This window comes from Sulfuricurvum sp. IAE1, from assembly GCF_004347735.1.
GTDB lineage: Bacteria > Campylobacterota > Campylobacteria > Campylobacterales > Sulfurimonadaceae > Sulfuricurvum.
Genome location: NZ_SLTI01000007.1, coordinates 230687 through 284616, shown reverse-complemented (window position 1 = coordinate 284616; position 53930 = coordinate 230687). Strand labels below are relative to the sequence as shown.

General features: G+C 52.4%; 67 protein-coding genes and 4 tRNA genes (2 of these 71 running past the window's edge). 47 read left to right on the top strand and 24 right to left on the bottom strand.

Going from position 1 to position 53930, the window contains the following annotated elements:
* The 9 genes from era to E0765_RS02030 all read right to left on the bottom strand — a co-directional run.
* Positions 1–236, bottom strand: the 5' end (the start) of a protein-coding gene (era, locus tag E0765_RS02070) for a GTPase Era (protein WP_132811556.1). It extends 643 nt beyond the left edge of the window; only the first 236 of its 879 coding nucleotides appear in the window; it begins with the start codon at positions 234–236; its stop codon lies off the left edge, out of view.
* A gap of 9 nt (positions 237–245) precedes the next feature.
* Positions 246–1574 (bottom strand): ATP-dependent protease ATPase subunit HslU, encoded by a 1329-nt coding sequence (gene hslU, locus E0765_RS02065; protein ID WP_132811555.1) that lies wholly within the window; start codon positions 1572–1574, stop codon positions 246–248.
* Between the two features lie 5 nt (positions 1575–1579).
* Complete coding sequence (hslV, locus tag E0765_RS02060) at positions 1580–2113, bottom strand: ATP-dependent protease subunit HslV (RefSeq protein WP_132811554.1); 534 nt, start codon at positions 2111–2113, stop codon at positions 1580–1582.
* A gap of 2 nt (positions 2114–2115) precedes the next feature.
* Positions 2116–2562 carry a 50S ribosomal protein L9 gene (gene rplI / locus E0765_RS02055; RefSeq protein WP_132811553.1) on the bottom strand — a complete coding sequence of 149 codons (447 nt, stop codon included), beginning with the start codon at positions 2560–2562 and terminating at the stop codon, positions 2116–2118.
* Positions 2563–2576: 14 nt separating this feature from the next.
* On the bottom strand, positions 2577–3308 hold the full coding sequence (locus E0765_RS02050; protein WP_132811552.1) for a ferredoxin-thioredoxin reductase catalytic domain-containing protein: 732 nt from the start codon (positions 3306–3308) through the stop codon (positions 2577–2579).
* 9 nt (positions 3309–3317) lie between these two features.
* Positions 3318–4535: an argininosuccinate synthase gene (locus E0765_RS02045; RefSeq protein ID WP_132811551.1), complete on the bottom strand. Its 1218-nt coding sequence runs from the start codon at positions 4533–4535 to the stop codon at positions 3318–3320.
* A gap of 96 nt (positions 4536–4631) precedes the next feature.
* Positions 4632–4886, bottom strand: a complete 255-nt coding sequence (locus E0765_RS02040) for a hypothetical protein (protein WP_132811550.1) — start codon at positions 4884–4886, stop codon at positions 4632–4634.
* Entirely contained in the window at positions 4876–5250 is a 375-nt protein-coding gene (fliS, locus tag E0765_RS02035; protein WP_132811549.1) for a flagellar export chaperone FliS, read from the bottom strand. The genes E0765_RS02040 and fliS overlap by 11 nt, the downstream gene beginning before the upstream one ends.
* A gap of 58 nt (positions 5251–5308) precedes the next feature.
* On the bottom strand, positions 5309–5704 hold the full coding sequence (locus E0765_RS02030) for a flagellar protein FlaG (protein ID WP_132811548.1): 396 nt from the start codon (positions 5702–5704) through the stop codon (positions 5309–5311).
* 104 nt (positions 5705–5808) lie between these two features.
* Here E0765_RS02030 and E0765_RS02025 point away from each other — a divergent pair, with 104 nt between their 5' ends.
* Genes E0765_RS02025 through E0765_RS02015 form a run of 3 tightly spaced genes read left to right on the top strand, consistent with a single transcriptional unit; the run spans position 5809 to position 8617 of the window.
* A complete protein-coding gene (locus tag E0765_RS02025; protein ID WP_132811547.1) occupies positions 5809–7014 on the top strand; it encodes an MFS transporter in 1206 nt (401 codons plus the stop codon).
* The gene (locus E0765_RS02020; protein WP_132811546.1) at positions 7011–7310 is read left to right on the top strand and encodes a hypothetical protein; all 300 of its coding nucleotides are present in this window, start codon (positions 7011–7013) and stop codon (positions 7308–7310) included. Before E0765_RS02025 ends, E0765_RS02020 begins: the two co-directional genes overlap by 4 nt.
* Entirely contained in the window at positions 7307–8617 is a 1311-nt protein-coding gene (locus E0765_RS02015) for an MATE family efflux transporter (protein ID WP_132811545.1), read from the top strand. Before E0765_RS02020 ends, E0765_RS02015 begins: the two co-directional genes overlap by 4 nt.
* Here E0765_RS02015 and E0765_RS02010 read toward each other — a convergent pair.
* Complete coding sequence (locus E0765_RS02010) at positions 8614–9030, bottom strand: PAS domain-containing protein (RefSeq protein ID WP_132811544.1); 417 nt, start codon at positions 9028–9030, stop codon at positions 8614–8616. The genes E0765_RS02015 and E0765_RS02010 overlap by 4 nt on opposite strands.
* 111 nt (positions 9031–9141) lie before the next feature.
* Here E0765_RS02010 and E0765_RS02005 point away from each other — a divergent pair, with 111 nt between their 5' ends.
* The gene (locus tag E0765_RS02005) at positions 9142–11166 is read left to right on the top strand and encodes a hypothetical protein (protein ID WP_132811543.1); all 2025 of its coding nucleotides are present in this window, start codon (positions 9142–9144) and stop codon (positions 11164–11166) included.
* Between the two features lie 9 nt (positions 11167–11175).
* Entirely contained in the window at positions 11176–12270 is a 1095-nt protein-coding gene (gene dapE / locus E0765_RS02000; RefSeq protein WP_132811542.1) for a succinyl-diaminopimelate desuccinylase, read from the top strand.
* On the opposite strand, the gene E0765_RS01995 is transcribed toward dapE, so the two are convergent.
* Entirely contained in the window at positions 12254–13258 is a 1005-nt protein-coding gene (locus tag E0765_RS01995; protein WP_132811541.1) for a GNAT family N-acetyltransferase, read from the bottom strand. The genes dapE and E0765_RS01995 overlap by 17 nt on opposite strands.
* Positions 13258–14439, bottom strand: coding sequence for an amidohydrolase (locus tag E0765_RS01990; RefSeq protein ID WP_132811540.1), 1182 nt, complete (start codon positions 14437–14439; stop codon positions 13258–13260). The genes E0765_RS01995 and E0765_RS01990 overlap by 1 nt, the downstream gene beginning before the upstream one ends.
* A gap of 62 nt (positions 14440–14501) precedes the next feature.
* Between E0765_RS01990 and E0765_RS01985 the strand changes: the two genes are divergently transcribed.
* From E0765_RS01985 to E0765_RS01845, 29 genes are all read left to right on the top strand, one after another.
* Positions 14502–14897: a DUF255 domain-containing protein gene (locus tag E0765_RS01985; protein WP_132811539.1), complete on the top strand. Its 396-nt coding sequence runs from the start codon at positions 14502–14504 to the stop codon at positions 14895–14897.
* A gap of 10 nt (positions 14898–14907) precedes the next feature.
* Positions 14908–15279: a RidA family protein gene (locus E0765_RS01980; RefSeq protein ID WP_132811538.1), complete on the top strand. Its 372-nt coding sequence runs from the start codon at positions 14908–14910 to the stop codon at positions 15277–15279.
* A gap of 62 nt (positions 15280–15341) precedes the next feature.
* Positions 15342–15650 carry a 50S ribosomal protein L21 gene (gene rplU / locus E0765_RS01975; RefSeq protein WP_132811537.1) on the top strand — a complete coding sequence of 103 codons (309 nt, stop codon included), beginning with the start codon at positions 15342–15344 and terminating at the stop codon, positions 15648–15650.
* A gap of 37 nt (positions 15651–15687) precedes the next feature.
* Entirely contained in the window at positions 15688–15945 is a 258-nt protein-coding gene (rpmA, locus tag E0765_RS01970) for a 50S ribosomal protein L27 (RefSeq protein ID WP_132811536.1), read from the top strand.
* A gap of 204 nt (positions 15946–16149) precedes the next feature.
* Positions 16150–17244: a GTPase ObgE gene (obgE, locus tag E0765_RS01965; RefSeq protein ID WP_132811535.1), complete on the top strand. Its 1095-nt coding sequence runs from the start codon at positions 16150–16152 to the stop codon at positions 17242–17244.
* Between the two features lie 2 nt (positions 17245–17246).
* Entirely contained in the window at positions 17247–18020 is a 774-nt protein-coding gene (gene proB / locus E0765_RS01960) for a glutamate 5-kinase (protein ID WP_132811534.1), read from the top strand.
* Entirely contained in the window at positions 18017–18928 is a 912-nt protein-coding gene (fmt, locus tag E0765_RS01955; RefSeq protein WP_255417816.1) for a methionyl-tRNA formyltransferase, read from the top strand. Before proB ends, fmt begins: the two co-directional genes overlap by 4 nt.
* Positions 18909–19544 (top strand): biotin--[acetyl-CoA-carboxylase] ligase, encoded by a 636-nt coding sequence (locus E0765_RS01950; RefSeq protein ID WP_132811533.1) that lies wholly within the window; start codon positions 18909–18911, stop codon positions 19542–19544. The genes fmt and E0765_RS01950 overlap by 20 nt, the downstream gene beginning before the upstream one ends.
* Positions 19541–20323, top strand: a complete 783-nt coding sequence (locus E0765_RS01945; protein ID WP_132811532.1) for a ParA family protein — start codon at positions 19541–19543, stop codon at positions 20321–20323. Before E0765_RS01950 ends, E0765_RS01945 begins: the two co-directional genes overlap by 4 nt.
* Positions 20324–20333: 10 nt before the next feature.
* The gene (locus E0765_RS01940; protein ID WP_132811531.1) at positions 20334–21173 is read left to right on the top strand and encodes a ParB/RepB/Spo0J family partition protein; all 840 of its coding nucleotides are present in this window, start codon (positions 20334–20336) and stop codon (positions 21171–21173) included.
* Between the two features lie 68 nt (positions 21174–21241).
* Positions 21242–21664: a F0F1 ATP synthase subunit B' gene (locus E0765_RS01935; protein WP_132811530.1), complete on the top strand. Its 423-nt coding sequence runs from the start codon at positions 21242–21244 to the stop codon at positions 21662–21664.
* A gap of 8 nt (positions 21665–21672) precedes the next feature.
* Positions 21673–22188, top strand: coding sequence for a F0F1 ATP synthase subunit B (locus E0765_RS01930; protein ID WP_132811529.1), 516 nt, complete (start codon positions 21673–21675; stop codon positions 22186–22188).
* Positions 22189–22725 (top strand): F0F1 ATP synthase subunit delta, encoded by a 537-nt coding sequence (locus tag E0765_RS01925; RefSeq protein WP_132811528.1) that lies wholly within the window; start codon positions 22189–22191, stop codon positions 22723–22725.
* 21 nt (positions 22726–22746) lie between these two features.
* The gene (atpA, locus tag E0765_RS01920; RefSeq protein WP_132811527.1) at positions 22747–24264 is read left to right on the top strand and encodes a F0F1 ATP synthase subunit alpha; all 1518 of its coding nucleotides are present in this window, start codon (positions 22747–22749) and stop codon (positions 24262–24264) included.
* 8 nt (positions 24265–24272) lie between these two features.
* Positions 24273–25160 carry an ATP synthase F1 subunit gamma gene (gene atpG / locus E0765_RS01915; RefSeq protein ID WP_132811526.1) on the top strand — a complete coding sequence of 296 codons (888 nt, stop codon included), beginning with the start codon at positions 24273–24275 and terminating at the stop codon, positions 25158–25160.
* A gap of 14 nt (positions 25161–25174) precedes the next feature.
* Positions 25175–26575 (top strand): F0F1 ATP synthase subunit beta, encoded by a 1401-nt coding sequence (atpD, locus tag E0765_RS01910; protein ID WP_132811525.1) that lies wholly within the window; start codon positions 25175–25177, stop codon positions 26573–26575.
* A 27-nt stretch (positions 26576–26602) separates the two neighbouring features.
* A complete protein-coding gene (gene atpC / locus E0765_RS01905) occupies positions 26603–26995 on the top strand; it encodes an ATP synthase F1 subunit epsilon (RefSeq protein ID WP_132811524.1) in 393 nt (130 codons plus the stop codon).
* A 3-nt stretch (positions 26996–26998) separates the two neighbouring features.
* Complete coding sequence (locus E0765_RS01900) at positions 26999–27562, top strand: MotA/TolQ/ExbB proton channel family protein (protein ID WP_132811523.1); 564 nt, start codon at positions 26999–27001, stop codon at positions 27560–27562.
* Positions 27562–27951 (top strand): biopolymer transporter ExbD, encoded by a 390-nt coding sequence (locus E0765_RS01895; RefSeq protein ID WP_132811522.1) that lies wholly within the window; start codon positions 27562–27564, stop codon positions 27949–27951. Before E0765_RS01900 ends, E0765_RS01895 begins: the two co-directional genes overlap by 1 nt.
* Positions 27952–27985: 34 nt before the next feature.
* Entirely contained in the window at positions 27986–28738 is a 753-nt protein-coding gene (locus tag E0765_RS01890; protein WP_132811521.1) for a TonB C-terminal domain-containing protein, read from the top strand.
* Positions 28739–28742: 4 nt separating this feature from the next.
* Positions 28743–29990: a Tol-Pal system protein TolB gene (gene tolB / locus E0765_RS01885; protein WP_132811520.1), complete on the top strand. Its 1248-nt coding sequence runs from the start codon at positions 28743–28745 to the stop codon at positions 29988–29990.
* Between the two features lie 52 nt (positions 29991–30042).
* Complete coding sequence (locus E0765_RS01880) at positions 30043–30603, top strand: OmpA family protein (RefSeq protein ID WP_255417814.1); 561 nt, start codon at positions 30043–30045, stop codon at positions 30601–30603.
* Positions 30604–31470 (top strand): tol-pal system YbgF family protein, encoded by an 867-nt coding sequence (locus tag E0765_RS01875; protein ID WP_132811519.1) that lies wholly within the window; start codon positions 30604–30606, stop codon positions 31468–31470. It abuts the gene before it with no gap.
* Between the two features lie 72 nt (positions 31471–31542).
* Positions 31543–32064: a peptidylprolyl isomerase gene (locus E0765_RS01870; protein WP_132811518.1), complete on the top strand. Its 522-nt coding sequence runs from the start codon at positions 31543–31545 to the stop codon at positions 32062–32064.
* Complete coding sequence (locus E0765_RS01865; RefSeq protein WP_255417813.1) at positions 32009–32821, top strand: helix-turn-helix domain-containing protein; 813 nt, start codon at positions 32009–32011, stop codon at positions 32819–32821. The genes E0765_RS01870 and E0765_RS01865 overlap by 56 nt, the downstream gene beginning before the upstream one ends.
* The gene (gene fabD / locus E0765_RS01860) at positions 32821–33756 is read left to right on the top strand and encodes an ACP S-malonyltransferase (RefSeq protein ID WP_132811516.1); all 936 of its coding nucleotides are present in this window, start codon (positions 32821–32823) and stop codon (positions 33754–33756) included. Before E0765_RS01865 ends, fabD begins: the two co-directional genes overlap by 1 nt.
* On the top strand, positions 33753–34511 hold the full coding sequence (locus E0765_RS01855; protein ID WP_132811515.1) for a nitrilase-related carbon-nitrogen hydrolase: 759 nt from the start codon (positions 33753–33755) through the stop codon (positions 34509–34511). The genes fabD and E0765_RS01855 overlap by 4 nt, the downstream gene beginning before the upstream one ends.
* A gap of 17 nt (positions 34512–34528) precedes the next feature.
* Positions 34529–35221 (top strand): 5'-methylthioadenosine/adenosylhomocysteine nucleosidase, encoded by a 693-nt coding sequence (locus tag E0765_RS01850; RefSeq protein ID WP_132811514.1) that lies wholly within the window; start codon positions 34529–34531, stop codon positions 35219–35221.
* 16 nt (positions 35222–35237) lie between these two features.
* Entirely contained in the window at positions 35238–35969 is a 732-nt protein-coding gene (locus E0765_RS01845) for an ATP-binding protein (RefSeq protein WP_132811513.1), read from the top strand.
* Here E0765_RS01845 and E0765_RS01840 read toward each other — a convergent pair.
* From E0765_RS01840 to E0765_RS12410, 3 genes are read right to left on the bottom strand one after another with little or no spacing between them, the layout of a single operon-like run.
* Positions 35959–36408 carry a hypothetical protein gene (locus E0765_RS01840; RefSeq protein WP_132811512.1) on the bottom strand — a complete coding sequence of 150 codons (450 nt, stop codon included), beginning with the start codon at positions 36406–36408 and terminating at the stop codon, positions 35959–35961. The genes E0765_RS01845 and E0765_RS01840 overlap by 11 nt on opposite strands.
* A 13-nt stretch (positions 36409–36421) precedes the next feature.
* A complete protein-coding gene (locus E0765_RS01835) occupies positions 36422–37378 on the bottom strand; it encodes an A/G-specific adenine glycosylase (RefSeq protein WP_132811511.1) in 957 nt (318 codons plus the stop codon).
* 3 nt (positions 37379–37381) lie between these two features.
* Complete coding sequence (locus E0765_RS12410; RefSeq protein ID WP_165921624.1) at positions 37382–37549, bottom strand: hypothetical protein; 168 nt, start codon at positions 37547–37549, stop codon at positions 37382–37384.
* Positions 37550–37600: 51 nt separating this feature from the next.
* Between E0765_RS12410 and E0765_RS01830 the strand changes: the two genes are divergently transcribed.
* The 3 genes from E0765_RS01830 (at position 37601) to E0765_RS01820 (ending at position 38837) form a co-directional block, all read left to right on the top strand.
* Positions 37601–38176: a YigZ family protein gene (locus E0765_RS01830; protein ID WP_132811510.1), complete on the top strand. Its 576-nt coding sequence runs from the start codon at positions 37601–37603 to the stop codon at positions 38174–38176.
* 65 nt (positions 38177–38241) lie between these two features.
* Positions 38242–38469: a type II toxin-antitoxin system Phd/YefM family antitoxin gene (locus E0765_RS01825; protein WP_132811509.1), complete on the top strand. Its 228-nt coding sequence runs from the start codon at positions 38242–38244 to the stop codon at positions 38467–38469.
* Positions 38451–38837: a type II toxin-antitoxin system VapC family toxin gene (locus E0765_RS01820; RefSeq protein WP_132811508.1), complete on the top strand. Its 387-nt coding sequence runs from the start codon at positions 38451–38453 to the stop codon at positions 38835–38837. Before E0765_RS01825 ends, E0765_RS01820 begins: the two co-directional genes overlap by 19 nt.
* A 2-nt stretch (positions 38838–38839) precedes the next feature.
* On the opposite strand, the gene E0765_RS01815 is transcribed toward E0765_RS01820, so the two are convergent.
* The 3 genes from E0765_RS01815 to E0765_RS01805 are packed head-to-tail and all read right to left on the bottom strand — an operon-like array spanning position 38840 to position 41110.
* Positions 38840–39583, bottom strand: a complete 744-nt coding sequence (locus tag E0765_RS01815; RefSeq protein WP_132811507.1) for a hypothetical protein — start codon at positions 39581–39583, stop codon at positions 38840–38842.
* A 4-nt stretch (positions 39584–39587) separates the two neighbouring features.
* Entirely contained in the window at positions 39588–40553 is a 966-nt protein-coding gene (locus tag E0765_RS01810; RefSeq protein WP_132811506.1) for a DUF3137 domain-containing protein, read from the bottom strand.
* Entirely contained in the window at positions 40550–41110 is a 561-nt protein-coding gene (locus E0765_RS01805; RefSeq protein ID WP_132811505.1) for a LemA family protein, read from the bottom strand. The genes E0765_RS01810 and E0765_RS01805 overlap by 4 nt, the downstream gene beginning before the upstream one ends.
* A gap of 116 nt (positions 41111–41226) precedes the next feature.
* On the opposite strand from E0765_RS01805, the gene E0765_RS01800 reads away from it, so the two are divergent.
* From E0765_RS01800 to E0765_RS01780, 6 genes are all read left to right on the top strand, one after another.
* Entirely contained in the window at positions 41227–41547 is a 321-nt protein-coding gene (locus E0765_RS01800; RefSeq protein WP_132811504.1) for a hypothetical protein, read from the top strand.
* Between the two features lie 67 nt (positions 41548–41614).
* Positions 41615–41944, top strand: a complete 330-nt coding sequence (locus tag E0765_RS01795) for a copper-binding protein (protein WP_132811503.1) — start codon at positions 41615–41617, stop codon at positions 41942–41944.
* Entirely contained in the window at positions 41941–42195 is a 255-nt protein-coding gene (locus tag E0765_RS12405; RefSeq protein ID WP_165921623.1) for a hypothetical protein, read from the top strand. Before E0765_RS01795 ends, E0765_RS12405 begins: the two co-directional genes overlap by 4 nt.
* Positions 42192–43541: a TolC family protein gene (locus tag E0765_RS01790; RefSeq protein ID WP_165921622.1), complete on the top strand. Its 1350-nt coding sequence runs from the start codon at positions 42192–42194 to the stop codon at positions 43539–43541. The genes E0765_RS12405 and E0765_RS01790 overlap by 4 nt, the downstream gene beginning before the upstream one ends.
* Complete coding sequence (locus tag E0765_RS01785; RefSeq protein WP_132811501.1) at positions 43528–44862, top strand: multicopper oxidase family protein; 1335 nt, start codon at positions 43528–43530, stop codon at positions 44860–44862. The genes E0765_RS01790 and E0765_RS01785 overlap by 14 nt, the downstream gene beginning before the upstream one ends.
* Positions 44863–44921: 59 nt before the next feature.
* Positions 44922–45986 (top strand): SO_0444 family Cu/Zn efflux transporter, encoded by a 1065-nt coding sequence (locus E0765_RS01780; protein ID WP_132811500.1) that lies wholly within the window; start codon positions 44922–44924, stop codon positions 45984–45986.
* A gap of 16 nt (positions 45987–46002) precedes the next feature.
* Here E0765_RS01780 and E0765_RS01775 read toward each other — a convergent pair whose 3' ends face one another.
* The 6 genes from E0765_RS01775 to E0765_RS01750 all read right to left on the bottom strand — a co-directional run bounded on the left by E0765_RS01775 (position 46003) and on the right by E0765_RS01750 (position 48137).
* A complete protein-coding gene (locus tag E0765_RS01775) occupies positions 46003–46578 on the bottom strand; it encodes a DUF2238 domain-containing protein (RefSeq protein WP_132811499.1) in 576 nt (191 codons plus the stop codon).
* A gap of 43 nt (positions 46579–46621) precedes the next feature.
* Positions 46622–46698, bottom strand: a tRNA-Asp gene (locus E0765_RS01770).
* 7 nt (positions 46699–46705) lie between these two features.
* Positions 46706–46781, bottom strand: a tRNA-Val gene (locus E0765_RS01765).
* 18 nt (positions 46782–46799) lie between these two features.
* Positions 46800–46875, bottom strand: a tRNA-Glu gene (locus E0765_RS01760).
* A gap of 13 nt (positions 46876–46888) precedes the next feature.
* A tRNA-Lys gene (locus tag E0765_RS01755) sits at positions 46889–46964 on the bottom strand.
* Between the two features lie 81 nt (positions 46965–47045).
* Entirely contained in the window at positions 47046–48137 is a 1092-nt protein-coding gene (locus E0765_RS01750) for a CinA family protein (protein WP_132811498.1), read from the bottom strand.
* Positions 48138–48246: 109 nt separating this feature from the next.
* On the opposite strand from E0765_RS01750, the gene ileS reads away from it, so the two are divergent.
* The 4 genes in view from ileS to guaB are tightly spaced (at most 5 nt apart) and all read left to right on the top strand, a layout consistent with a single transcriptional unit that may run on beyond the window.
* Positions 48247–51021: an isoleucine--tRNA ligase gene (gene ileS / locus E0765_RS01745; RefSeq protein WP_132811497.1), complete on the top strand. Its 2775-nt coding sequence runs from the start codon at positions 48247–48249 to the stop codon at positions 51019–51021.
* Positions 51018–51143, top strand: coding sequence for a hypothetical protein (locus E0765_RS12645; RefSeq protein WP_255417811.1), 126 nt, complete (start codon positions 51018–51020; stop codon positions 51141–51143). The genes ileS and E0765_RS12645 overlap by 4 nt, the downstream gene beginning before the upstream one ends.
* A complete protein-coding gene (gatA, locus tag E0765_RS01740) occupies positions 51140–52480 on the top strand; it encodes an Asp-tRNA(Asn)/Glu-tRNA(Gln) amidotransferase subunit GatA (RefSeq protein ID WP_132811496.1) in 1341 nt (446 codons plus the stop codon). The genes E0765_RS12645 and gatA overlap by 4 nt, the downstream gene beginning before the upstream one ends.
* A 5-nt stretch (positions 52481–52485) precedes the next feature.
* Positions 52486–53930, top strand: the 5' portion of a protein-coding gene (gene guaB, locus E0765_RS01735) for an IMP dehydrogenase (RefSeq protein WP_132811495.1). 1 nt of this gene lie beyond the right edge of the window; the window shows 1445 of its 1446 coding nt (coding positions 1–1445); it begins with the start codon at positions 52486–52488; its stop codon straddles the right edge of the window (only 2 of its three bases are visible, at positions 53929–53930).

The window sequence follows — 53930 nt, the reverse complement described above, 5'->3', positions numbered from 1 at the left end:
TTGAGCGCTTCTTCGAGCATGTATTGGTTGAGTAGTTTTTCGGCCTGGTGCAGTCCGGGAGTGTCGACGAAAATGATCTGGTCGTCGTGGTGCATGACAATCGCGTTCGAGCGTTTTCGGGTCGCATTGGCTTTTTGGCTTACCAGGGCGATCTTTTCGCCCAAAAGCCAGTTCATCATGGTGCTTTTTCCCGCGTTCGGACGGCCTACTAGAGCTACGAATCCGGCTTTGCTCATTGAAATCCTTTAGAGAATGTAGCGTGCGAGATCTTCGTTCTCGACGACGGGTGAAAGAATGGCATTGACCGTTTCGGCGGTGACGGTGACCGTGGTGTTTCGGTGCAGAACCGCGTTGAAACTGATCTCTTCCAGAACTTTTTCGACGACGGTATGAAGGCGTCTGGCACCGATGTCTTCGGTTTTGTCGTTGGCTTTTTGCGAATAGCTTGCCATGGCGCGTATCGCCGCATCATCGAATTCGAGGGTTACGTTTTCGGTTGCGAGCAGCGCTTTGTATTGCTCGAGCAACGAGTTTTTCGGTTTGGTCAGAATTTGATAAAGCGCTTCTTCGTCGAGCGGTTCGAGCTCGACACGCAGGGGAAAACGTCCCTGTAGTTCGGGTATCAGGTCGCTGGGCTTGGTCAGGTGAAACGCACCGGCCGCGATGAAAAGGATATGATCGGTTTTGACGGGTCCGAATTTGGTCGAAACGATACTCCCCTCCACAATCGGGAGCAGGTCTCGCTGCACTCCTTCCTTGCTGGGATCGTTTCGTCCGTCGCTTCGGGCGCTTACGGCGATTTTATCGATCTCATCGAGGAAAATAATTCCCCCCTCTTCGACGCGGCGGAGCGCTTCGCGCTTGATCTGTTCCTGGTTTAGAAGGGTTTCGGACGCTTCCTGGCGAAGGATTTCTTTGGCCTCTTTGACCGTTACCTCTTTTTTGGAGTCCTCTTTGCCCATAACCGAAAACATCCGGGAAAAAGATTCCTGAACCCGCGCGATTTCAGGCGGCATGTTGGTATCGTTGAATTCGACGTTTCCTTTCGGGAGGTCGATTTCGATCGTCCGCTCGTCCATTTCGCCGTTCGCGATACGCTCTTTCATCCGCTCTTTGGATGCGGTGTATTCTTCCCGTTTGGTATCCGATGCAAAATGGGAAGGTTCGGGGAGAAGTTTTTTGAGGATCGTGTCCATCACGTACTGTTCGATCGCTTCGGCATTGTTTTCGGTATGCTCGGCTTTGACCATCGCAAGGGCGGTCATGACCAGGTCTCTGACCATTGACTCGACGTCCCGCCCGACGAATCCGACCTCGGTGTATTTGCTCGCCTCGACTTTGATGAAGGGAAGCTGCATGAGTTTTGCCAGCCGGCGGGATATTTCGGTTTTTCCGACCCCGGTCGAACCGATCATCAGGATGTTTTTGGGCATGATCTCCTCGCGCAGCGCCGGATCGAGAAGCAATCGGCGATACCGGGTCCGAAGCGCCAGGGCGATCGTTTTTTTCGCATCTCTTTGTCCGATGATGTGCTGGTCGAGATAATCGACGATCTCTTGGGGGGTCATGTTCATGCGTCTTATCCGAGGGTGAGAGTTTTGATGTTGTGATTCGTATAGATGCACAAATCCGCAGCGATGGAGAGGGACTCTTTGACGAGCGCTTCTTCGTCCAGGGCGGAATGGTGCTTCAGTGCTCGTGCGGCGGCGATGGCATAGCTTCCGCCGCTGCCGATTGCGGCCAGCTCGCCGTCTTCGGGTTCGACGACGTCTCCGTTCCCTGTCAGGATGAATATATGCTCGGTGTTGAGGACGATCATCATCGCTTCGAGGCGGCGGAGGATTTTGTCCTTTCGCCACGCTTTGGAAAAGTCGATAACCGCTTTGATAAGTTCGCCTTTACGATGGGCCAGGTGTTCTTCGAACATATCAAAAAGGTTAAACGCATCCGCGGTCGAACCCGCAAAACCGGCGAGGATCTCTCCGTTGTGCAGGGTGCGGATTTTGGTCGCGTTGTTTTTGAGAACGGTATGGCCGAACGTCACCTGCCCGTCACCGCCGATAACGGCTTTGTTGCGTCCTTTATAGGCGAGTATGGTGGTGGCGTCGAACATGCTTATTCCCCTTTGATTTCGAGATGAAGGGTGGCGTGGATACCGTGCCCGAGTTTGAGATCCAGGTCGTGAAGGCCGGTTGTTTTGATCCCGTGCTTGGCATCGAGTTCTTTTTTATCGATTTCTATCCCGTACTGGGCTTTGAGCGCATCGGCAATTTCGTCTTTTGTCACGGCGCCAAAAAGGTGACCGGTATTACCGAGTTTTTTGGTAATGACGACCTTGAGGTCCCCAAGACGGCTTTTCAGGGCATTGAGGCGCTCGATTTCCGCCGCTTCGTCAGCTGCTTTTTTCCGTTGTTCCGCTTCGTACTTCTTGAGTACTTCATTGGTCGCGGCAAGCGCGAGCCCTTTACCGATGAGGAAGTTTTTTCCGTAGCCGTCGGCGACTTCTTTGATCTCGCCCGCTTTTCCGACCCCTTTGACGTCTTTGGTCAATAATACTTTCATACAGGTCCCTTCGATCAGCCCCGGACGATTTCGCCGCCGTACGAGACGATTCCGTGGGCAAGGTTGGATACGTTGGTGTATCCCATGTCGGTCAATATCCGCTGGCAATGTGCACTGCGGCTTCCGACGTGGCAGTAGACGATGATGTGTTCGTCTTTACCGATCGCGGCTTCGTTGAGGGTTTGAAAAAAGCTGCTGGTCGGAACCAGGTGGTCTGCACCCGCGATACGGCCCATTTTCCATTCCATCCATTCGCGAACGTCGACGATTTTAAAATCGACCATGCCCAGTGTACGCGCTTCGATGAGAGCGGTAAGTTCGTCGCTGTCGATATCGCTTTTGTTCAGCAGGATTTGGCACTCTTCGGCGCTTAGACCGCGTGAATGCTGGTGCACGACCGCTTCGATCTCTTCGTTTTTAAGCTGCGAAGCCGCGTAGGCGGGAGTACAGAAAATCTGGCAGTGGCATACGCCGTCTGTGGGGATTTCGTGTTCCAGCGCCGGTTTACAGGGGCAGATGCGATCTTCTTCTTTGTTCCCGGTGACAAAGAAACAGGGACAATAACGCTTTCCGTGGATCAGTTTGTTCCGGGTCAACCCGAACTGGATTCCCTGGTTGATTTCGGGATCGGGATTGTAGACAAACCCGAACTGCGCACATACCTTGTCGGTAAATTTAATTGTTTTTTCGAGTTCTTCTTTAAATTCGACCGATTCGGGGTCGATTTTTTTGATCGTTCCGCTCATGGATGTTCCTTATTTGTTTTTACGGGCCTTGCCGGCGATGATAAAGCGCAATGCATTGAGTTTGATGAAACCTGCCGCGTCTTTTTGATCGTAGACGGCGTCTTCTTCAAATGTACAGTAATCGGCATTGAAAAGCGATACGTCCGAACTGCGTCCGACGACCATGACATTGCCTTTGTAGAGTTTAAGACGTACCGTACCACGCACGTTTTCCTGGGTTTTGTCGATGGCGGCCTGGAGCATTTCACGTTCCGGTGAGAACCAGAAACCGTTGTAAATCAGTTTGGCGTAGCGGGGCATCAGCTCGTCTTTGAGGTGAGCCGCTTCGCGGTCGAGGGTAATCGATTCGATGGCGCGGTGGGCGCGAAGCATGATCGTTCCACCCGGCGTTTCGTAGCATCCGCGGCTTTTCATACCGACGTAGCGGTTTTCGACGATGTCGGCACGGCCGATTCCGTGACGTCCGGCGATGATATTGAGCTGTTCGAGCATAACCGCAGGCGAGAGGGTTTTGCCGTTGAGACTGACCGGGTCTCCTTTTTCGTACCCGATCTCGATGTACTCGGGTTCATCCGGTGCGTTTTCGGGAGAGACCGTCCAGCGCCACATGCTCTCTTCCGGCTCTGCAGCGGGATCTTCGAGGATTCCCCCCTCATAGGAGATGTGAAGCAGGTTGGCGTCCATCGAATACGGCGATTTTTTTCCGCTCATTTCGATTTTGATCCCGTGCTCGGCGGCATAGGCGAGGAGTTTTTCACGGGAGTTCAAATCCCACTCGCGCCAAGGGGCGATGATGGTCAGTGAACTGTTTTGTCCCAGATACCCCATTTCAAAACGTACCTGGTCGTTTCCTTTACCGGTGGCTCCGTGGCTGACGGCATCCGCACCGGTAATACGGGCGATTTCGGCCTGACGTTTGGCAATGAGCGGGCGTGCGATCGATGTTCCCAGGAGATATTCCCCTTCGTAGATCGCGTTGGCGCGGAACATGGGGAATACGTAATCGCGAACGAATTCCTCGCGCAGGTCTTCGATATAGATGTTTTCAGGTTTGATCCCAAGGCTCAGCGCTTTCGCACGGGCCGGCTCCACCTCTTCGCCCTGGCCGATATCGGCGGTGAACGTAACGACTTCGCATTTGTATTCATCTTGGAGCCATTTTAAAATAACGCTGGTGTCCAATCCGCCGGAATAGGCGAGAACGACTTTTTTGACCTCTTTTTTCATAATCAGTATCCTTCTTAATTGATCCCCGGACTTCATACATCGGAAATGGAATGGAGTGAATACCGCGATTCTATCAAAAAAAGAATGAGAATGGCGTTAAAGTTTGATATTTAAAGAGGAGTCAGCGGGAGTTTGGGATGATTTGAGAAAATCGATGGTGCTCTTGAGATGTTGGAGTGTATGAGCGGTAAGGCGTTTTTGCTGTTCGATCATTTCAGAAGCCTGCAGCAGAAGATAAGCGGCTTCTTCTACTTCCTGACGGGTTTCAAACCGGGGCATTTCATCGAGCAGTGCTGCGATCGTGTCGGGCTCTTCGAGCACCAGGGCCGCTTTAAAGCGTTCAACCCACATTTGTGCTCTCTTTCCATGCTTCGAGGAGCCCTTTCATAACATTGTTGACTTCGTCGATTTTAGCCGTGTCTTTATAAAGCGCGGCTTCCATCAGCAGTTGAAGCTGGTAGTTGTACAGGCCCGCCAGGTAATAGGCGACGTCTCCGTGGGAATAGTCGAGAATATGGATCAATTCATTGATGACGGCGGAAGAACGGTTGATCCAGTAGGTCCGTTTCTCGATATCGCCGGTTTCGATGCACCGTTTTGCCTGCATGTTGAAACGCAAAATCCCCTCATACATCATCTGGACGAGTTTGGCCGGCGATTCAACGACGATGTCGTTTTGAATATAAGTATTGTAGGCAAGATTGTTGTTGTACATCGAAAATCCTTTTTCTTGTTCTTGTTCTTTTTCTGGTTCGGAAGGCGTGGGACCGGCTTCAGACGCTTTCATCAAAAAGCAGGCCGTTTATCTCTTGGATCTTGGGAAGAATCACTTGCGCTTCTTCCGCCGGGAAGCGACGGATCATGTTATTGGTTTTTGTATCGATCACCGATACGTAAAAATCTTCCGACGAGCTGTCAAATCCGAAACGAAGAGACGTATTGAACGGATTGAGGGAGCGGTTCAGCTCGAGTACCAGTTTTTCCATCTCTTTTTGATAGTCGCCACTTGCGATTTTTGGCTCGTTACTTTTTTCAGACGCTTTGTTCTCATTCATCTGATTTTGCTGCATCTGCTGTACGTTTTGTGTACTGGGTGCCTCGACTCCGCCGCTTTTGGGCATCGCCATCTGGCTTTGCTGCATCTTTGCGGTTGATTGTAGAACTTCCATTTTTTTCTCCTACTGATAGGTTGGAACATTTGATACCCCTAAATCGTCTATCGGAAAAAAAACTTTAGGGCGCTTCTTCGATTATATGTGCTACCCTTGCGTTCATGAAACGATACTGGGCTCTTTTACGAAACGAACCGCTGCTGCGGCGTCTTTCGGCGATCCAGCTGATCGCCTATTTCGGGGCGTGGTTCAGCAACGTCGCCATCTACACGCTGCTGATCCAGATGGGAGCGGATGCGGCGACGATCGCGCTGGTGGCGGCGCTCCATTTTCTTCCCGGCGTATTCCAGGCTCCGCTGAGCGGGGTTCTGGTGGACCGGATCGACCCCCGACGGCTGATGATTATTCTCACCATTATCGAAATCGTCTGTACCCTCTCCTTGATCGGTGTGGATTCGGTTTCGATGCTCCCTTTGTTGTATCTGCTGGTATTTATCCGGATGGGGGCCGCAAGTTTTCATTTTACCGTGGAGATGTCGCTTCTCCCCCGCATACTCGAAGGAAAGGCGCTGCAAACGGCCAACGAAATCCATTCGATCATCTGGTCGCTGTCCTACACTCTGGGGATGGCCCTCAGCGGGGTTGTCGTTTACTGGATCGGGGTCGTTCCCGCCTTTTTGCTCGATGCGGGATTGTTCGGGGTTGTTTTGGTGTTGGCCTGGGGGCTGAAGCTGGAAAAAAAGACAACGGCCCACCCCTCCCGATTCACCGCGATGATGAGCGAGGCGATGCGCTACATCGGCCGAAACCGGGTCGTCGTTCACCTGATGCTTCTGCACGCGGTGCTGGGGTTTACGGCATTCGACGCGCTGGTAGCGCTGACGGCAAAACACTATTATGCCGACATCGTCGCCGTTTCCTTGGGGATCGGGCTCCAAAACGCCGCGCGCGCACTGGGGCTGGTGATCGGTCCGATGGTGCTGGGACACTGGATTAACAACGCCCGGCTGGGATGGCTGTTCGTCGCCGAAGCGGCGGCAATCGCCCTTTGGTCGGCGGTTATGGAGAATTTTTACGCATCCCTGGCCGCTGCGGTACTGGTCGGATTCGTGACGACAACGTTGTGGTCGTATACCTATACGTTGCTGCAGCATCATACGCACCGTGATTTCTACGGGCGGGTCGTTGCTTACAACGACATGATTTTCCTGGGAGTCGGCGCTTTGGCGTCGATCTTGATAGGGAGCCTCGCGCAGCGGGGCGTTTCACTCGAAACGATCACCCTGGTTTTAGGGAGCGTTTTTCTCGCGGCTGCCGTTTACTACGGCTGGTTACGACGTCATTACAGGCTAAAGGAGATCGAATGAACGGTGAATTGTGGTTCGAAGAGGGAGAGAAAAAAATCGATCTCTCCCGGGTGACGCGGCTTTACCCGGCCGCAGTGGTCCATGCCGCGGGAGAAACGGCATCGGTATCGCTTGAATGGGCGGAGATGAAATCAGACGTCGTCCGGGTCGAGTCATACGTGCTGGTGTGTGATTTTGATCCGGTCGGGGAGGTGCCTCTTAACCGTGTGGAACTGCGATACGGAACGAAAGAGGAACTGTTTACGGCGATGGAAAAAGTATCGCAGATCTTGCAGGGGGCGGCGCAAACGCGATGAAGCGCCATGTTTTGCGCCTTGCCGTTCCGGCGGCGTTGAAGCATCTTCTTGATATTATCCAGATCCTCATCGACATGATGATGGTAGGGGTATTGGGGGCTGCGGCCCTCGCGGCGGTCGGGCTGTCGATGCAGTTTATGATGGTGATACAGGCGATGATGACTCTTTTTGGGGTCGGATCAAGCGCCCTGATCGCGCGTTACATCGGGAGCGGCCGGCGTAACAGGGCGTCGGCCGTCGTTTATGCCGGAGGCTGGATAGCCCTTGCCGGTTCCGTGGGGATCGGAAGCATCGGATGGTTTTATGCGGCCGATTTCTTTCGCTGGATGGGTTCGGATGGCGACGTCATCGCCCTGGGCAGTGACTACTTTCAGATATTGTGTCTTGGGATGGGGCTGATTTTTCTCGATACGCTGGCATACAACGCTCTTTCCGCTGCCGGGGACACTAAAAGTTCTCTGGTCATCAAAATATTTTCGGCCTTGTTGAACGCGGGGCTGAATTATCTCTTTATTTTCGGTCACGGCGGTTTCGAGCCGATGGGGGTCGCGGGGGCCGCATACGCCACCGTATGCGCGTACGGGTTCGGTATCGCGGCATACGGATGGCTGTTGTTTCGAAAGGGCGGTGTTCTGGACGTTTACCCCCTTTTCGTATGGGCGGATGTACGCCGGATATTCTCAATCGGGCTGCCCGCGGCGTTTGAACGGGTTGTCGGCGTCTCGTCGTTTTTGCTGTTTGTGGTCATCATCGCCTCGTACGGAACGCAGGCGCTGGCGGGGTATCAGATCGGATTGCGGATCGAAGCGCTGGCGTTTATGCCGGGATTCGGATTCTCGGTAGCCGCCATGGTGCTGGCCGGTCAGTTCATCGGCGCTCGTCGATACGACGATGCTTACGCTTCGGGAGTGATCAGTGCGAAAATCGCGATGGTGTTCATGGGAACGGTGGGGGTTGTTCTGGTCGCTCTCCCTGAATACCTTGCCGCGATTTTTACCGATGACGCCGCAACGATCGAGTATGCGTCCATCTATTTGAGACTCGTAGGGATTTCACAGGTTCCGCTCGCACTGACGTTCGTCCTCAGCGGGGCGTTGCGTGGTTCGGGAGCGACGAAAACGACGATGAGGATATCGATTCTTTCGCTGTGGCTGTTCCGGATCATCCCCTCGTATCTTGTGATGAAGGGGGGGCTGGGAATCTTCTGGGTTTATGTCGCGATGACGGTGGAGACATTTATCAAGGGATGGTGGTTCTGGCGGGTTTACCGTGCGCGGGGATGGCTCGAGACGAAAATCCGATCTTAAGCCTTCTCGGTTTCGAGCATCTCTTTGTATTGCGCTTCGATGATTTTGAGGCGGCTGCGGTCGGGCATTTTGCGTGAGGCGATATAGCCGATCACGCTTCCTTCGGCGTCCAGTTTCGGGACGATATGGACGACGACCCAGTAAAATTTTCCGTCTTTGCGGAGATTTTTGACATACCCCTCCCAGATTTTTCCGCTTTGGATGATTTTCCACATCCCTTCGAACGCCGCTTTGGGCATGTCAGGATGGCGGAGCAGGCTGTGGGGTTGTCCCACCGCTTCGACGGCCGTATACCCGGTCATTTCGGTAAATTTTCGGTTGACGTAGGTGATGACCCCTCTGGTATCGGTTTCGGAAATCAGGCTGCGTCCGTCAAATAATACTTCTTCGTTGACCGGTGTTGGGCGTTTCATGTTAAGATTATCCTAATGATTAGAATGGAGTATAAATGTGCGATTATAACCCCATTCTTACTAAAACTAAAGTTAAACACGTACCATTCTTTATTGTGAAGGGATAACGCAATGATTTCAGAACCTTACGCCTCGCTCTACATCGACAGGAACGTCGGCGGCTATGCCGTCGGAATCGCCATGAGCGAACCCTATGGTATGAAAGGATGGCTGTGTGAAATCCCCTCGGACCCGGCCCATCCCTATGCGGTGATCGACCGGGCACTCCACCTGCTGTTTGTGATCGGATGCGGCCGTGTCATCATCGGAGCGAGCGAAGCGCGCTATTTCGAAGAGATCAAACCTAATTTTTCGATGTTCGAAAGCCGGTACGTCACGGCATGTTTTGATAGCGAAGAGCAAAACAGGCTCTTCCGGGAAGCGTTTGCGATCGAATCGCTTCTGACCCCCATTGAACATCTGTCGCTGGAGCAGAGGCCTCTGTGCGCCCAGGCATTGTCGCTGCTTTCGCAGGAAATGCTCTCATCACAAGAAGGCGTTCCGTATGCGGTTCCCTCGATTCTCGATACTTCGGTATTGATGGAATTGGGGAATAATGCCCTCGAACAGCTTGAAATGATTTCTCCCGATTCCAAGATGCCCAGTATTTCGAAAGTGATGTTGACGATGAGCACTCCGATGGGAAAGAGGCTGGGGCGATTCAGGCTGTTTTTGCCCATCCGCGATGCGGTCGAGCTGGGGCAGCGGTACGATTGGATCGAGGCGGCGCGCCCTCATGCGGCATGGTTGCGGGAGCGTCTGCGGGAGATCGGGGATATCGAGTTGCTCTGGTGGCATTGCCAGAATCGCAAAGCGTCGGATCAAAACGTTGTGCAGCTGCTTGATGCGATTGCCCGGCTCAGGGCCATCCGCGATTATCTGGTGCGCCATAAAGTCGTGTTGCTGTTGCCCGAGGAGATTTGGTTTGAAGGCTGGGAAGAGGCCATGCACTTGTACGCCAAGCGCGAGTGGATCGGCGAACGGATACCCCGTATGCATGCGCTCAGCGGGTGGATTGCCCAGCTTGACGTCGCGGTCGAGTCGGCGCACAACGCCCAAAACTACGGTCTGACTCGGCCCACGATCGTGCCGGATGCGAACGAAGCGTTTTTCCAGGCGATGGGGCTGCGGCATCTGCTGGTCGAACTGCAGGGGATTGCCTACGTTCCCAATGACATCGTGATGGGAGAACGGGACTATCTCGATTTGCCTTATCCGCAGACCGTTATGCTCGACTCCCGCGTGCATGACGGGGCGAATGTGCGGGGCGTTTTGCTGTACGGAATCAACTCCAGCGGCAAATCGTCGTTGATGAAAAGCATCGGTATCTCGGCAGTCCTTGCGCAGGCGGGTTTTTTCGTGCCGGCGAGGTCGATGAAATTTGCACTCTTCGATGGCGTTTATACCCGTATCATGTCGCGCGACAACGTCGCCAAATCACTTTCGACGTTCGGGGTGGAGATGCTCGAGCTTAATACGATTTTCAGCCGCTCCACTTCCCGCTCACTGGTTTTGGGAGATGAAATCAGCCACGGCACCGAGACGCTCTCGGCGGTGGCGATCGTCGCATCCACGATTATCGAGCTTCAGAGCAGGGGTGCCCTTTTCCTGATGACGACCCATCTGCACCAGCTCTCCATGATCCCCGAACTTAGCCGTTTGAGGGAAGTGGTGAGCCTTCACCTGAGCGTTCATTACGATGAAACCGCTGACCGGCTGGTATACGACCGCATTCTCAAACCGGGGAGGGGAAGCAGCGTCTACGGACTCGAATTCGCCGAATCGTTGCACATGGACCGCCGTTTTCTCGACAATGCCAAGCGCCTGAGGGAACACCTGGCCAAAGAGTACGATGTCCTCGAACTGGCCCATCAAAAAGAGTACATCAAGCGTTATCGCGAGGTAAGTGCTTGCGAATGCGTCATTTGCGGGGCATTGATCCGAAATGCCAAAACGGTCGGAACGGGAGGGGCGCATCACAACCTGATACCGCTTTGTGAAAAAGACCGTGCGCGGATCGCTGAAGGCAAAATCAAACCAAGAGGACTTATAATGACGCCTCAAGGTTTGCGTCTGGAATACGAGACGCAGTTGTAAGGGATAGCATTGGACGTCATCAAACTCTTTAAAAAACTGCTCGAATCGCGCAGCGTCACCCCCGAAGACGGAGGAATTTTCAATTTTCTCGAAGGGTATCTTGAGGGGTTCACCTTCGTCCGGATCGACCGCGAAGAGGTTAAGAACCTTTTTGCCTATCGCCGTTTCGGAGAAGGTCCCCATTTGTGCTTTGCGGGGCATGTCGACGTGGTCCCTCCGGGAGAAGGATGGGAGAGTGATCCTTTCGTCGCGACCGAAAAAGAGGGGTATATCTACGCGCGCGGGGCTCAGGACATGAAAAGCGGGGTCGCCGCGTTCGTACAGGCGCTCAAAGAGACCCGGACGTTCAACGGCACCCTCTCCGTGCTTCTCACTTCGGATGAAGAGGGGCCGGCCAAGTACGGAACCCTCGAAGTGCTCAAATACCTTCAGGCCCATGACATGCTTCCCGATGCGGCGATTGTCGCCGAACCGACCTGCGAAGAGCGCTTCGGTGACGCGATCAAGGTGGGCCGTCGCGGTTCGATCAACGGCGTCATCGAAAAACACGGGAAACAGGGGCATGCGGCGTATCCCGAAAAAGCGACCAACCCGATCCATAAAGTTGCCCACGTTCTCCCCCATATCGCTGGGGTCGATCTGGATGAGGGGGACGAGTATTTTGCTCCCAGCAAATTCGTCGTTACCGATATCCGTGCCGGAATGGAGGTGACCAACGTCACCCCCGGAAAGCTCAAGCTGATGTTCAATATCCGCAACTCGACCAAAACGACGATGGAAGATGTCGAGAACTTTGTCCACCGCTATTTCAAAGAGATGAACTATACTCTCAAGCTCGACCAGTCGGCGAAGCCTTTTGTCACCAACGCCGATACCCGGATCGTTCGTACCCTCGACGCATCGATCGAAAAAGTGACGGGAATCCGACCCAAACATTCAACCGCGGGAGGGACTTCCGATGCCCGTTTCATTGCCGATTACGGGATCGATGTCATCGAATTCGGTGTGAAGAACGATACGATCCACGCCCCGAACGAACGGACGTCGATCGATGAGGTCGTGAAACTCTGCGAGGTTTTCTCCGAAGTTATCCGGACATACTGATACGCCGTTCGTCCTCCAGGATGAACTCCAGCAGATATTTTCCGAATGCCGAATAGCAATGAAGCCGTTCTTCGTCGACGTTACGCGTATTTTTCCGCTGGAGGCGCAGATAATCCTGACCCCGGTGCAGCGAATACATCACCCCCGCATAAAAAAATCCGCTGCGGTTAAGCAGCTCTACCGTTTCATCGATGTTCCCAAACCGTTGAAGATTGATGTCGGCATAGATCATCGCACAGCCTTCAGACAAGAGTGCGTCGAGGGCACTTTCTAAATCTTCCGCACAGAGGGGGGTATCGATGAGGAGCGATCCGATTTCCAATGCGCCGTTGTAACGGTACGCGGCAGCCGAACCCCCGGCCGGAAGGATCGGCGTCTCGTTGAAGGGGAGCTTCGCGCGTTCATAGGTGGCGGCGATGATTGCGCGATACCGTTCGGGAAGTACCAGTGAACGTTCGTCGCGGTCGAAAAACAGATACGAAACCATTGCTCCGCTGCGTTGAGCGTCTTTGTAGCGGTGCTCGATTTCGATGGTCGAGGGGACTTCTCCCAGGAGTACGGCGGTTTCGGTCATCCCGTGATGGAGATTGGCCCTCTGGCTGAAAGGGTGGAGCATGATCGCTTCGCCGTAGAGGGCGTTGAGCCGCATGGACCCGGCAAGCGAGCAGAGCAGATCGAACATCCGGTTCATCACCCCCAGATGTTTGAACGCCGGATCGACGGCGGCGATCCCGATTTCGGCAATCGAAGAGCTTGCTGAGGGGATCAGCGCGAAATGGCCGATGACGGTTTCGTAGTAATGGGCCACGACCGATGCGATACGGCCCGATTCGTTCATTTGCCGTATCGCATCGGGATCGTATGCAAAACGTTTGTGGTAGGTGTCGCCGTAATTGCGCCGGATAAGCTGCGAAATCCCCTCCGCATCCGAAGGGATGAACGCCCGTACGGCGATTTCTACCGTATCCTCGGGGTGAGAGGAGGCCATTACATGCTCCCCAGCGCCAGCAACCCCAGCACTTTCATTCCGACCGCAAGGGCGTCGTCGTCAACGTTAAAGCGGCTGTTGTGCTGCGCCACGCAGGTCCCTTTAATCTCATTGCAGGTCCCGAGGCGGAAAAAAGCGCCCGGAACTTTTTCGAGGTAACGTCCGAAATCTTCCCCTCCCATGACGGGATCGACGAGGTCGATGCAGTTTTCGCTTCCCAGGAGCGACGAGGCTTCCCGTACGAGAAAATCGACCATCGCGTCGTCGTTTCGCACTTCGGGAGTACCGAAATCGTAACGGAAGCGGTAGTCGGCGTGCATCGACTGGCAGATTCCTTTCACGGAGATCTCCATCATTTCGGGAATACGTCGCCGTACGTCGTGGTTGACGGTACGGACTGTCCCGCGAAGTCGGACGTGGTCGCAGATGACGTTGGGCGCGCGTCCCCCTTCGATCGTTCCCAGTGAAATGACGGCTGGATGGAGCGGGTCGATTTGACGGGAGACGATATGGTTGAGGGAGTTGACGGCCATCGATGTAACAAGAATCGCATCAACTCCTTCATGGGGGCGGGCGGCATGTGAACTTCGGCCGAAGATCTCGATTTCGAAGGTATCGGCGGAGGCGAGCATCACCCCTTTTTTATATCCTATCTTTCCCGTCGGCAGATAGGGATAGGCATGGAGACCGAAGATCGCACTGACGTTATCCAGGCATCCGTCCTCGATCATCTGGGAACTTCCTCCTTCCATGACCTCTTCTGCGGGTTGAAAAATAAACCGTACGTTCCCGCTCAGTTTGTCCCGCATTCGGTTCAGCGCCAGTGCCGTTCCCAGTACGATCGCCGTGTGGGCGTCGTGCCCGCATGCGTGCATCACCCCTTTTTCACGCGATGCGTAAGGGAGCGCATTGCGTTCCTCGATCGGGAGCGCGTCCATGTCCGCGCGCAATGCCACGTACGGTTTCGCGGGATCGACGGTAATCTGGGCGACGAGCCCGTGATGGCCTTCGAAGCCGAATACATCGATACCTTCGGCCTCGAGAATCCCTTTGAGAAAATATTTGGTCTTTTCCTCTTTTCCCGACAGCTCCGGGTGAGAATGGAGTTCGTGACGTATGGTAACCGCCCGTGTTTCGAGATCGCCGATCGCTTCAAACAAAGAATGACGTAACGCTTTCATGCTATCGAGTATAACACAGTTTTTTGCTACAATGGCGCTTTAAAATCCAAAAGGAAAAGGCCATGAAAAAAATTGCCTTATGGCTCGCACTCCCGCTTTGTCTGATGGGGGCCGAGATCAACTGGAACGCAAACTACGCCGAAGCTCAGGCAAAGGCGAAAAAAGAGTCCAAACCGATGCTGGTCATCATCACGACCGAACAGTGCCGCTGGTGCCGTAAACTCGAGGCGACGACGCTGGAAGACGATGGGATTATTTCGACGATCAACGGTAAATTCGCCGCGGTACACGTTACGCGCGACAAAAGTATTTACCCCAAAAATCTGACCGCCAAAATGGTACCGATGAGTTATTTTCTCGATCCTAACGGGAAAGTCCTTCACTCGATGCCGGGGTATTGGCCGACCGAGGACTACCAGTCGATTTTGAACGACGCTCTACGAAAATACAAGAAATAAAAGGAAAACGATGCAAATAGTTCAGACACCGAACGCTCCGGCGGCTATCGGGCCGTATTCCCAGGCGATGATCGCCAACGGCATGGTCTTCACGTCGGGGCAAATCGCCCTCAAACCCAGCGGAGAGATGGTGGAAGGAGACGTGAAAGCGCAGTGTACGCAGGTCCTTGCCAATCTCAAAGCGGTTCTCGAAGCGGCGGGCAGTTCGCTGGATAAAGTCGTCAAAACGACCATTTTTTTGGACAATATGGATGATTTTGTCGCGGTAAACGAACTTTATGCGGCGGCTTTCGGGAATCACAAGCCCGCACGTTCCACCGTTGCGGTCAAAACGCTACCGAAAAACGCTCTTGTAGAGATCGATGCGATCGCTTTAATCTAAGCTTAAATAAAGTTCGGCTACAATTCGCCACTTTTTGTAGACTTGTAAAGTAAGGAACAGTAATGTACGCAATTATCAAAAACGGCGGAAAACAGTACAAAGTTCAAGAGGGTGATATCCTTTTGTTCGACAAAATGGGTCTTGAACCTAAAGCCACCGTCGAAATCACAGAAGTTCTTGCCGTCAACAACGGCGAACTCAAAACCGGTACTCCATTTGTCGCGGGTGCTGTCGTCACTGCAGAAGTTATCAATGAAGGTCGTGACCGCAAAGTCGTGATCTACAAAAAACGCCGCCGTAAAGACAGCAAACTCAAACGTGGTTTCCGTAGAGATCACACACGCGTTCGTATCACGAAGATCGCCGCGTAAATTTCATTTAATTTCAGAAAATTAAGAGGAGAACACAATGGCTCACAAGAAAGGGATGGGTAGTACCCAGAATAACCGTGACTCAGCTGGTCGCAGACTTGGTGTCAAAAAATACGGCGGAGAATTCGTAAGAGCGGGTAACATCATTATCCGTCAGCGTGGTACGAAAGTACACCCCGGCAAAAACATCGGTATGGGTAAAGACCACACTCTGTACGCGTTGGTAGACGGTGTCGTAGCGTTCGAACGCAAAGACAAAAAACGCAAACAGGTTTCTGTTATCCCCGCTGCATAAATTTCTTTAAAATGTCGGGCTTCGGCCCGATGTCCCTGGTAGTTTTTTCCCAAATCCTGTAAAATCTATTTTCTTAACGGTGTACTTTGGCCTAATGCGATGTAACGCGTAAACGGTAGAAAAAGAAAAGTCCAATATTAAGCGAATGATTAGAAACCGTGAGCCCCGCAACGTTCAGGGGCTGATTACTCAAAAGGAACATCGATGTTTAGCGATAGCGTAGAACTTACCGTCTCATCCGGAAAAGGGGGAGCAGGGTGTGTTGCCTTCCGTCGGGAAAAATTCGTCATTCAGGGCGGTCCGAACGGCGGTGACGGCGGTCGCGGCGGGGATGTCTATTTTAAAGTCGACAACAATACCCACACACTTGCCCATTTCCAGGGGAACAAGAACCTAAAAGCCGAAAACGGGCGGCCCGGGATGGGATCGAATATGGCCGGTAAATCGGGACAGAAACTCGTTATTACGGTACCTCCCGGTACCCAGGTCGTGGATGTCGAAACGGGCGAAGTAGTATTAGACCTGCTCGAAGACGGAAAGGAAGTCCTTTTCCTTCAGGGGGGAAAAGGGGGATTGGGGAACGTCCATTTCAAATCCTCCACCAACCAGCGTCCGATGTACGCTCAGCCCGGCGAGCCGGGGGTGACGCGGATCGTGAAACTTGATCTCAAACTTATCGCGGACGTGGGGCTCGTCGGGTTTCCGAACGTCGGAAAATCGACCCTTATTTCCACGGTCTCGAACGCGCGTCCCGAAGTTGCCAATTACGAGTTTACGACGCTCACCCCGAAACTGGGCCAAATCAACGTCGGTGATTTCGATTCGTACATCATGGCCGATATTCCCGGTATTATCGGCGGCGCTTCCGAAGGAAAAGGGCTCGGACTGAAGTTTTTACGCCACATCGAGCGGACCAAAACTCTTTTGTTTATGATCGACCTGGCTTCCTACCTCGAAATGGAGTATCAGTACCAGACGCTCAAAGAAGAACTCGAGAAGTTTTCTCCCCTGCTGGCCGAACGCAACTACGCGATCGCGTTGACACGCGCCGATGCCATGAGCCCTGAAGAAGCGGTAGAAAAGAGCAGCGCCTTTCTTGCTATGCTAGGCCTCTCTCCGGTTCAGAAAAGCCGTTTCGGATTTGACGAAGGGTATCCCGTCTTCGAACAAGAACACTTCGAAAAAGAGTTTTACGATCCTTCGAAGCCGGCTTTTGTCGCTCCCATTTCCTCGGCCGTTCATTTGAACATCAAGCCGTTGACCTACGCCCTTTATCATCTGATCGTAACGGAGCGCTAAACATGAAGCGGATTGTCGTCAAAGTCGGCAGTGCGGTTCTCACCGAACAAAACCGCCTCGCGAAAGACCGGATGCAAAATCTCGTTGATCTGATTGCCGAGCTCAAAACGAAATACGAAGTCATTCTCGTCTCTTCGGGCGCCGTGGCCGCAGGGTATACCGAGCTCAAACTCGATAAAAAAGTGCTTGCCAACAAGCAGGCCCTCGCTTCGATCGGACAGCCGATTCTGATGAACAAATACCGCAAACTTTTCGATCCGCACGGGATACTCCCCTCCCAGGTTCTGGTGACCGCGGCAAATTTCAATACCCGTGAAGAGTCCCAAAAAGCCAAAGACACGATCGAAACGCTGCTGAAGCACAACGTCGTTCCCGTCATTAACGAAAACGACGCGACGGCCACCGAAGAACTCGTCCTCGGAGACAACGATCAGCTTTCGGCCTACGCGGCCTACCATTTCGGGGCGGATCTGCTCGTGATCCTCTCTGACATCGATGCTTATTATGACAAAGACCCGCGCGGCAATCCCGACGCGAAAGTGCGCTCGCGGATCGAATTTATCACTCCCAATGAACTGGCGATGGAGGTTAACCCGAACCACAATTTCGCAACCGGCGGAATTGTCACGAAACTCAAAGCGGCCGATTTCCTGTTGAAGCGGGGTGGGGCAATGTTTCTCGCCAGCGGCTTCGAACTTGGCGACGTCCGCAGCTTCCTGATGGAGGAGACCCACAAAGGGGGGAGCCTTTTTAAAGCCTACGAAGGGGACGCATGATCCGTATCGTCTTTATGGGGACGCCCGATTACGCGGCGGAAATCCTCAAGGGACTTCTCGATGCTTCCGATATCGAGGTACAGGCCGTTTATACCCAGCCTGATAAGCCTGTCGGGCGAAAAGCGGTATTGACCGCCTCTCCGGTCAAGGTGCTGGCAGAGGAAGCCGGCATACGGGTCATTCAGCCCGGACGTCTCAGAGACCCGCAAACGGTCGCGGAATTTACGACGATTCCATGCGACCTGATTGTGGTCGCAGCTTACGGGCAGATTCTCCCCAAAGAGATTCTTGAATACGTCCCCTGCATTAATCTCCACGCTTCGATTCTCCCCGCATACCGGGGGGCGAGTCCGATACAGCAGAGTCTGCTCAACAACGATGCCCAAACGGGGATTACGGCAATGTGGATGGACGAGGGGCTCGATACCGGATCGATCATCGATGTCCGTAAAATCCCCATCGGCCCCGACGAGATGGTCGAATCGCTGTATGCGAGACTGACCGATACGGCCGTTGAACTGACATTGGACGTTGTCCGCCGATGGGACCGCCACACGGCGCTGCCCCAAAACGATGCGGAAGCGACCCATTGCCGCAAAATCACCAAAGCCGAAGGGCTGATCGATTTTACCGATGCGGAAGAGATCTATAACCGTTATCGTGCATTCACCCCGTGGCCGGGAATTTATCTCGAGTCGGGGCTGAAGATCAAGAAGATGGCGCTTGAGGCGGCTGAAGGGTCCGGAACGCCCGGAGAAATCGTCGCGGTCGATAAAGAGAGCATAGTCGTGGCGTGCCGGAAAGGGAAATTACGGATTTTTACGGTTCAGGCCCCTTCGAAACAGGAAGCTTCCGCCGTCGATTATCTCAACGGAAAACGGATCGCGCGTGGAAATACGCTGGTTTGAATCACTCGGATCGACCCAGGTTTACCTCGTCGAAGAGCTCAAGGCGGGGAGGGCGGCCGCTCCGGTTTGCGTCGGGGCATCGTTTCAAAGCGACGGCAGCGGATCGCGCGGTAACCGATGGATAGGAGAAAAGGGGAACCTTTTCATTTCGCTTGCCGTTGCGCGCGCGCAGCTGCCGTCGGATCTGAAAATCGAATCGGCTTCGATTTATATGGCTTTTTTGATGAAAGAGGTCCTGGCGGGGATGGGATCGGGCGTGTGGCTGAAGTGGCCGAACGATTTTTATCTGGACCGGCACAAAATAGGCGGGGTGATAACGAACATCGTGGGAGAGGACATTGTCTGCGGAATCGGGATGAATCTCGTCTCTGCGCCTGAGGGGTTCGGAACAATCGATATTACCGTCTTACCATACAATTTAACAAAAATGTATTGCGAAATGTTTGAAAATTTGCCTTCATGGAAGCAGATTTTTAGTAAATACCAGTTAGAATTTGAGCATAGTAGAGAGTTTTTTACCCATTATGAAGAGGGTAGAATGGCGTTGGATGAGGCGGTGTTGCTGGACGACGGCTCATTAATGTGCAAAGGTCAAAGGATATTCAGTTTACGATGAGTGAAGTTATTGTCATTGCTAATCAAAAAGGGGGCGTCGGAAAAACGACGACCGCGGTCAATCTCGCCGCATCCTTGGCGGTTGCCGAAAAAAAAGTTCTTTTGATCGATGCCGATCCGCAGGCCAACGCCACCACGTCGCTCGGATATCATCGCAACAATTACGAGTTTAACATCTATCATGTACTCATCGGGGCGAAAAAGCTTCGGGAAATCATCCTGAAAACGTCGTTGCCCAAACTTTTCCTGGCCCCTTCGAATATCGGGCTTGTCGGGGTCGAAAAAGAGTATTACGATGCCGGAAACGCCAAAGGGCGTGAGTTGATTCTCAAACGTGCCATTGCGCAGGTCAAAGACGACTATGACTATATCATTATCGATTCTCCGCCGGCTCTTGGGCCGATGACGATCAACGCCCTTTCGGCGTCCAATTCGGTAATTATCCCGATCCAGTGCGAGTTTTTTGCGCTCGAAGGACTGGCACAGCTACTTAACACGGTCAAGCTGGTGCGCAAGACGATCAATCCGAAACTGACGATCAAAGGGTTTTTGCCGACGATGTACAGTGCGCAGAATAACCTTTCCCGGCAGGTGTTTGCCGATCTTCGACAGCATTTTCAGGGGAAACTCTTTAAATCGCCGAGCGACGATTTTATCGTTATCCCGCGTAACGTCAAACTGGCGGAGTCTCCGAGTTTCGGGAAACCGGCCATTCTATACGACGTAAAATCGAGCGGTTCGGTAGCGTATCAAGAGTTGGCGCACGCCATTATCGCTTAAAAGGAGCATCATGGCGAAAGCATCTGCACTCGGTCGGGGTCTTGGAGCGCTGCTCAGCGAAATCGAAGAAGCGTACGAAAACGAACTGCCGAAAAAAGGGGGAGTCGAAGAACTCCCGATCGTTAAAATCCGTCCGAACCCGTATCAGCCCCGAAAACACTTCGATGCCGAATCGCTCTCCGAACTCTCCGAGTCGATCAAAACCCACGGCCTGCTGCAGCCCATTGTTGTCAAAGAAGACCTGGACGGGTACGTACTGATTGCCGGCGAACGCCGGTTGCGCGCCAGTAAACTCGCCAAGACCAAAACGATCAAGGCGATCGTTGTCTCGGTTAGCGACGAACAGATGCGCCAGCATGCGCTGATCGAAAACATCCAGCGTGACGAGCTCAACCCGATCGATCTGGCGCAGGCATACCAGGAACTGATCGAAATTCATGAGCTCACCCACGATCAGCTTTCCCAGACGGTGCATAAAAGCCGCGCACAGATAACCAATACCCTTCGTCTGCTCCAACTCGGAGAAAAAGGGCGCAAAGCGCTTGCGGAGGGAAAAATCACGGCGGGACACGCAAAAGTGATTGTCGGGCTGGAACCTGCGGAACAGGCGATGATGATCGATTCGATCATCGGGCAGAAACTCAGTGTACGCGATGTCGAAACGATGGTCAAAAAAATCAAAGGCCCCTCTGCACCGGCGGCCGTGCCATCAACTTCGGCGCTTGATTTTTCAGCCCTCAAAAAGCGTTTGGGCGAGTTTGGTTATAAATGTGGCACCAAAGGTGACAAATTGACCATCGAATTTGAAAATAATGCCCAAATTGAATCATTTTTAGACCTACTTTCCTAATATCAGCCGGCGTTTAACTGTCCCTTCAATTTAGTAGTTGTATAATCACGCAACTTTTAGGAGGTGGTATGTTAGATATAAGTCCGATGCTGCTTGGCAGCACACTGATTGTCTTCCTTGTCCTTATTGCCGTACTAAACAGTTTGCTTTACAATCCTCTTTTCAATTATATGGAAAAACGGGATGCGGATATTAAACACGATTTGGAACAAGTTGGCAGCAACGATTCCGAAATCGCCGCATTCCACGCCAAAGCGGAAAAGATTATGAGTGATGCCAAACTGGAAGCTGCGGCATTAAGAGAAAAAGTTATTGCTGAGGCCAAAGCGCTGGCAAATAGCAAAATTGAGGCAAAGCGTGCTGAACTGGCACTTGAGTACACGAAGTTCGAAGAAGCACTCTCGCAAGAGCGTGCGCGATTGACGGAATCGTTGAAAAACGAAGTTCCTGCTTTCCAATCCGCTGTATCAGCAAAACTAAATCAAATTTGAGGGACGCCATGAGTAAAATTATCGTAACGGTACTGATGCTGGGCGCCTATCTTTTTGGATCGGAAGCTGCGGCGGAGGGTTCTACGGATATCGTTCAGCGAACGGTTAACTTCCTGATTTTCGCCGGAATTCTTTATTACATTCTGGCTGAACCGGTAAAAAATTATTTTTCGGGTCGCAGTGCGGCAATCGCAGAAGAACTGGACAAAGTACAGGAGCGTCTGCGCGAATCGAAACGTCTTAAAGAAGCCGCGGAGCATAAAGTCGACGAAGCGGTTCGCTTTGCGAACGAGCTGAGCGAAAGCGCCAAAAAAGAGAACAAAATTTTGAGCGACAAAATTTTGGCTCAGTGCGAGCAGGATCTTGAAGTAATTCAAAAACAAAATGAAGTGCTGATGGATCTTGAAAAACGCAAAATGGTCCGTGAAGTCGTCAGCGAAGTGATGAACGACGTCATGAACAGCAGCGGCGAAGCTCTGGGCAAAGAGGCCATGACCGAAATCTTGAAGAAGAAGGTGGCCTAAATGCAGTACGAACTTATTGCGAAACGCTACACCAAGCCTTTGATCGACATGTGCGATCAAAACGCTCTTGAAAATCTTTCCGAACTTTTGAACGGCGTTGCCGAATCGTTCAAGAATGAGAAATTCATTCAGATCATGAACAGCAACAATGTAAAAAGTGAAGCGAAAACGGCACTTGTCCTGGATATGGTTGCCCCTGCGAAAAGCGAGGTGGTCAACAATCTGGTCAAACTGCTGGCCGAAAACGGTCGCCTTCCTTTGATTCCCGCTTTGGCGTGCGAATTAAAACGCGAGATCGCCCGTTCCAAACGGATGTACCAGGGGCGCATCTACAGTAACAATGTGATCGATCAGGCATCTGTAGATTCGATCGCACGTGATCTCGGAAACAAAGTCGGTGCGACCATCGCTTTGGAATTCGTTCCGGCTCAGTACGACGGCATCCGTGTCGAAGTCGACGAGCTTAACATCGAGATCAATTTTTCAAAAAGCCGCCTTAACGCTCAATTGGTTGAGCACATTTTAAAAGCAATTTAACCCTCGCGAAAGGAGAAACTAGTGGTAGCAAAAGTACAAGCAGACGAAATCAGTTCGATTATTAAAGAGCGGATTGAAAATTTCGAACTTAACGTAGATATTAATGAAACCGGTAAAATCGTCTCATACGGAGACGGGATTGCGCAAGTATACGGTTTGAACAACATCATGGCCGGTGAAATGGTCGAATTCGAAGACGGCACACGCGGTCTTGCAATGAACCTCGAAGAGAGCAGCGTAGGGGTTGTTGTTCTCGGTAAAGGTAAAGAACTCCGCGAAGGTATGTCGGTCAAACGTCTCGGCCGCCTTCTGCGCGTTCCTGTCGGCGACGCTCTTCTCGGGCGTGTCGTCAATGCCCTCGGTGAGCCTATCGACGGTAAAGGTCCAATCGAAACAACAGAAGTCCGCTTCGTTGAAGAGAAAGCACCCGGTATCATGGCGCGTAAATCGGTTCACGAACCGATGGCAACCGGTATCAAGGCGATCGACGCCCTCGTTCCGATCGGACGCGGACAGCGTGAGCTTATCATCGGTGACCGCCAGACAGGTAAAACAACCGTTGCGCTTGACACGATCATCAACCAAAAAGGGAACGGCGTAGTTTGTATCTACGTTGCGGTAGGTCAAAAAGAATCAACCGTTGCTCAGGTTATCCGCCGCCTGGAAGAGCACGGCGCTCTCGAGTACACGATCATCGTTTCGGCTACGGCTTCTGAAGCGGCAGCACTCCAGTTCCTTGCACCGTACACCGGTGTAACGATGGGTGAATACTTCCGTGACAACGCACGCCACGGTCTGATCATTTACGATGACCTCTCCAAACACGCGGTAGCTTACCGTGAAATGTCTTTGATCCTTCGCCGTCCTCCGGGCCGTGAAGCGTATCCGGGTGACGTTTTCTACCTACACTCTCGCCTGCTTGAGCGTGCAGCGAAACTCAACGACGAAATGGGCGCGGGTTCATTGACCGCTCTTCCGATCATCGAAACTCAGGCGGGTGACGTTGCGGCGTACATTCCGACCAACGTTATTTCGATCACGGACGGACAGATCTTCCTCGAAACCGATCTGTTCAACTCGGGCATCCGCCCGGCGATCAACGTCGGTCTTTCGGTTTCACGCGTCGGCGGTGCCGCTCAGATCAAAGCGACCAAGCAAGTTGCCGGTACACTCCGTCTTGACCTTGCCCAGTACCGTGAACTTCAGGCATTCGCCCAGTTCGCGTCTGACCTTGACGAAGTAAGCCGCAAACAGCTCGAGCGCGGACAGAGAATGGTAGAGGTTCTCAAGCAGCCTCCTTATTCTCCGCTTTCTGCCGAAAAGCAGGCTCTGGTCATTTTCGCAGGAAACGAAGGTTACCTCGACGACATTCCGGCTAAATCGGTTGTCAAATTCGAAGCGGATCTTTATCCGTTCGTTGAGGCGTCATTCCCTCAAATTCTTGAAAACATCCGTAGTTCACAAAAAATCGACGATGAGACTATGGCTCTGATGAAAAAAGCACTCGAAGAGTTTAAATCTACTTTCGTTGCTGAATAAGGATCTTTATGGCTAACTTGAAAGAGATTCAAAGACAGATAAAGAGCGTTTCGAACACGCAGAAAACAACGCGTGCGATGAAGCTTGTTTCGACGGCGAAACTTCGCCGCGCGGAAGAGCTTGCGAAACGTTCACGTCTGTTCGCCCAAAAAACGAATCAAGTGATAGCTGAAATCGCGGCACGCATCCAATGCAATAAAGTCGGTGGAATCGAAAACCGCTGCTTCTTGGAGAACGATGCGCCCGAAATGATCGACATTATTTTTGTCACTGCCGACAAAGGTTTGTGCGGCGGTTTTAACATGCAGACCATCAAAGCGGTCAGACGCCTGATGAGCGAGTTCAAAAGTAACAAAGTCAAAATCCGCCTGCGCGGTATCGGGAAAAAAGGGATTGAATTTTTCAACTACAACGAAGTAGAAATGCTCGACGAAGTGAAAAACCTCAGTTCCGCACCCGACATGCAGCGTTCAAGCGAGTTTATGACCCGTTCGATCAACGATTTCAAAGAGGGTAAAGTCGATGCCGTTTACATCGTTTATAACGGATATAAAAACGTCATTACCCAGGAACTGCACGTCAACCGCGTACTGCCGGTTAACGTCGAAGACTATCAGTGCGACGTCGAAAGCGACTCTATGCTTGAACTCGAAGCTCAGGACGAAGAGAAAATGCTCGATTCGTTGGTAACCAAATACGCTGAATACAACATGTATTATGCGTTGATCGATTCGCTTGCGGCCGAGCACAGCGCCCGTATGCAAGCCATGGATGCGGCAACCAACAACGCAAAACAGATGGTTAAAAACCTGACGGTCAAATATAACAAAGCACGTCAGGAAGCGATTACGACTGAACTTATCGAGATTATCAGCGGCGTCGAGTCGATGAAGTAATTATGGAGGAAAGAATGATTGGTAAAATTGCTCAAGTAATGGGACCGGTTGTTGACGTTGATTTCGAAGGATATCTTCCTACGATCAACGAAGCGATCGAAGTAAATGTAAATGTTGAAGGGACGGAATTCCGTCTCGTGCTGGAAGTTGCCGCACACCTCGGCAACGGACGTGTCCGCACTATCGCGATGGACATGTCAGAAGGTCTTGTCCGCGGTATGGCTGCGAAAGCGACAGGCGCTCCTATTAAAGTTCCCGTAGGTGAAGAAGTCCTCGGACGTATCTTCAACGTTGTCGGTGATCCGATCGACGGCGGCGAAGCGGTTAAAGGAAGCGATCAGTGGTCGATCCACCGTGATCCTCCCGCACTGGTTGACCAGAGCACGAAAACCGAAATGTTCGAAACAGGGATCAAAGTCGTTGACCTCCTTGCTCCGTACGGTAAAGGTGGTAAAGTCGGTCTGTTCGGTGGTGCCGGTGTCGGTAAAACCGTTATCATCATGGAACTTATCAATAACGTTGCTATGGCACACAGCGGTTACTCTGTATTCGCGGGTGTCGGTGAACGTACACGTGAAGGTAATGACCTTTACCACGAGATGAAAGAATCGAACGTTTTGGACAAAGTAGCTCTGTGCTACGGGCAAATGTCTGAACCGCCGGGAGCACGTAACCGTATCGCCCTCACCGGTTTGACGATGGCGGAATATTTCCGTGATGTCAAAGGGCTCGACGTTCTGATGTTCATCGACAACATCTTCCGTTTCGCCCAGTCAGGTGCAGAGATGTCGGCACTTCTTGGACGTATCCCATCAGCTGTCGGTTACCAGCCGACGCTTGCACGTGAGATGGGTGCCCTCCAAGACCGTATTACATCGACCAAAAAAGGTTCGATCACTTCGGTTCAGGCCGTTTACGTTCCTGCGGACGACTTGACTGACCCGGCTCCGGCTTCGGTTTTCGCACACCTTGATGCGACAACGGTTCTGAACCGTAAAATCGCAGAGAAAGGGATCTATCCTGCGGTTGACCCGCTCGATTCGACATCACGCCTGCTCGACCCGCAAATTATCGGCGAAGAGCACTACAGTGTAGCGCGCGGCGTACAAAAAACGCTTCAGAAGTACAAAGATCTTCAGGATATCATCGCGATTCTTGGTATGGACGAGCTTTCTGAAGACGATAAAGCGACGGTTGAACGTGCACGTAAAATCGAGAAATTCCTTTCTCAGCCTTTCCACGTTGCGGAAGTCTTCACCGGTGCTCCGGGTAAATACGTCAAACTTGAAGACACTATCAAAGGATTCAAAGGGATTCTTGAGGGTGAATACGACCACATGCCAGAAAGTGCTTTCTATATGGTCGGCGATATGAACGAGGCGATTGAAAAAGCGGCTAAAATGAAAAGCAAGTAATTGCTTCTCGCCTTATAAGGAAACACGATGGAAACACTCCAATTAGAAGTGCTTACGCCCAGCGGTCCGATCTATAACGGTCCGGCAAAAAGCGTCACCCTCCCGGGTGAAGAAGGGGAATTTGGCGTTCTCCCCGCACACGTCTCTCTGACGACGTTGCTCCAGGCCGGAGTCGTCGATATTCAGAAAGAGAACGGCAAAACCGAATCGATCGTCGTCAACTGGGGTGTGGTTCAGATCACCCATAACAAAGTTGTCGTACTGGTCGACGGTGCCGTAGCGATTCGCGGTGACAGCGAAGGGGATATCGCCAAGGCGCTCGATGAAGCCAAATCGCTCATCAACAGCGTCGCAGATTCGAACACGATGATCGCATCGGTCTCTGCACGTATCGAATCCGCTGCCCACAACCTCGTCTAAACCATGTTTCAGACGTTTGCCGAATTTTACGACAAAAGCCACCCGGTAACACTTCTGGTGTTACTGGTCCTCTCCGTTTACTTCATCGCAATCAACTGGGTCTTTTTTTACCGTTTTTTTTCATTGAATCAATGGATCTTCACCGAAAATCAATCGCTTGAATCGCTTTTGATGGGGCAGCAGAAAGTTCCCGAATACGCTTATCTTAGCCATTTTACAAACTCCTCTTCTCTGTCGAAAGCGCTTTTTGACCTGGCGTCGTACGCTTCGACCAAAGAAGCGACCAAAGGGTTGATGTTCTTGTCGGTCGTGGCGTCGACAACGCCGTTCATCGGTTTGTTCGGGACGGTCATATCGATCCTTGATACGTTCGACCATATCGGACATTCAAGCGGGACGATGAGTATTATCGCCGCAGGAGTCTCGGATGCGCTGGTGGCAACTGCATCGGGGATATTCGTAGCGATTTTCGCCTATACCTACCACCAGATTCTCAAACGCAAGTCGTTCGAGCTTTCAGGTCTTATCCGGATGCAGGGCGATGCACTTTTGGCGAAAGAGTCCTGATGTACGACTGGGAAGAGAAACCGGAACTTAACATCACGCCCCTTGTAGACGTGATGTTGGTTTTGTTGGCGATATTGATGGTGATATCCCCCAATATCGTTTACGAAGAGTTGATCCGTCTCCCTAAAGGTTCGGCGCAAAAAGAGGTGACGCAGAAAGAGAAAATCGAGATTTCTCTCTCCTCGGACAAAAAAATAACCCTGAACGGCAAGCCTTATCCGTACGAGACGTTCAATGACGACTTCGTCCTTTTCTCTTCATCGCTTCCCAAAGATTCCCCTGTTCGAATCAGTGCGGACGGACGGCTCAGCTACAATGACGTAATGTACGTTCTCACCGCCGTCAAACGTGCGGGATTCCAAGAGATATCTCTTCCAACGACGAATTGATTGTCAATGCATTTTTGATCAAAAGGCTTTGCCAGTGAATTCACATAACGAACGTTATTTTTTCATCAGCGGGTTGATCTCTTTCTCCTTTTTCGGGGTGCTCGTATTGCTGATCGGCTACAGCCTTGTAGCGGCCACTAAAATCGAACAGTTCGCGATGACGCACAGTGACGTCGTCTCCGTATCGATTGCCGACGCCGTAGAGATTACCCGTTCCGAACCCCTCGAACAAAGCGAGCCCGCCGAGGATCTTCCCGTCGTTGAAGAAGAAACGCCGGCCGAAGCGAAAAGCCCTGCGGAACCGGTACCTGAAATTTCCGACCTCTTTGCACAGGTGAAGCCCAAAAACGAGTCTAAAAAAAATGCTGAAGCGCAAAAACGAAGCGAACAGCTCAATGCTCTCGAACAAGAACTTCTCAAACCCAAAGAGACATCGCGGATCAGCGACAAGGTCAAAAAAGTGGAGCTTTCCAAACCCGGGATGAAAATGGTGGTGCAGGGGGCCTCCTCGGGGCCGATCGTTAACGAATACCATGCTAAGATTCAGGGACTCATTTATGCCCGTTTCCATCCTCCATCGGGAACACAGGGGCAAGCCGCACGCGTTCGTATCACGATCGATGCGGCGGGCCGGCTTGTTTCGTACAAGGTGCTCGCTTATTCGCGGAGCTCTTCGCTCAACGGCGAAGTCGACTGGCTCGGCGAACGGCTTGAAGCGGTTTCCTTCCCTTCTCACCCCGAAGGACGGGACGCGGTAATCGAATGTATTTTAACGGCCAAGGAGTAGCCATTTGAAACTTTTATTTGTTTTGTTGAGTGCGGTATGTTTCCTGCGGGCGGCCGATGCGACGATCGAAGTTGTCAAGGGGGTCGAATCATTGCCTAAACTGGCGGTGGAAGACGCTTCGGCGTTTAAAAGCGATGCGACGGTTCGAATGTCCAAAATGCTTATCGCCGATATGCAGGTCGTATCGCTGTTTGATGTGGACGAGTCGTATGCGACGGCTTCTTTTGATTCCGCATCGCCCGCACCCGCACACAAAGAGGCGCAGTATCTGCTTCGTTACCGGCTTCACGACGACGCCAACGGGGGGATGAAAGCGGATGTCCGTCTGATCCGGAACGCCCAGGAGTTGTTTGCCAAATCATACGTTCTCAAACAAAGCGAGATGATGGTATTCCTGGCCCATTCGATCGCTTACGACATCAATGCGAAAATGGGGGGCGCGCCGATGGAGTGGATGAAACGCAAGGTTCTTCTGACCCGCCTGACCTCACCGCGACGGGCTGACATCGTCGCGGCGGACTATACCCTTTCGTATCAAAAAGTTATTCTCAGCGGAGGCATGTATGGTTTTGCCAAATGGGCCAACCGTGAACAAACCGATTTGTATTATACGTCGCTGAGCGATTTCAAGCCGACGATTTACAAAATGAATCTCTCCAGCGGAAAACGGGAAAAACTGATCTCCTCGGACGGTATGGCGGTATGCTCCGATGTCAGCGAAGACGGGAAACGGCTGCTGCTGACTTTGGCCCCGGGAGGGCAGCCCGATATTTTTCTTTACGATACGCAAAGCGGCAATAAGACCCGCCTGACCGACTATTCGGGAATCGACGTAAACGGTCAGTTTCTCGGAAACGACGGTATCGCATTTGTCTCGAACCGCATGGGATATCCGAACGTGTTTGCGAAAAATTTCAATTCCACGGCGATCAGCCAGCTGGTCTATCAGGGTAAGAACAATTCCTCGCTCAGCGCGTACAAAAATCTGCTGGTTTACAAAGCTCGGGAAAATCCCGCGACATACGGAGGAAATTCGTTCAATCTCCATCTTCTTTCGCTCAATTCGGGCAGTGTCAAGCGTCTTACCGCCAGCGGTGAAAACGATTTTCCCCGCTTCTCGCCCGACGGGGAAGCGATTTTGTTCATTAAACAAGAGGGGAGCCGAAGTTCGGTCGGCGTAATCCGGCCTACCGTTAACAAAAGTTTTGCCTTTCCGTTGAAAATTGGGCGAATCCAGTCCATCGACTGGTAATGTTTACCGTTTTTGGGTACCATAACGCATATCACAAGTATGAGGTGACAGCATGATGAAAAATGCAGCTTTGATCAGTGCCACGGTAGCACTTTTAGTTTTGAGCGGATGCAGCAGCAAAGAGCCTGCGATCGACGCAACCGCTTCTTCGGCATCCGCCACAGGTTCGGCTAACGCATCGACTACGGCGGGAACGTCCGGAACCGACACGAATGCCGTCATCGCTCCGATCACAAACGCTAACACGACGGATACGACGGCTTCTGCTGCGGTCGGGACGAACGGTTCGGAAGGCGGATTGACTAACATCCTGTTCGACTACGATAAATTCGATATCCGCGAAGACATGCAAGACGCGATGAAAAACAACAGTGCACTCGTGAAAGGCAAAAACGTCAAACTCGAAGGAAACTGTGACGAATTCGGAAGCGACGAGTACAACTATGCCCTCGGCCTCAAACGTGCCAATGCGGTTAAAGCCGCACTTGTCAACGACGGTATGAACCCAGATTCGATCAGCATGGTCAGTTTCGGTGAGGGCAACCCCGTATGTCTGGAGAAAACTCCCGAATGCTGGCAAAAAAACCGCCGCGTAGAATTTAAACTTCCCTAAATGCGTACGTCCGTCGCGTTTTTAACTCTATTTTCCCTCTCCCTTTCCGCATCTGAACCGTCGGTGTTCGGTGCGGGCAATCTGAACGCCCCCAACCCTTACGGTCTTACCAACGAAGAGAAATTGATTCTCGAAAACAAAAAAGAGATTCAAACGGTGCTTCAGAAGCATAACGTTCAAAATGCCAAAGTTGAAACGGTTACCGAGCGGCTTGACGGCCTGCAGACGATTGTCGAAGGGCTGGCACAGGCGACGAACGAGCATCGTCAAAAGCTTCAGCGACTGGGAGACGACAACGCATCACAAAGCGTTTCCGAACTCAAAAAACAGGTTGATGCCAATACCGAAAACATTGCCCAGTTCAAGTCGTTACTGGAAGAACTTTCGCTGGTCGTCGACGGCATCAATGCCGATTATGTCACGAAAGAGCAGTTCGCCCAGCTGATTTCCCAGCTCAAACTCAAGCCGATCGCCGCAAAAAACGGGGAAACGCCGGCAAAAATGAGTGCGACGGCAATTGAAAAAGAGGCGTTTCGGCTTTTCGGCGAAAAAAAGTACGCCGAAGCCCAGTCGATGTTTGAGCAGATGGTGCAGAAAAAACATAAAACGGCCGAGGCGCACTACATGATCGGGGAGTGCCTGTATGAACGAAAAGCTTATAAAGAGGCGGTAGCGAGCTACAAAGAGAGCGCCTCCCGCAACGAAAAAGCCCTTTACATGCCCACACTTCTGCTCCACTCCGGAATTTCGATGGAAAAAACGGGTGATCACGCGATGGCCAAAGCTTTTTACCAGGCGACCATATCCAAGTATGCGGGCAGTGGTGCCGCCAGGGAAGCGCAGGAGAGGATCTCTAAGCTTAAATAGCTACCGGTGCGCTTTCAGCGTCGCTATAGGTAAATGTGCTAAAATCGCACCATCTTAAAAGAAGGCTATATTATGGCAATTGAAACGAATCAAATCGTATCTCTTGAATACGAAGTACGCGACGGCGGAACCGTCGTAGACAGCAACGTCGGCGGGCACCCCCTGGTATTCATGTTCGGCAAAGGGCAGATCATTCCCGGTCTTGAAGCGGGGATCGCCCACATGAATATCGGAGACAAAGGTGACGTATTGGTCAAAGCGGCGGACGCTTACGGCGAATACAATGCCGAAGCTCAGCAGGAACTTCCGCGCGAACAATTCGCCGGCATCGATCTCAACGTCGGAATGACACTTTACGGCCAAGGCGAAGACGGCGGTACCGTGCAGGTTGTCGTTAAAGAGATCAAAGACGATTCCGTTCTGATCGATTTCAACCACCCTCTCGCGGGCAAGGATCTGATGTTCACGGTTACCATCCATAATGTACGTGACGCATCACCCGAAGAAGCGATGACGGGGATTCCTTCCGAAAATCGCGTTGAGAGCAGCGGATGTTGCGGAAGCGGCGGTAACCACGGCTGTGGATGCCACTAATTTTCTGACGGCCTCGAACGCTTCGATCGAAGCGTTCAAGACGGCCAACCTCCTCAAAGGTTTAGGGGTTAATGCCGTTATTTTCGGAGAACGGGGGACAGGTAAACTGACCCTCGCCCGTTATATCCTGCCCCATGCACCCGTAATCGATGCGAGCCGTTTCGATGAATTGCTCGATGCGATCGAGTCTCACAGTGAAGTAATCATTTACCGGCTGGACAACGTCGCCAATCTCAAGCGATTGATCGAAGCGTTGCAAAAAACCCGTACCCGCGTCGTCGCAACGGCGGGAGGGCGTTATTCGCAAGATCAGCTTGACGAAATTTTTACGATTCGTCTCGCATTGCCCCCGTTGGCTGAACGGAGTGAAGACGTTGCCGCGCTGATCGATGCGTTCGTGCAGGAAGCACGTCATACGCTCGGTAAAACCGAGCCGTTCGAGCGTAACGGTTTCGTTCCCGACCTGAGTGAAAACGCGATTTCGCTCCGACGACAGGTTTACTTGCATTATCTTTTCGACAGCATCGGCGAAAACGATCTGATGGGGATTATGGAACATTATCTCAGCGACAAGCTCGGCAGCAACAATGACTACCGCGCGTTTTTGCACCTGTACGAAGTGCCGCTCATCCGTGCCGGGATCAAACGGTTCAAATCGCAACTGCAGCTCGCCGAACGGTTAGGACTCAACCGAAATACCCTGCGCAAGAAAATCGCAGACCATTCTGATTATCAACTCGAAACAAAGGAGCATTAATGTCCAAAAAAATTGCGATGATATTTCCCGGTCAAGGGAGCCAAAGCGTAGGAATGGGGAAATCCTTCTACGAAAACTCTCCGCTTGCCCGCGAAATGTTCGAAAAAGCAGGGGAACGGATCGGTGTCGATTTCGCCAAGCTCCTTTTCGAACCGAACGAGCAGCTCGACCAGACCGCCTATACGCAGCCTGCCATCTTGCTGGTATCGTTGATCGCCTACCGCCTTTTCCAGGAAGCTCGTCCGAGCGATGCGGTGATGTTTTTAGGACACTCTCTGGGTGAATTCAGCGCCCTTGCGGCAGCCGGAGCAATCGATTACGTCGATGCCGTGGAGCTGGTACATAAACGCGGGGCCCTGATGCAAAGTGCGTGCGAATCGATCGATGCGGGGATGATGGCCATCCTCGGCCTTGACGACGCGGTTGTCGAAGAACTCTGCGCAAAAGCCCAGAACGAGGGCAAAAAAGTATGGCCCGCCAATTACAATCAGGCCGGACAGCTGGTTGTCGCCGGCCTCAAAGCCGACCTGCAGTCGATGGAAAGCGTTTTCAAAGAAGCGGGAGCCAAACGGGCTTTACTCCTGAACATGTCGATTGCCAGCCACTGTCCGCTGCTTGAAAGCGCTCAGGCCCCGCTGGCCGAAGTGATGGAAAAAATGCTGCTCGACACGTTTGCCGCACCGGTTGTTTCGAACGTCACGACGGGTAAATATTCGAATAAAGCCGACGCGGTGGCGCTGCTCAAAGATCAGCTTGTCAAGCCGGTCAAATACAAACAGTCGATCGAAGCGATCGCGGGTGAAATCGACATGATGATCGAATTCGGAAACGGCGCGGTCCTCAAAGGGCTGAACAAACGCAATGCGCCGGATATCGAAACGTACGGCATTTCCGACATGGACAGCCTCGCAAAGGTTTGCGAAGCGCTCGCATGAAAATCGCTCTCGTCCAGTCATCGCCGCGATTGAACCGTTCCAACCTATCGGAGGTCCTGGAACTGATCGAGCAAAATTCCGATGCGGACGTCGTGGTTTTTCCCGAGCTCTCGCTCAGCGGCTATCTGCTGCAGGACAAACTTTTCGAAGACGCCTGGAACATTGACGAACTCGAGCCGTTGGCGCAGGCGAGCACGGCGTGCGATATCGTCGTCGGCGCCGCGATATGGGACGGGGGGAAAGTCTACAACAGCGCCCTGTATTTTTCACGCGGGGCGTTGGTGCACCTTCATCACAAGAACCATCTTCCCACCTACGGAATGTTCGAAGAGGGGCGGTATTTTGCGGCGGGCAGCAGCATCCGTTCGTTCGATACCCCCCATGGTCCGGCGGTTATGGTCGTGTGCGAAGACCTTTGGCATGCGGCCACGATCGATGCCATTGCCAAAAGCGAAGCACAGATCGTATACGTTCTTGCCGCGTCGCCTACCCGTGTTTTTAGCGACGAGGGGATCGCTATTGAAGCGCAATGGGACGCGCTTCTCAAAGCAACCGCACTTCTGAGCCACAATTACGTTGTTTTCGTCAACCGTGTCGGCTTCGAAGACGGGTTGGGCTTTTGGGGCGGCAGCCGCGTGATTACTCCATCAGGGGAAGTCGAACACCGGCTCGAACTGTTCAAAAGTGCGGCTTTGAAGGTCGAATTGAATCACAGCCTCCAGAAACTGGGCCGCTACCTCGCCAAGAATTTTTAATACAGACAAGGAACTACATGAAAATCGCAATTATGGGCGCAATGCGCGAAGAGATCGAACCTATCCTCGAGTCGGTTGGCAGCTACACTTCTTCCGACCACGCAGGGAACACGTTCTACGAATGCCGTTACGAGGGGCACGATCTCATTATCGCCTATTCGAAAATCGGTAAAGTCTTTTCGGCGATCACCGCATCGGTGATGATCGAGCGTTTCGGAGCCGAAAAACTCCTCTTCAGCGGTGTAGCGGGAGGGATCAGCAAAGAGCTTAAAATCGGCGATCTGGTTATGGCAAGCGCCCTTTGCCAGCACGACGTCGATATCACCGCTTTCGGTCATCCCTACGGCTTCATCCCGGAGGGATCGGTCATGGTGGATGCCGACCGCTCCCTCATCGATCTGGCCAAAGAAGTTGCGCGGAGTATGGGAGTAGACGTCAAAGAGGGGATCATCGCGACAGGGGATCAGTTCGTCGCTTCCGCTGAGCGCAAACACTGGATCGAGGCCACCTTTAAAGCCGATGCCCTGGAAATGGAAGGGGCGAGCGTCGCGTGCGTATGCGCCAATTTCGGGGTTCCGTTTTTCATTCTGCGCGCGATCAGCGACAGTGCCGACGGGGATGCAGGAATGGATTTCGATACGTTCCTGCAAAGCTCGGCCAAAGTGAGCGCTCGTTTTATCCTTGAGATGGTCAAGCGCCTTGGGAATTAAACTCAGTAAAAAAATCATGCGCCAGATCGGCCGCACGAATGCGGCGTTCGGCCTGATCGAAGAAGGGGATAGAATCCTTGTCGGTCTCAGCGGCGGGAAAGATTCCCTGACAATGGTGCATGCCCTCATGGAGCAGCAGCGACGCGCCCCGTTCCGGTTCGAAATCCTGGCCGTCACCGTCACGTACGGCATGGGAGAAGACCTCTCCGCACTGGTGGCGCATTGTGCCGAGCATGGGATTCCCCATCGGGTGTACGAGACCAATACCTACGAAATCGCCGCCGACAAGATCCGCCACAACTCTTCGTTTTGCAGTTTCTTTTCGCGGATGCGGCGGGGAGCTCTTTACACGGCGGCTAAAGAATTCGGATGCAATAAAGTTGCATTGGGGCATCACCTCGACGACGCGGCGGAGAGTTTTTTCATGAACCTGATCTACAACGGCCATTTGCGTTCGCTCGCCCCAAAGTACCGGGCCGAAAACGGTCTGGTCGTCATCCGTCCGTTGATCCAGCTGCGGGAACGTCAGCTTGCAGCCTGTGCGCTGGAGAACGAAATGCCCACTATCGGGGATGAAGCGTGTCCTTCGATGCGGTTTGATGTCAAGATGCCGCACGCACGCGCCTCGATGAAATCGATGCTGCACGAAATGGAAACAAAATACCCCGATCTGTTTGTTTCGATTAATTCGGCGTTCGGCCATATCAGTGACGACGCTTTTTTCGACCCTGAGCGTTTTAACGTTTAGCTTCTTCAAAATCGAGCCGTTTGCGGCTCAAAAACTCGATAATCCGTTCCTGGTAAATCTTGTTTGCATCTTCGGACGTACACGACTGCAGTCTGCGCAGGTGGGCAGGCTCGATCTTCTGCGCATATCGGGGCATCAGGCGAAGCTCTTCGACGATATCGTAGATGAGGGTCTGGTCGTTGCGGGTTTTTTTGGCGCCAGAAGCGCTGACGTATTCCTGAACCGTCATGACCAATGCCGCGGCACGGTCCGATTCGGCATAAATTTCTCCCGCGATTTCTTCGAGAACGTCAAGATAACGGTGTATCGGCTCTTCGGCACCTGCGATCATCACCGCGTATGTTTTCGCACGAAATTCGAGCGACGTGTGATGGTAAACGAATATTTCACGGAACGCACTGAAAAAATGGTTGCGTATTTTTCGTAATACGGTTCGCATCGCCGCTCCTTTTTTACGAATTATAGCGTAATAAGGCCAACGCTTTGTGATCGGCGCGGCTGAGGGAAAGGGCCTCTATCTCTTCGGGGGCGAACCATTCAAATCCTTCCTCATCAAAAGCTTCATCACAGCGGTAAACATCGGCTTCAAGGGTAAAGTGGGAATAGTGCTGGGTGATATGCCCGAGCAAACGTGAAGGTTTCACGGCCGCTTCATCGGTTTCGAAAAACCCCCAAAGTCCGTGAAGAAAACGGGAAATGCGCTGCCGTAAGGCATACTTCCCGTTGCGTTCATAGACGACGATAGTGCGACGACGGACCGGTTTGGGTGCTTTGAGTTTTGCTTCGGGGTAGGCAAGGGGATCGTTTCGTCCCATGCATTGTTCCCCCAGAGGGCATCGGTCGCAAAGGGGATCTTTGTGCAGGCATACCATTGATCCAAGATCCATCATCGCCTGGTTGTATTCAAACGGATGGAGAGGATCGAAAAGCCGGTAGGCGCATTCCCACAATTTTTTTTCGTTCCGTTCTTTCAGGGCGTAATAGCGGTGGAGAATCCGTTTGACGTTGGCATCAAGGATCGGAAGGGGTTCTCCGTACGCAAATGCAGCAACAGCATGGGCGGTGGAACGGCCGATGCCGCTGAGTTTCATGAGACCCTCGGCGTTCCCCGGCAGGAGCCCCCGACACTGGCGCGCCGCCTGATGGAGATTTTTGGCCCGCGTGTAATATCCCAGCCCCTCCCACATCTTGAGCACGTCATCGAGTTGGGCCTCCGCCACGTCGGCAAACGTCGGGAAGCGTTCGAGAAACGGGAAATAAAACCGTTCCAGAACCGTTTTGACCTGGGTTTGCTGGAGCATGATCTCGCTGAGGTAGATTTTGTACGGATCATCAGTGTTGCGCCAGGGGAGGCTGTGGCGGCCGTGGACTTCGTACCAGTGAAGAAGTGCTGACTTTGGGGTTGGCATACTTTAGCCCAGTGAGGGCGGGTTGAAATACCAGAAGGCGCCAAGGGCGAGGATACCGAAAAAGGCAACTTTGAAAACCCATTTCATGAGTTTGAGATACATCAGGAATACGATGATCCCGATTAATCCTATCGAACTCAAACCGTATCCGCTCATCAAAAAATCGATCATAACGACTCCGAAAATAAAATGCGCCATTATAGCAAATGCTATAATCGCGTCATGAAAACGGTATATTCCCTCTATAGCGATTCGATCGAAGTCAAAGGATCGAAGTTTATCGCCCATCTGATGCCGATCGCGATGTACGAGAGCGAAATGGCACGTCTGCGCCTGGAACATCCCAAGGCGGTCCATTGGGTGAGTGCCTCCCGCAGTCTCAACGAGTTCGATCAGATCGTCGAATCCGCACATGACGACGGAGAACCCAAAGGGACGTCGGGAAAACCGACGTTGGCGGTTTTGCAGGGGCACGAGCTTATCAATGCCGCCATCATCACGGTACGCTATTTCGGGGGCACGAAACTGGGTCCGGGGGGGCTGGTCCGGGCATATGCCGATTCGGCGAATGCCGCGGTGGGAGCCGCCGAGTTGAGCGAATACGAAAAAACGTACCGTCAAACTTTTGCCACGGAATACAAAAACGTTTCGATCGTCGAATACGAAAGTACTCAAAAATATATACAGATCCTTTCCAAAATATTCGGTGAGACGGGAGCAGTTTTTGAGATTGAGGGGACGGGGGAAAATTTGGAGAGTTTTTATAATGCTTTGGGGCGTTTAATTCAAAAAATTTGATTTTCGTACGATATAGTATTATTACGTACGTTTTTGATATAATACCTTTATTCAGGAGGTGAGTTATGACTATTACACCCTCAAAATTGAGAGAAAATCTCTATAATATACTTGATTCTGTGATCGAAACGAAAGAACCGCTGGAAGTAAAACGGAACGGACAGATTCTGATGATTGTTCCAGAACATAAAAAAAGCCGTCTTAAAGCGATTCAACCCAAAAAAATCACCTCATGCAGTGATGATGAACTTATCAATACGTTGTGGGAGGGTGAATGGAAACCCTTTATTTAGACACCCATATCGTTGTCTGGCTTCGACAAAAAGAGTTGGAGAAGTTTTCAAAACGCGCATTGGATGCAATAGAAAATGCTCACGCATTATTGATCTCTCCAATAGTGATGATGGAGTTAAAATATTTACAGGAGATCGGTCGTCTCACCGATACTCCTCATAATATTTTGGGTGATTTAAATGCGATGATCGACTTGCGGGTAGACGAAGTGGAGATGTTTGAGGTGATTAAAAAAAGCCTCTCGTTGGAATGGACACGTGATCCGTTTGATCGTCTCATCGTTGCGAATGCTAAGGCGCGGGATTATCCACTGCTGACGAAAGATGAAAAAGTTTTGACCCATTTTGAAGGGGCATTTTTTGAGTAATTTTATGTATTTTGATGTTTCTTATTGTATTCTTCCCACATTTTGGCTATATTAGAATCGATTTCTTCTTTATGAAAATCGATATGTTTGTTTTTCAAAATTAAAATAAAACCTGTTAAAGTAAAAATCAAAAACCCGAGTGCTGCAATAATATTATCTTCATGGAAAGGATCATGTGTTTTACTATTTAGGGATTCTTTAATGACTTGCGCTTGAATATCATAGGGATAGATTTTATGCTGTAAAACGATTTGAACAGCTTTATCTCTCACATAGGAATTTGGGCTATTTGTAGGCAATAAATCATTATAGAACCATACTTTTCCAAATTTTCTATTTAATTCTCGATATGCGATTTCATCATTTCCACATGGTATTGCATTGTATTTTAGCCATTTTTCTTTAGCACCATAGCATTCGAGAGCTTTTACGGAACCGTTATTTTGATAAACTACAATTAAAGAGCCGGTATCCATAGGTGTCCTACCTGAACCAATATATTGTATTATTCCTTCTACAACATTATTTTGATTGAAAGATATTGGTGGGTATCGGATTGTAAAGTAACGTATAGGAAATAATACGAACCATCCAAGTGCAAAACCGGCGAAGACTCCTAACACTATGATTTTTTTTGGAGGTGTCGGTACTGCAAAAGTAGTTGGCAGAATTTTTACAAGCCCTAAAATCATGATAATGGCAAGAAGGTGAATACAAACAATTAAGATATAGACTTCGGCACTCATTTTTTTACTCTTTACTCCACAACTTTTCGTTCAGTTTCAACTCTTCCACCAACCCGATCGTATTGCGCAGCGTATTGACGTATTCCATCGCCTGTTTGTAGTCGAACAGCGAGGTGAACAAAGCGGGTTCGAAGAGGTCTTTTCCCGTCGCTACGGCGATATGGATATGGTTGTGCACGAACGAGACGAACAACGGGTGGGGAAGGCGACGCTGGAAATCGAGGAGCCGCTTCATCATGGAATGGGTGAGTATATAGCGCGCTTCGATGGGGTCGTTTCCGTAGACGACGAACGTCTTTTCGAATTCGGGGTCGTCCATGCGGATCAGGCCGTCGCGGCTGAAATTTTTCGACTGGAACCACCCTCCGATCAGGGAACCGAACGTTTTTTCGGCGTGGTCGGGGAGGATCACCGTCTTGGCGCTGAAGTGTTTGTTGAATTCGGCGACGAGGAAGAGCCCCCGAAAAAGGGTGTGCCACTGCGTCCTCCCTTTCGAGTCGCGTGTCTGGTATTCGGCGTGAACGTCTGAAAATTCCAGAGGAACCCCCTCGATGGAGCCTTTGACGTAGTCGTTGCCGCCGTAGCGGTCGATAGAGCGTTTGAAGAGATCGCTGCGCTCGAACAGGTGCTGCGAAACGGTGAAGCCGGGGTTGTAGAGGAGATGGGGATCGATCGCATGGATCAGCGGTGTGATGATACGCTCTTTGAAATCTTTGGCATACTCCGATACCGTCCACCGGTAGATGATGGAGCTTAGGGCGATAAATCCGATGAGCACCGCCATCATCGTCGGATGGAAGAGACCGAACTTCTTTCCTATCCATGCTATAGTGAGCAGCAATGCGACGATCCCCATCCCGGCGTAGAGTTTGAGCCGCGAGAGGATCTCCTTTCGGGTCTTTTCCAGTTCACTGAGTGAGGGATAGAGCTCTCGGTAATAAAAATCGGTGAGTTCCGAGGCGCTTTTCATGAACGGTTGAAGAGATCACCGACGTTAACGTTTTGGCGTTCATTGAGAGTGATTTCAAACACGGCCCGGCGTTGCAGTTTCATCCACCCCGCCATCAGGTTGGTCGGGAACATTTCGATGGCATTGTTCAGGTCGGTGACGGCCTGATTGTAGGCGCGCCGCGCGGCGGAAATCTGCTCTTCGATTTCGGCCAGCGAGCGTTGCAGGTGCATCACGTTTTCGTTGGCTTTGAGGTCGGGATATGCCTCCATTGCCACCGTAACGGATCCCAGGGCGGCGGTCAGTTTGGCGTCAAGAGCGATTTTCTGCTCATCGCTTATTCCGCTTTTCATCCCTTCGCTGCGCAATTGCGTCACTTTTTCCAGCGTCGATTTTTCGTGTTCCATGTAACGTTCTACGGAGGCGACGAGGTTGGGGATGAGGTCGAACCGTTTTTTGAGGACGGCATCGACTCCGGCGAAGATGTTATCGACCTGATTTTTTTTACCGATCAGCGAGTTGTACATCAGTATCAGACTCAGTGATACCACGGCGAGAATAATCAGAAAAACCTGCATAACGTTCCTTGGTATGGATTTGAATTATTGTAGCGTATAGTTTTGTTACTTAATCATTTTTTGAGTTTTATGGGAGTACATTTATTGTATAGATCAATCACGAAAAGGAGGACGCGATGACGATCAGTTCCTATCTTTTTCAAAGCCCCCATTCCCAGCCTTTCCAGGTGGGGCGACCCGATCCTGCTATGCTCAAAGCACAAGAAGACGAAGCCAAAGAAGAGCAGAAACAGATAGATGAAAACAGCCGCAAATTGTCGGAAGATTATTCGGCATACCAGGAAAACGGCCTGAAAATCAAAACCGCTGCCGCGTATGCCGCGGATGAAGGTTTCGCGTTAAGCGCCGAACAGGTGGAACAGTTATCTGATGCTTCGTTAAAAACAAACCAGGGGAATTATGTCAAAGTCTATGCACAAGGAGAGAGCGAACGTTAATCCTGTTAACAGTGCATTTATAGAGGGTCAATAGAGCTTTGTTAGACTTATCCGAAAAGGAGTTTGCATGAAAAGCGTTTTGATAGCATTGGCCCTCTCTGCCGCCTCATTGGAATTGATGGGGATGGGGGATGAAGTCCATCAGCATGACCATTCGGAAGAATCGTCCGTTCAGCAGATTTATTCGGCATCTGGCAAGATCAAATCGATTTCCGAAAACGGTGAGTCGGTACGTATATTTCATGATCCGGTTCCCGCGCTCAAATGGCCTGCAATGAACATGAAATTCGAATTTTCAGAAAGCGTAACAGAGCGTTCGTTTACAAAAGAAGAAGCCGTCCGTTTCGATTTCATCGAAAAAGAGGGCCGTTACATCATCATCAAGATTTCCAAATGAGAACGTTGATAATGACGGCAGCATCGGTCGCCGCAGTATGGGGCGGTGTTCCCGAACCCTCAAGTCTTCCACCGCATCAGCCGGATGCACAAACGGGAAAAGAGCGCTACATCTCTGTGCCCGACACCGTGAACGAAGCCGCAGAAAAACGTATTCAGCAAGAAAAAGCGATCCCCGGAGGAAGAGGCGAAGGGATGCACAGTTACGGTTTGCCGGTTGCAGAAAAACCGGAAGCGGACGTAAAGCCATGAAAACATGGCCGGTGATCTGCGTTGCCGCGGTATTGGTGCTGGGCGGATGTTCCGTACCCGGAAAAGAGGGGGTGTTCCGGTCGTTGAACGAAACGATGGGGACCGATCTCGTGTGGATCAAGAGTGAGAGGGAAGCCGCAGCCGTAGAGAAAAACATTACCGCCATCCTCGCCCGACCCTTAAAGGGTGAAGATGCCGTCCGTATCGCCCTGATCAACAACCGTTCGCTGCAGCAAAGCTACGAAGAACTCGGCATCGCGCACGCCGATCTGGTCCAGGCGGGGCTGATGAGCAATCCCGTTTTGGGGTATTCGGTCGGCCGAGGCGGCGGCGTGACGACGAACAAACTGAGCATCGAACTGGCGTTTTTGGACCTTTTGTGGATCCCTTTACGCAGGGACCTGGCCGGGATAGCACTCGAAGAAGCCAAAGCACGGATCGCCGATGAGGTTCTCAAAACCGTACGTGAAACCCGTAAAGCGTATGTGGATGCGAATACTGCCGAAGCGATAGCGCAGCTTCAGGACGAACAGCTGGCATCCGCCTCGGCGTCGGCACAATTGGCAATCCGGCAGTATACTGCCGGAAATCTCGCCAAACGGGATATGCTGAGAATCCGTGCGGAGTATTCGCGTGCCCGCATCGATGCGCTCGAAGCGCGGAAAAATGCCTCGGATGCGAGAGAGGAACTCAACAAACTGATGGGTCTTTACGGCCGGTTTACCGATTATCGTATGGCTTCTGCAGAGAGTTCGCTCCTTATGCCTCCCTCTTCGCCGGAGGGGTTGGAGCGCGAATCGATCCGAAGCCGCTTCGATATCGCCGCCGCCCGAAAAAAACTGGAATATGCCGCCAGAGCGGCTGGGATTGTCGAAAACACCCGTTTGCTGGACGAACTTTCCCTGGAATATGAAAACGAAAGAACGACCGGAGAAGCCCGGTTCAATACGGTAGGGGTTAAAATCCCGCTGCCTCTCTTTGACCTTGGACAGGGGCGCGTCGAAAGCGCGCGTGCGCAGTACAATCAGGCGCATCATGCCCTGTATGCCCTTTCGGTCAATGTGCGAAGCGACGTGCGTCGCGCGTATGCGGCTTTACGGTATCGTTACGATATCGCCGCAGAGTATCGGGACGCATTGTCGGGTATCCACCGTGATATGCTTGAAGAAACGGGGCTTTATTATAACGGCATGCTCGAAGGGATCCACGAATTGCTTGAAGAACGCCGCCGCTTCGGCGAGATGAAAATCGCCGCTGCCGAAGCCGTCGCAGAATACGAAAAAGCGCGAATCGATCTGGATTACGCTGTCGGTACGCGAATGGAGGATGCTAATGGAGCACAATAGACGCAATTTCCTGGGGTTGGCATCGGCGGTTCTTGCCGCCGCCGCACTTCCGAAAGAATCGGGGGCTTCAGAACACGACCATAGTGTTCACGCGGCTCCGAAACGGCAGCTGAGCCGGGTGGAGAACCCGCAAAAAGTTCTCTCCCCTTCGACGATCATAACGCCCAAGAAAGGGAAAAATTACAATCCCGTCGTTACCCTTAACGGTTGGAGCCTTCCGTACGAAATGAAAGAGGGGGTAAAAGAGTTTCGGCTGGTTGCCGAACCCGTCATCCGGGAGTTTGCCCCCGGTATGGTGGTCAACTGCTGGGGGTACAACGGTACGTCGCCCGGGCCGACGATCGAAGCGGTCGAAGGGGACCGCATCCGTCTGGTGGTCACGAACAATCTCCCCGAACATACGACGATCCATTGGCACGGTCTGATTCTTCCCAACGGCATGGACGGTGTGGGGGGACTGACCCAGCCGCAGATCAAGCCGGGAGAAACGTACGTTTACGAATTTACCCTTCGCCAGAGCGGAACGTTTATGTACCATCCCCATGCCGACGAGATGGTTCAGATGGCGATGGGGATGATGGGGATGTTTATCGTTCACCCCAAAAATCCAAAATTGCATCGCGTTGACCGTGATTTTTGTTTTCTTCTCGCCAGTTACGACGTTGCACCCGGCACCTATACGCCCGATCCTGGCACGATGAGCGAATTCAACCTTTGGAGCTTCAATAGCCGCGTTTTTCCGGGAATCGATCCGATGGTCGTGCGCAAAGGAGACCGGGTGAGGATCCGGGTAGGCAATTTGACGATGACGAACCATCCGATCCATATGCACGGCCATATATTCGAAGTGACCGGAACCGACGGAGGTTGGGTTCCAAAAAGTGCGCGATGGCCAGAAGTGACGGCCGATATCCCCGTCGGGTCGGTCCGGTGCATCGAGTTTACCGCCACCGAAGAAGGGGATTGGGCATTCCACTGTCACAAATCGCACCATACGATGGGTCCCATGGGACACGGCGTTCCGAACATGCTCGGCGTCAAACAAGACGATCTGACCGAGAAAATAAGCGACCTTTTCCCCGATTACATGTACATGCCCATGGGGCGAACCGGGATGGCGGAGATGCAGGATATGGCCGAAATGGGGATGGCGCTGCCTGAAAATACGTTGCCGATGATGACCGGGAAAGGGCCGTTCGGGCCGATCGAAATGGGGGGTATGTTTACCGTCGTCAAAGTACGTAAAGATCAGGCCGAAGGAGATTATGCCGATCCGGGATGGTTTGAACACCCCGTTGGAAGCGTAGCACGCAAATTATAGGAAAGATTAAGGGGAAAAAACGATAATACGATAATAGTTATCATTTTAAGGATCTTCAAATGGAAGCATTAGGGATTGCCTTATGGGATCTAAGTGTCGATATGGGGGTTTATATTCTTTTCGGACTTCTGGCAGCAGGTGTTTTACACCAGTTCGTACGGGAAGAAGCGGTTCGGAAACATCTGGGTCCCTCGACGCACGGCGCCGTTTATAAAGCGGCGCTTATCGGAACGCCGCTCCCGCTGTGCTCATGCAGCGTCATCCCCTTTGCCGCTTCCCTGCGTAAAAGCGGGGCGTCCAGGGGGGCTACCCTTTCGTTTCTGATATCGACGCCGATTACGGGGATCGATTCGATTCTTGCCACGTTCGGGATGTTCGGATGGGCATTCACGTTATACCGGGTTGCCAGTTCCGTATTGATCGCGATCGCGGCGGGCCTGTTGATGAATCGTATTGAATCCGATGTGCCGTTTCAGCCCGCCCGATTTTCGGCCGTCGTGCCCGAGGGGAGGATGTCGGTGGTGCAGCCTTCCGCGCCGGCTCCTTCTGAGCCGTTTTCGCTGGGGAAAGTTTTCATCTATGGATTCGGTACGTTGCTGGGAAGTTTCAGCAAGCCACTGTTCTGGGGGTTGGTGATCGGTGCGTTCATCGCCGCGGCCCTTCCGCAGAACCTCCACCAGCTGTTTGAGGATAACCGATGGCTGGGATACCTGATCGCCGTCGCGGTAGCCGCCCCGATGTACGTGTGCGCCACCGCTTCGCTTCCGATCGCGGCATCGCTCATCATGGCCGGCGTCTCGCCGGGGGCGGCGTTCGTCTTTCTCACCGCGGGCCCCGCGACCAACACCGTAACAATGGGGGTCGTCAAATCCATGCTCGGTATGCGTGCATTGGTTGTCTATCTCTCGGTCATCGTAGCGGGAAGCCTTCTCTCCGGCGTCCTGATCGACATCGTATTCGATGCGCTGGAATTTCGCATGGCGATGGGGCACAAAGAGGAGCAGGGGTGGCTGGAACAAGGAGCCGCGGCTCTTTTGTGGGGGTTGATCGCTTATCACCTCGTCCGAAACCGTTTGAGCGCTTCGGACAAAAAAAGCTGTTCGGGCGGGAGCTGTTGCGGTTAAAACGCGCCGGAGGCTTTTAGAGTATCCGTCTCCGCCAAATCAACGCCCCCGCGATAATGCCAAGATAACACATCAGCATGTCTTTCTGTGCGTCCCACTCGTCTCCCTGCGTTCCCAGAAACGCGGTTCCGAGTTCGGCATGGGTCACTTCGGTGGCGAGCCATTCGAGTACCTCGTAAAAACCCGAAGCCGCAATCATAAAGACAAACGCGAAAGCAAAAACCGTTTTACCGGGTTTGGCGGAAACGGCGAAGAGCTCGGCAAACGGTACTAACAGCAAAAACCCGAACAGAAAATGGGCAACGCGGTCGTAATGATTGCGTTCAAAACCGAAAGTACGGGTGAAAAGATCAAACCAGGGCATCTCGCTGTAGGTGTAGTGCGCTCCGATGGCATGCAGAACGAAAAACACAAACAGCATCCACGCGGCGGCAGGCGAAAAACCGAAACGGCGTTCTCCCCATATCACCACGGGAAGGGCAACGAATACCAGAATATTTTCCAGCAGCCAGTCTTCACGATACCACGGATCGATCGCCAGAACTAACCAGACCGTAACATACGCGATAAACAAAAGAGGTTTGAGTTTCATCGGATAATCATAACACAAATACGAAAAGGGGGAAAAAGAAGGGTGGCGCAGCCAACGAGACTCGAACTCGCGACCTCCTGCGTGACAGGCAGGCATTCTAACCAACTGAACTATGGCTGCACAAAAATGGTGGGCATTACAAGACTCGAACTTGTGACATCTACCTTGTAAGGGTAGCGCTCTACCAACTGAGCTAAACGCCCTTACCGAACATCGAACAATGGCGACCCCTAAAGGATTTGAACCTCTGTTCCTACCATGAAGTGATAGTGTCCTTGGCCACTAGACGAAAGGGTCACTGAACCAACCATGGTGTCTCGTGATGGATTCGAACCATCGACCCCCTCATTAAAAGTGAGATGCTCTACCGGCTGAGCTAACGAGACCTCTTCAACCGACCGAATTCGGTGATTGTGAGGGCGAAATTATAGGGGAAATGTCCCGCTTTGTCAAGAAAAAAAACGTGATTAGGCAAAAAAGAGTTCGCGGTCGACGTTGAGGAGCATTTTGACGGCCATCAGGACGCTTTGTTCCTGGATATAGTTACGATCCCCTTCGAAATGGAAACGCTCGGTATGGACGGCGGTTTTGGAACGGGCGCTGATGTAGACGGTCCCGACGGGCTTGGCATCGCTCCCGCCGCTGGGGCCGGCCACGCCGCTGATAGAGAGTGCATAATCGGAAAAGCTGACGTTCATCGCCCCTTCCGACATCTGCATAACGACTTCGGCGCTGACGGCCCCGAAAGCATCAAGAGATTCGTCGTCCACGGCAAGCCAGTTGGCTTTGAGGACGTTGGAATAGGTGATAAGCGAACCGTCGAAAACGGCCGATGCACCGCTTTGGGAGGTAAAGAAATGGGCCAGCGACCCGCCGCTGCAGCTTTCGGCGAACGAGAGCTTTTTGTTGTGTGCCCCCAGCCGCTCGATGATAAAGGCGGCTACGTTCGCCGCGGCGATCACCTTGTGGTGCATCAGCCCCTTGGCCGAAGCGATGAACTGCGAAAGGTTGCCGTGGCGGCGGGCATGAATCCGGATTTTAAGCCACCCCTCGACGAGAAGGCTGAATTCGAGCCGTACGTCGAAGTTTTGCGCCAGCGGCTCAAGGAGAGTCTGGGCACTGGCTAGATCTTCGTTGAAGAGGTGGATGATTGCCTGGCGTGATTCGTCGCCGATAAGTATCGGGGGGAGGGCTTTACCCTCTGTTGCCAGGATGACGTTGATTTCGGAGCTGTTATGGTTGAGAAGGTAGCTGCCGTTTTCGAGGATATCGGCGCGTGAGGGGATGAGCATATTATTTTTGAGGACCTGGTTGTCGGCGGTAACCGTGCTGAGAAGTTTGCCGACGATCGTAAAGGTGGTTTTGGTGGTGACGATGACCAGTTTGGATTCGTGTTTAAGGAGCGCGTCGAGATGCAAAAAGAGGTCTTTGTCCGATTCTTCGAAATAACTGATCGAGTCGATCGAGGAGAAGCGGCTTTTGATGTTTCGGAGAATGTAGCGCTCGTATGCCTCGTTGAGAATCAGGCGGTTTCCGACAAAAATTACGTCGCGTTTCATAGTCCAACCCTGTATAAAATTGGGGTAGTATAGCATAGTGACAGCAAAATTTAATCACCTAAAAGCTATAATGCACCACTTTTTATATGCTCATTATTAAGGGATCCGAATGGATTATAAAGATACCCTCCTACTGCCGCAGACCGAGTTTCCGATGCGCGGAAACCTGGTCCAAAACGAACCTGCGCGCTATGCCGCATGGATCGCCCAAGACGTCTACAACCGGATGAAAGCCAACCGAGCGGGTGCCCAGAGCTTTACGCTGCACGACGGCCCCCCCTATGCCAACGGCCATACCCACATCGGACACGCGCTGAACAAAATTCTCAAAGACATTATCGTCAAATACCATTATTTCAACGGCAAATCGGTCCGTTTTACGCCGGGCTGGGATTGCCACGGGCTGCCGATTGAACAGCAGGTCGAGAAAAAACTGGGCGGAAAACAGAAAAAAGAACAGCTCAGCACCGCCGAAGTGCGTCGTCTGTGCCGTGAGCACGCGAGCGAATTTATCGATATCCAGCGCGAGGAATTCAAGAAGCTCGGCGTCGTCGCCGACTGGGACAACCCTTACCTGACGATGGATTACAAATTCGAAGCCAACATCTACCGAACCCTGTGCGCGGTAGCGAAGAAAGGGTTACTGATCGAGCGTTCCAAACCGGTCTACTGGAGCTGGGCGGAGCGTACCGCTCTGGCCGAAGCCGAAGTGGAGTACGAGGAGAAAGAGGACTATTCGATTTACGTTGCGTTTGAACTTTCCGATGAAGCCAAAGTGCGCGCAGGGATTGAAGGCAGCGCCGCGATCGTCATCTGGACGACGACGCCATGGACCCTGCCGGCCAATACGGGGATCTCTTTGAACCCTGATGAAACATACGTCCGCACTTCCGACGGTTACATCGTGGCCGAGAAACGCTACGAAGCACTTATCGAAGAGGGTGTTTTCACCGGAACCGTCGTGCAGAAGATCGAGGCGAAAAAGTTTGAAAACCTTTATGCGATCAATCCGCTCAACGGTCGCGGATCACACATCGTGCTGGGCGAGCACGTATTGATGGACAACGGTTCGGGATGCGTCCACACCGCACCCGGGCACGGGGAGGACGACTATCGCGTAGGGCTTCGCTACAACCTCGAAGTGGTGATGCCGGTCGATGAGACGGGATGCTACGATCAGACCGTCGTTCGCGAAAAGCTTCTTCCGAATCCCGAAACGTTCGTCGGGATGCACATTTTCAAAGCGAACGAACCGATCATCGAACTGCTCGGCGACAAAGCGCTCAAAGTTAGCAAATTCCGCCACTCCTATCCGCACTGCTGGCGTTCGCACACGCCGCTCATTTACCGCGCGACGAAGCAGTGGTTCATCAGCGTCGACGGCACTCCTGATGGCGAGTCTAAAACGCTCCGCGAAATTGCCAAAGACGAAGTGGGCAAAACGGCCTTTTATCCCGAATCCGGACGCAACCGTTTGGGCTCGATGGTCGAAAACCGTCCCGACTGGTGTATCTCCCGTCAGCGAGACTGGGGGGTCCCCATCGCGTTCTTCCGCGTCAAGGCCACGGGAGAGGTGATCCTGGACGAAAAAGTATTGAACTTTATCGCGATGATTTTCGAGATGCACAGCACCGACGCGTGGTATTCGATGAGCATCGAAGAACTCCTCTACCCGGGTGCTCCGTACAAGCCCGAAGAGCTTGAAAAAGTGTCCGATATCCTCGACGTTTGGTTTGACAGCGGCTCGACGTGGAACGCGGTGCTCAAATCGCGCAACTACGATGCGGGAACGTATCCGGCAGACCTTTACATCGAAGGAAGCGACCAGCACCGCGGATGGTTCCAGAGTTCGCTCTTCCTGAGCGCGTCGGTCGAGCATGTCGCTCCCTACAAAGCGCTTCTCACCCACGGTTTCACGGTCGATGAGAAGGGGGAGAAGATGTCCAAATCCAAAGGCAACGTCGTTGCCCCCGAGAAGGTCCTGAGCCAGTACGGGAGCGAAATCCTCCGCCTGTGGGTCGCGATGAGCGACTACCAGGGGGATCTGAAGATTTCCGACAACATCCTCAAGCAGACGGCGGAACAGTACCGGAAACTGCGCAATACCTTCCGGATTATACTGGCCAATCTCGATGGACTTGAGGCAATCGTCCCCTACGGCGATATGGGCGAAATCGACAAGTGGATCGTCGCGAAAGCAAAAGCGGTATTCGACGAAACGCACCGTTTGTTCGGCGAGTACAATTTCGTCCACGGGATGAGCGGACTGAACTATTTTATCGTCAACGAGCTCAGCGGCATCTACATCGACATCACCAAAGACCGGATGTACTGTGACAACGCCGATTCTGCCGAACGCCGTTCATCGCAAAGCGCGATGGCGATCATCGCCCGCTCCATGCTGGGGCTGATTGCGCCGATCCTCACTTATACGGCCGACGAGATCTTCGAGCATGCCCCCGCGGTAATCAAAGGGGAAGCAAAAGATATTTTCGACATCGTATACGTTTCGATCGACCCGGTGGAAAGCACGTGGGACGAAACGTACATGAAAACGGTCCGTGAAAAACTCAACGAGATCGTTGACGCCCTCAAAAAAGAGAAGGTGATCAAAAATACCCTCGAACTGGTTGTTTCAAGCGTCGATCCGAAAGCCAAAACGATCAAGAAAAGCGATGCGGAAGAGTACCTTGTCATCTCCAAATGGTGCGCGTGCGTCCTCGATGACGTCAAAGCGACCTTTGAAGTCGAAGGGGAACTGTATAACGTAGCGTTGGCGACCAAAGCCAAATGCCCCCGCTGCTGGAAATACCACAGCCAGAACGAAGAGACGCTTTGTCCGCGGTGTACACAGGTGGTTTCAGGCTGGATGGTCGCCGAATGATCGACGTGACACAGCCGGTTCCGACGGCTTTTATCGCGGAAACGGTAGCGGTTATTTTCGCCGTCATCGGGGCGGGGATCTATATGGTACGAAAAGCAAAACGAACAAAGGAAGGTGAATGATCACACTCAAAGAGGCGTTAAAACTCTCCAAAGAGGAGATAGCGCAGCTAAAGTCGGAGCTTAAAGCGAAAATCGAGGCCAACAGTGACCTCAATGCCTACATCGACGTCCTTAACGTCGGAGAGGGGATCCCGATCGCGATCAAGGACAATATCCAGGTCAAAGGGTGGTCGGTGACAAGCGGCTCGAACATCCTCAAAGGATACGTTGCCCCCTATAACGCTACCGTGGTCGAGAAAATGCTCGACGCGGGGTTCAGCCCGTTCGGACGGACCAATATGGACGAATTCGCGATGGGATCGACCACGGAGAGCAGCTGTTACGGCAAAACCCTTAATCCCCTCAATCCCAGCCGGGTGCCGGGCGGAAGTTCGGGCGGTTCGGCGGCGGCGGTTGCCGCAGGTTTGGCCGTGGCCGCGCTGGGGAGCGATACGGGCGGATCGATCCGCCAGCCTGCGGCTTTTTGCGGTATCGTAGGGATGAAACCCACCTACGGGCGGGTCAGCCGTTACGGCCTGGGGGCGTATGCGAGTTCGCTCGATCAGATCGGGCCGATGACGCAGAACGTCGAAGACGCCGCGATTTTGTACGATATCATCCAGGGGTATGATCCCAAAGACTCGACCAGTGCCGAGCGTAACGACGGCAAAGTGAGCGACAAACTTGACGCCAGCGTCAAACTGACGGTTGCGATCGTCCCCGATTACGTCAAAGATGCATCCCCTGATGTCCGCAAAGCGTATGCCAAAGCGGTCGAAGCGCTCAAAAACGCGGGGCATACCGTTGTCGAAAAAAGCCTGATGGACCCCAAGTACGATATCTCGGCCTACTACATCACGGCGACTGCCGAAGCGACGACCAACCTGGCCCGTTACGACGGGATCCGCTACGGTAACCGCGTGGAAGGGGAGAACCTCAAAGACACCTTCCTCCAAACCCGCTCGCGCGGCTTCGGGCCCGAAGTACAGCGACGGATCATGCTCGGAAACTTCGTCCTCTCTTCGGGATACTACGACGCTTATTACGTCAAGGCGCAAAAAGTGCGGACTCTGATCCAAGAAGAGTATAATAAGCTTTTCGAAGAGGTCGATCTGATCCTTACTCCCGTCGCGCCACGGACGGCGTACGAGTTTGGGAGCTTAAGCGATCCGCTCGAGATGTATCTGAGCGATATTTACACCATTTCGGTCAACCTTGCCGGGCTACCGGCCATCTCCCTTCCGGTCGATACCGCCGGGGACGGGATGCCGGTCGGATTGCAGCTGATAGCCGCTCCGTATGCGGAGCAAACCCTGTTCAACGGGGCATTGAGCCTCGAAACAAAGCTTAAAGGATAAACCATATGAATATTCGTAAACGTGCCCTCACATTTGAAGATGTACTTCTTATTCCGAAATACTCCGAGGTTCTCCCCAAAGAGGTGAGTCTCAAAACGATGCTGACACGCAACATCCCCTTGAACATCCCGATGGTTTCCGCGGCGATGGATACGGTTACCGAGTATCGCGCGGCAATCGCGATGGCGCACCTGGGCGGAATCGGGATCATCCACAAAAACATGGATATCGAAACACAGGTCAAACAGGTCAAAAAAGTGAAAAAATCCGAAAGCGGAATCATCATTGACCCGATCTATGTTCTTCCCGATGCGACCCTCGCCGATGCGGAACAGTTGATGAGCGAATTCCGTATTTCCGGCGTTCCCGTCGTCGACGCCCACAACAAACTGCTCGGTATTTTGACCAATCGGGACATGCGTTTTGAAAAAGACCTCAAAAAGCAGGCCCATATGGTGATGACCCCGATGCCGCTGGTGACCGCCAAAGCGGGGATCACCCTCGAAGAGGCCGAGCAGATCATGCACAAAAACAAGATCGAAAAGCTCCCGATCATCGATGACGAGGGGTGCCTCAAAGGGCTGATCACGATCAAGGATATCAAGAAACGGATCGAATACCCTCACGCCAACAAAGACGATTTCGGACGCCTCCGTGTCGGTGCGGCCATCGGTGTCGGTCAGCTCGACCGTGCACGCGCCCTCGTCGATGCGGGAGTCGACGTGTTGGTTCTGGATTCGGCGCACGGCCATTCCAAAGGGATTATCGATACGGTCAAAGCGATCAAAAAAGAGATGGTGATCGACATCATCGCGGGCAACGTCGCGACGGCCGAAGCGACCGAAGCACTGATCGAAGCGGGAGTTGACGGCGTCAAAGTCGGCATCGGGCCCGGATCGATCTGTACGACCCGTATCGTCGCCGGCGTCGGCGTACCGCAGATTTCGGCAATTGATGAGTGCGCGAGCGCCGCACGCAAACACGGCGTCCCCGTCATCGCCGACGGCGGTATCCGTTATTCGGGTGATATCGCCAAAGCCCTCGCTGTGGGTGCAAGCGCCATCATGGCCGGATCGCTTCTGGCCGGAACCGAGGAATCTCCGGGAGATACGATCATGTATCAGGGTCGCCAGTACAAAGCGTACCGCGGTATGGGTTCCATCGGCGCAATGACCAAAGGTTCGACCGACCGTTATTTCCAGGAAGGGACCGCAGCCGATAAACTCGTCCCCGAAGGGATCGAAGGACGTGTTCCCTATCGCGGGACAATCGCCGCTGTCGTCCACCAGATGATGGGCGGTCTGCGTTCGTCGATGGGATACTGCGGAAGCGAAAGCATCCCTGTATTCTGGGAAAAAGCCGAATTCGTCGAGATCACGAGCGCCGGGCTTAAAGAATCGCACGTTCACGACGTTATCATCACGCAGGAAGCGCCGAACTACCACGTATA

What these genes read in the sequence shown, in the direction of transcription:
- hslU (WP_132811555.1), bottom strand. Translation starts at nt 1,574, where the DNA reads ATGAACATGACCCCCCAAGAGATCGTCGATTATCTCGACCAGCACATC.
- hslV (WP_132811554.1), bottom strand. Translation starts at nt 2,113, where the DNA reads ATGTTCGACGCCACCACCATACTCGCCTATAAAGGACGCAACAAAGCC.
- rplI (WP_132811553.1), bottom strand. Translation starts at nt 2,562, where the DNA reads ATGAAAGTATTATTGACCAAAGACGTCAAAGGGGTCGGAAAAGCGGGC.
- E0765_RS02050 (WP_132811552.1), bottom strand. Translation starts at nt 3,308, where the DNA reads ATGAGCGGAACGATCAAAAAAATCGACCCCGAATCGGTCGAATTTAAA.
- E0765_RS02045 (WP_132811551.1), bottom strand. Translation starts at nt 4,535, where the DNA reads ATGAAAAAAGAGGTCAAAAAAGTCGTTCTCGCCTATTCCGGCGGATTG.
- E0765_RS02040 (WP_132811550.1), bottom strand. Translation starts at nt 4,886, where the DNA reads ATGTGGGTTGAACGCTTTAAAGCGGCCCTGGTGCTCGAAGAGCCCGAC.
- fliS (WP_132811549.1), bottom strand. Translation starts at nt 5,250, where the DNA reads ATGTACAACAACAATCTTGCCTACAATACTTATATTCAAAACGACATC.
- E0765_RS02030 (WP_132811548.1), bottom strand. Translation starts at nt 5,704, where the DNA reads ATGGAAGTTCTACAATCAACCGCAAAGATGCAGCAAAGCCAGATGGCG.
- E0765_RS02025 (WP_132811547.1), top strand. Translation starts at nt 5,809, where the DNA reads ATGAAACGATACTGGGCTCTTTTACGAAACGAACCGCTGCTGCGGCGT.
- E0765_RS02020 (WP_132811546.1), top strand. Translation starts at nt 7,011, where the DNA reads ATGAACGGTGAATTGTGGTTCGAAGAGGGAGAGAAAAAAATCGATCTC.
- E0765_RS02015 (WP_132811545.1), top strand. Translation starts at nt 7,307, where the DNA reads ATGAAGCGCCATGTTTTGCGCCTTGCCGTTCCGGCGGCGTTGAAGCAT.
- E0765_RS02010 (WP_132811544.1), bottom strand. Translation starts at nt 9,030, where the DNA reads ATGAAACGCCCAACACCGGTCAACGAAGAAGTATTATTTGACGGACGC.
- E0765_RS02005 (WP_132811543.1), top strand. Translation starts at nt 9,142, where the DNA reads ATGATTTCAGAACCTTACGCCTCGCTCTACATCGACAGGAACGTCGGC.
- E0765_RS01995 (WP_132811541.1), bottom strand. Translation starts at nt 13,258, where the DNA reads ATGGCCTCCTCTCACCCCGAGGATACGGTAGAAATCGCCGTACGGGCG.
- E0765_RS01990 (WP_132811540.1), bottom strand. Translation starts at nt 14,439, where the DNA reads ATGAAAGCGTTACGTCATTCTTTGTTTGAAGCGATCGGCGATCTCGAA.
- E0765_RS01985 (WP_132811539.1), top strand. Translation starts at nt 14,502, where the DNA reads ATGAAAAAAATTGCCTTATGGCTCGCACTCCCGCTTTGTCTGATGGGG.
- E0765_RS01980 (WP_132811538.1), top strand. Translation starts at nt 14,908, where the DNA reads ATGCAAATAGTTCAGACACCGAACGCTCCGGCGGCTATCGGGCCGTAT.
- rplU (WP_132811537.1), top strand. Translation starts at nt 15,342, where the DNA reads ATGTACGCAATTATCAAAAACGGCGGAAAACAGTACAAAGTTCAAGAG.
- rpmA (WP_132811536.1), top strand. Translation starts at nt 15,688, where the DNA reads ATGGCTCACAAGAAAGGGATGGGTAGTACCCAGAATAACCGTGACTCA.
- obgE (WP_132811535.1), top strand. Translation starts at nt 16,150, where the DNA reads ATGTTTAGCGATAGCGTAGAACTTACCGTCTCATCCGGAAAAGGGGGA.
- proB (WP_132811534.1), top strand. Translation starts at nt 17,247, where the DNA reads ATGAAGCGGATTGTCGTCAAAGTCGGCAGTGCGGTTCTCACCGAACAA.
- fmt (WP_255417816.1), top strand. Translation starts at nt 18,017, where the DNA reads ATGATCCGTATCGTCTTTATGGGGACGCCCGATTACGCGGCGGAAATC.
- E0765_RS01945 (WP_132811532.1), top strand. Translation starts at nt 19,541, where the DNA reads ATGAGTGAAGTTATTGTCATTGCTAATCAAAAAGGGGGCGTCGGAAAA.
- E0765_RS01940 (WP_132811531.1), top strand. Translation starts at nt 20,334, where the DNA reads ATGGCGAAAGCATCTGCACTCGGTCGGGGTCTTGGAGCGCTGCTCAGC.
- E0765_RS01935 (WP_132811530.1), top strand. Translation starts at nt 21,242, where the DNA reads ATGTTAGATATAAGTCCGATGCTGCTTGGCAGCACACTGATTGTCTTC.
- E0765_RS01930 (WP_132811529.1), top strand. Translation starts at nt 21,673, where the DNA reads ATGAGTAAAATTATCGTAACGGTACTGATGCTGGGCGCCTATCTTTTT.
- E0765_RS01925 (WP_132811528.1), top strand. Translation starts at nt 22,189, where the DNA reads ATGCAGTACGAACTTATTGCGAAACGCTACACCAAGCCTTTGATCGAC.
- atpG (WP_132811526.1), top strand. Translation starts at nt 24,273, where the DNA reads ATGGCTAACTTGAAAGAGATTCAAAGACAGATAAAGAGCGTTTCGAAC.
- atpD (WP_132811525.1), top strand. Translation starts at nt 25,175, where the DNA reads ATGATTGGTAAAATTGCTCAAGTAATGGGACCGGTTGTTGACGTTGAT.
- atpC (WP_132811524.1), top strand. Translation starts at nt 26,603, where the DNA reads ATGGAAACACTCCAATTAGAAGTGCTTACGCCCAGCGGTCCGATCTAT.
- E0765_RS01900 (WP_132811523.1), top strand. Translation starts at nt 26,999, where the DNA reads ATGTTTCAGACGTTTGCCGAATTTTACGACAAAAGCCACCCGGTAACA.
- E0765_RS01895 (WP_132811522.1), top strand. Translation starts at nt 27,562, where the DNA reads ATGTACGACTGGGAAGAGAAACCGGAACTTAACATCACGCCCCTTGTA.
- E0765_RS01880 (WP_255417814.1), top strand. Translation starts at nt 30,043, where the DNA reads ATGATGAAAAATGCAGCTTTGATCAGTGCCACGGTAGCACTTTTAGTT.
- E0765_RS01875 (WP_132811519.1), top strand. Translation starts at nt 30,604, where the DNA reads ATGCGTACGTCCGTCGCGTTTTTAACTCTATTTTCCCTCTCCCTTTCC.
- E0765_RS01870 (WP_132811518.1), top strand. Translation starts at nt 31,543, where the DNA reads ATGGCAATTGAAACGAATCAAATCGTATCTCTTGAATACGAAGTACGC.
- fabD (WP_132811516.1), top strand. Translation starts at nt 32,821, where the DNA reads ATGTCCAAAAAAATTGCGATGATATTTCCCGGTCAAGGGAGCCAAAGC.
- E0765_RS01855 (WP_132811515.1), top strand. Translation starts at nt 33,753, where the DNA reads ATGAAAATCGCTCTCGTCCAGTCATCGCCGCGATTGAACCGTTCCAAC.
- E0765_RS01850 (WP_132811514.1), top strand. Translation starts at nt 34,529, where the DNA reads ATGAAAATCGCAATTATGGGCGCAATGCGCGAAGAGATCGAACCTATC.
- E0765_RS01845 (WP_132811513.1), top strand. Translation starts at nt 35,238, where the DNA reads ATGCGCCAGATCGGCCGCACGAATGCGGCGTTCGGCCTGATCGAAGAA.
- E0765_RS01840 (WP_132811512.1), bottom strand. Translation starts at nt 36,408, where the DNA reads ATGCGAACCGTATTACGAAAAATACGCAACCATTTTTTCAGTGCGTTC.
- E0765_RS01835 (WP_132811511.1), bottom strand. Translation starts at nt 37,378, where the DNA reads ATGCCAACCCCAAAGTCAGCACTTCTTCACTGGTACGAAGTCCACGGC.
- E0765_RS12410 (WP_165921624.1), bottom strand. Translation starts at nt 37,549, where the DNA reads ATGATCGATTTTTTGATGAGCGGATACGGTTTGAGTTCGATAGGATTA.
- E0765_RS01830 (WP_132811510.1), top strand. Translation starts at nt 37,601, where the DNA reads ATGAAAACGGTATATTCCCTCTATAGCGATTCGATCGAAGTCAAAGGA.
- E0765_RS01825 (WP_132811509.1), top strand. Translation starts at nt 38,242, where the DNA reads ATGACTATTACACCCTCAAAATTGAGAGAAAATCTCTATAATATACTT.
- E0765_RS01820 (WP_132811508.1), top strand. Translation starts at nt 38,451, where the DNA reads ATGGAAACCCTTTATTTAGACACCCATATCGTTGTCTGGCTTCGACAA.
- E0765_RS01815 (WP_132811507.1), bottom strand. Translation starts at nt 39,583, where the DNA reads ATGAGTGCCGAAGTCTATATCTTAATTGTTTGTATTCACCTTCTTGCC.
- E0765_RS01810 (WP_132811506.1), bottom strand. Translation starts at nt 40,553, where the DNA reads ATGAAAAGCGCCTCGGAACTCACCGATTTTTATTACCGAGAGCTCTAT.
- E0765_RS01805 (WP_132811505.1), bottom strand. Translation starts at nt 41,110, where the DNA reads ATGCAGGTTTTTCTGATTATTCTCGCCGTGGTATCACTGAGTCTGATA.
- E0765_RS01800 (WP_132811504.1), top strand. Translation starts at nt 41,227, where the DNA reads ATGACGATCAGTTCCTATCTTTTTCAAAGCCCCCATTCCCAGCCTTTC.
- E0765_RS01795 (WP_132811503.1), top strand. Translation starts at nt 41,615, where the DNA reads ATGAAAAGCGTTTTGATAGCATTGGCCCTCTCTGCCGCCTCATTGGAA.
- E0765_RS12405 (WP_165921623.1), top strand. Translation starts at nt 41,941, where the DNA reads ATGAGAACGTTGATAATGACGGCAGCATCGGTCGCCGCAGTATGGGGC.
- E0765_RS01790 (WP_165921622.1), top strand. Translation starts at nt 42,192, where the DNA reads ATGAAAACATGGCCGGTGATCTGCGTTGCCGCGGTATTGGTGCTGGGC.
- E0765_RS01785 (WP_132811501.1), top strand. Translation starts at nt 43,528, where the DNA reads ATGGAGCACAATAGACGCAATTTCCTGGGGTTGGCATCGGCGGTTCTT.
- E0765_RS01780 (WP_132811500.1), top strand. Translation starts at nt 44,922, where the DNA reads ATGGAAGCATTAGGGATTGCCTTATGGGATCTAAGTGTCGATATGGGG.
- E0765_RS01775 (WP_132811499.1), bottom strand. Translation starts at nt 46,578, where the DNA reads ATGAAACTCAAACCTCTTTTGTTTATCGCGTATGTTACGGTCTGGTTA.
- E0765_RS01750 (WP_132811498.1), bottom strand. Translation starts at nt 48,137, where the DNA reads ATGAAACGCGACGTAATTTTTGTCGGAAACCGCCTGATTCTCAACGAG.
- ileS (WP_132811497.1), top strand. Translation starts at nt 48,247, where the DNA reads ATGGATTATAAAGATACCCTCCTACTGCCGCAGACCGAGTTTCCGATG.
- E0765_RS12645 (WP_255417811.1), top strand. Translation starts at nt 51,018, where the DNA reads ATGATCGACGTGACACAGCCGGTTCCGACGGCTTTTATCGCGGAAACG.
- gatA (WP_132811496.1), top strand. Translation starts at nt 51,140, where the DNA reads ATGATCACACTCAAAGAGGCGTTAAAACTCTCCAAAGAGGAGATAGCG.